The sequence below is a fragment of the Candidatus Neomarinimicrobiota bacterium genome (assembly GCA_021157965.1).
Lineage (GTDB): Bacteria > Fidelibacterota > Fidelibacteria > Fidelibacterales > Fidelibacteraceae > Fidelibacter.
Window position 1 is genome coordinate 57,672 of record JAGGVO010000042.1, and the last position, 57,671, is coordinate 115,342.

Below are 57,671 nucleotides of genomic sequence, written 5' to 3' on the forward strand. Positions count from 1 at the left end.
CCCTGAATGGAATGCTTGGCATCCCCAAAAAGCATGCGAGTGTTTTCCTTATAGAAAAGGGGATTTTCAATGCCGGCAAACCCCGGACGCATGGAGCGTTTCAGCACAAAGACTGTCCGGGCATAATCGGCATTGATAATCGGCATTCCGTATATAGGACTGTTTTTATCCTCCCGGGCAGCAGGATTCACAACGTCATTGGCACCAATCACGATTGCAACATCCACGGTAGGCATGGTAGGATTGATATCATCCATTTCCCGCAATTTATCGTAATCCACATTGGCTTCAGCCAGCAGGACATTCATGTGTCCGGGCATCCGGCCGGCGACAGGATGAATGGCAAAATTCACCTCTGTCCCGTTTTTCTCCATCAGTTCAGCCAGCTCACGCACTACATGTTGAGCCTGTGCAACTGCCATCCCGTAACCGGGAATTATAACAACAGAACGTGCCGCCTCCAGAATCAAATAAGCATCTTCGACGGTGATAGGTTTCACTTCGCCCTGTTCGGCTGATCCTGCACCTGATACAACTGACCCGAATCCACTGAAAAGGATATTTCCAAGGCTACGGTTCATGGCTTTAGACATAATCTGAGTGAGAATAATTCCGCTGGCCCCCACCAGAGCACCCGATACAATCAGGACATTATTGCTGATAACAAATCCTGCAGCTGCAGCTGCAAGGCCAGAAAAGGAATTCAAGAGAGAAATTACAACCGGCATATCTGCACCACCGATTGGAATGACCATGAGTATGCCCAGAATACCCGACACAAGAACCAAGAGGATAAATATCCAGTACATGGATAAATCTGTATTCCAGAACATTCCTACCGGCTTAATCACCAGAAAAACACTTGCAGCCAGCAATATCAGAAGAATAATGACATTGAGAATATGCTGACCCTTGAAAATATGAGGCTTCCCGTCAATTACTTCAGATAATTTTGCCCAGGCAATAATACTTCCGGTAAAGGTAACTCCGCCAATGAGTACAGATAGAATGATTGGAATGGTCGTCGAGGGTGTCAGAGCACTTCCCACATGGTATACACTCCATCCCACCAGCAAACTGGCAATACCGCCGGATCCGTTAAAAAGGGCCACCATTTCCGGCATGGCCGTCATTTTGACTATCCGCGCACTGACAGCACCAATCATGGCACCGGCCAGGAGTCCCACAATAATCCATTCATAACCAATAATATCCTGATGCCACAATGTTGCGACAACTGCCAACAACATACCCAACGATGAGAGTCCGTTTCCCTGCCGGGCAGTTTTAGGGGAACTGAGTTTCTTAACACCTATAATAAAAAGAAGGGCTGCCAGGATATAAACCAGATTAATCAACTGATTAACATTCATGATTTATCCTCCCCCTCTTTTTTCTTCTTGAACATAGCCAGCATGCGATCCGTCACAAGGTAGCCCCCTACTACATTTATAGTGGCAAAAGTAACAGCCAGTGTTCCCAAAACAATGGTTACTGTTTCATTTGCCGAGCCTGCAGCAATCAGCGCACCTACCAATGTAATCCCTGAGATGGCATTACTACCGGACATCAAAGGGGTATGCAGTGTTGCAGGTACCTTGGAAATCAGCTCAAATCCGGCAACAATCGCCAGCATCAAAATGAATATGAGATAAATGAATTCCATTATTTACTCCACATTTTTTTCAGCGTTTCATGGATTACATCACCATTCCGGGCCAGGCAAATTGATTGGAAAATTTCATCACCCGACAGGGACTTCATTTCACCTGTTTCAGAATCCATAAGATGAATCAGAAGTGCCGTCAGATTTCCGCTCAGCATCCGGCTGGCATCGACCGCCACACGCCCGGGGATATTCTTCATACCAACTATACAGACATCATTAATGATGACATCCTCACCGGCTTTTGCACCTTCCACATTCCCTCCGGACTCTACAGCCAAATCCACAATGACACTCCCCTTTTTCATCTTCTCAATGATTTCCCGGGTGACAATCAGGGGGGCTTTTCGGCCAAACACCTGAGCTGTCGTGATAACAACATCCGATAAAGTACAATGTTTGGCCATCAACTGTCGTTGCTTTTCCAATTGCTCTTCAGTGAGCTCCTTTGCGTATCCATCTTTGGTTTGACCGGTTTTTCCCAGATCAATTTTAATAAATTTTGCTCCAAGAGAGCGGACTTCATCTTCCACAACCGGACGCGTATCAAAGGCTTCAACCCGGGCTCCCAGCCGTTTGGCTGTTGCTATGGCCTGCAAACCGGCAACCCCGGCCCCTATCACAAAAACCCGGGCCGGCTGAATGGTCCCTGCCGGTGTCATCATCATGGGAAAGATCTTATTCAGCCGCTCAGCCGCAAGGATTACCGCTTCGTATCCGGCAAGACTCGCCTGAGAACTCAGAGCATCCATTTTCTGAGCATAGGTGCTTCGGGGAATAAACTCCAGACTCAGGACTGTAACACCCTGCCTGGCCAATGCTTCAACAGTTTTTTTTCGATTCACCGGATCAAGGTAACTGATCCATGTACTCCCATTGGAAAGTTTTTGAATCAATTCATTTTCAGGAGGATTGATCCGAACATAAACAAAGGCCTTTTTTAAAAGCGTACCCCGGTCCGTGACCATCGCTCCGGCCTTTTCATATTCTCCATCCGAAATGAAAAGAGATTCTCCAATTCCCCTTTCAACAAACACTTGGTGCTTCCCTGAATCAAGCAGCTTTTGTACATGTTCAGGCAGAAGAGCAATTCGTGTCTCTTCAGTCGGTTCTTTCAATACTCCAATTACCATCATGCGCTCCACTCTGTTTTATCTGTTTGTACGTGCTCTTTTTTCTGTTTCGTTACATCTTTCCTGTCGCACACATAAGATATACATTGAATCAGGCACATAATTATAGTAAAAGAAAGTGAGAGAAGCTAATGAGTAAATTCATTGTTATAGACCCCGAAAATAATTATCAATATGCCGCTGTGACCAACAATTCAAAATAACACCTTTGGATATTGAGCCGGTTAAAAACTATGGATGAAAAATATTATCAACACCTGACGGATAAACTCGAAAGACACCGATTTAACACCGAAAATCTCATTCGAGTGACTCAAATTTAAGTATTGCTTTTTATTTAAGGTTTTATATCTGTTTCATCAATATCCGGAGAAAACCGAATCCCATGGTGTGTAAACGGGGTTCCGAGTGTCATAATACCGATTTTTTCCGCACCGGCTTCATGCAGGGTTCGACCCAATTCACAGGTTGTAGCACCGGTTGTCAGAATGTCATCCACTATGACACAACGGGCAGGAACCGACCGCCCTTGTTTTATACCAAATACACCTGCTATATTTTGCCGCCGCTCCTCCCTGTTCAATCGTGTTTGTGTTGACGTGTTGACTTTTCTGTAAGTCAGTTCTGGCATGACCGGGATATTCCAGATATGGGATATCCCAAGGGCAATCTGTTCACTCTGATTATATCCCCGCTTCCGTTTTCGCCGGGGATGCAGGGGAACAGGAATCAGGGCGTTGTAATGGTTTATTGAAAGATGCCGGGTAAGTAAGCCAGCCTTTGCACCCAACCAACGGCCAATGTAATCAGCCTGCTTATATTTTAAGTGATGCACCAATATCTGGAGTCCAGGTGTAAACCAATAAACACAAACGACATCCCCCAGCCAAGGCATATCACTCCTTTGAAAATCTACCGGCATATCCAAAAAAAGCTCCAGTTCCATAAAACAATCCCTGCAGATAAAGGTGGAAAAAACTGAAACCCGGCGGCATATAAGGCATCGGGACGGGAAAAGTGCATTTAAAAGATATTTCATCCTTGGAAATATTTTTGTTGCCCGTTTATTCATGAGTAGATACTGCCGTATTCGTTGATAATATTTCCAATGTTTCTTTCCGGCCGGTACAATGAATTGAAATATATGGAAGCCGATTAATGAAATCAAATTAATATTATTAATAATATATTATTCCTCCTTGATAATGTATTGGGCTGAAAATTATATCATTCCTATATACAGAATCTGCAAGATATCTCCCCCCATCCCGGGGGTAAGATACGGCCATGACGGCATCTTGTCAAGATTATATTATTATTAATATATTGATACGTTATAAATCCTTGTCCCGGTTGAGCATCATTTCAAAATGATAATGACAGGCAGGACATATCCAATCCAAATACATTTGTTAAGTACGTAAAACGAAAAGCACGATTTTTCAAAAAAATCCATTTATATTAAATAATCCATATCCAAAAGACCGGCGGCGCCAATCACGGCAGCAATTTCGCCCAGTTCGGATTTCTCAATTTTCAAATGTTCCTGCTGGTGAGAAAATATATGTTGACGGATTGTCTCTTTAAGGCTGGCCTGAAAAAAGGGCCAATTTATGGATACTGATCCTCCCAAAACCACAATATCCGGATCCACCAGGGCAATAAAAGGTAAAATTGTATACGCGACAGTCCGCCCATATTCCTCAAAGGTTTTCAGGCAGTTTTTATCTCCTTTGAAAGCCCGGTCTGAAATTTCCTTCGGATCAAGGTCTTCACTGCTCAACCGGGCATGCATGGCCCGGAGTCCCCGCCCTGTCACAAAATCCTCGTAGATCCCCCCCTGATAAGGGAGCATCCCGATTTCAGTTGCCGTGCCTGTGGAACCGTGTAGAACATTCCCATTCAGGATACATGCAAAACCAAAGCCTGTCCCCAGGGTGCCTACTAAAACATGATGCATCCCTTTGGCTTTTCCCGCACGCTGTTCTCCCAATCCAAAGCAATTGGCATCATTATCCACGCAGACACGCATGCCCGTCGCTTCCGCCAAAGATTTTCCCAAAGGGTAATTGCATACAGCTTTTAAATTCAAGGTTTCTTTAATGTATCCGGTGTAGGGATCCAAAGGTCCCGGAGATCCCACGCCAATGCCCTTGATATGGTCTGCGCTCAGATTATTCTTCTCCATCAAAAGTCGGACTCCCTGATGAATTCGGGCTACAACCTCATCTCCGCTGCTGCAATCGTAAGTGTTTAATCTGGGCGTCTCTCCAATAACTTCATACGCTTCATTAACCAGACCAAGACGAACTTTAGTTCCTCCCAAATCAACCCCAATAGCAAATTGTCTCGACTCGCTCATCGGTAATTATACCTTTCATACCAATCCGGATCGTAACGTTCTCCTCTTTTGGTACTATGGACTAATTCGTAGAGCCCGGTTCCCATTTCATCCACAAAAACGAATTCCACGCCACCTTCAATATGGTTGTAACTCCATATTTCATAGGGATTTCTCTCCATACGGCTGGGAAAAACCTCCCGGTCACTGGGAAAACCGTATTTCAATAAAACCATGCCCCGGTCAGTTTGAGCCCCCCGGCGTATCTGAGTCGAAAACTGGTCATTGGCATATTGAATGCGTTTTTCCAGTTCAATCCGAAACTCGTTCACCGGCGTGGTAGGATCAGGATCCCGGGCTTCCCAAAACCGGATCAGCACATTTTTCTTCCCCTCAAGATTGCTGCTTTTGTACATGCGAATTTCTTCTTTCGCCATTACCGGTTGTAAAATACTGAAGATGGAATCCACATCCTCCGCTGTCAAATTCCGGACGGTATCTTCCAGGGGACTGATTTCCGGCATAGCACCGCGGGAACTCATGACATAAAACTTCTTTGTAGAGATGTCTGTCTGGCCTGTATTCAAATCTTCCACTTTAAGTTCATAGGTATAAATACCCGGTTCCAGCGCCCCGACATTCAATTTATCCATAACCACACTGAAAGAGCCGGGCGTGTCAATTTCCAGTTTCTTATTCTTCATCACTTCCCGACCGTTCATATCCAACACACGGCTGATCTGTGTATATCGGTTTTTATCCCGCCGTTTGTCCGTTTTCGTCAGATTGTAAATTTCAGCATAGACGATCATGGATGGGTTTTCAGGATTATACATTCTTTGGGCGTGGGGTATAACATCATAACGTCCAAGTTTTGTAAAATGACTTACTTCTTCTGCATTTAAAATATAGGATGCAATTTCAATATCACTCAGCACAAGGGAATCTTTTGGAAACTCAGGCACCGTCACGGCTATTTTCTGTTCCCCCGTATGTCCTGAATGAATATCTTTTATCTCTACTTTAATTTCATAATTTCCCGGCCGGATCTGAAGCGGCAGGATATTTGGGATTTTTTGTTTGGGTGTAACAAGGGAAGGATCCTTTACTTCATCATTTTGAATGTCTTTCTTTTGATAGACCGGCTCCCCCCGGCTGTATAATGTGGTTACAATTTCATATCCTCCCTTGTAGAGAGAGTCCTGGATTTCATCACTTTGATAGGTAATCAGTGATCTGTGGGTCATATAATAAATTTCAAGTGTCGGTGTCCCGTCGTCCCCGAGAAAAACAGCATAATCAATGTCAAAAGGCATCTGGGTCTGTCCCAGAGCCACACTGCTTATAACCAACAAAATTAATGTTGTTTGTTTTAATATAGTTTTAAACATAAGACCTCCCAATCAGGCTGAAGCCCCGTTTGCTTCACCGGTAAAATTAACCGATACGATTTTTGAAACCCCTTCTTCCTGCATGGTTATACCATACATATAATCGGCAGCTTCCATGGTCAGTTTATTATGAGTAACAATAATAAACTGGGTCCGTTCCGTAAAATGTTTTAAAGCCTTTGTGAACCGTGCAACATTCTGATCATCCAGCGGGGCGTCCACCTCATCCAGAATACAATAGGGGGATGGCTTGACCAAATAAATTGCAAAAAGTAGCGCAATAGCCGTCAGTGCCTTTTCCCCGGCTGAAAGGGAACGAAGGCTTTTCATGTCCCGCCCCTTGGGCCTGGACAGAATTTCCACTTCGGCTTCAAGAGGATCTGAATTCCCGACAAGCCGGATGTCACCGGATCCGTTAGGAAAAAAGAGTCCATACGTCTTGCCAAAATTTTGCCGGATCTGATCAAAAACTTCCCTGAACTGTTTCCGTGCCGTCGTATCCAGTTTCTGAATGGTTTCAAGAATGCTTTTCTCTGATTCCAGCAAATCTTCTTTTTGCTCAGTTAAAAATTTTAAACGTGCGGATTCTTCCTCATATTCCGTTTTAACGGCCATATTCACAGGACCAATCATTTCTATCCTGTGCCTGAGACGTTCAATTTTTTCTTCTATTTCGAAATCATCTTCCGGTCTGTGCTGATATTCCTGCTTAAGAATATCTATCCTGTATCGTTCAAGAATCCGATCCCGAATCCGGTTTTGTTCGCTTTGTAATTCAGATAATTTGATCTCAATATCCCGAAGAGTTTGAAATGTGTCTTCGCGATTTTTATGTTGTTCAGCAATGGATTGTTCAATTTTAAAAATTGCTTCTCGTTTAGACTTCAACTGATCTGCAATTTTTAATCTTTTTTCCTCTTCGGAATGAAAAATATCTTGCTGCTTTTCCGAGTCCATCCGGGTAATCTGCAGCTCTTTCTCACTTTGGACAAGGGTTTCTTCTGCTGTTTGCAGATTTCCTTCAATCTCTTCAATCCGCTGTTCCATCTCACGGATGATGTCCAGGGCATTGTTATACCGAAGCCGTGTATTGTCTTTTTCACGCTCTTCGGAAATCAGGCGGACCCGAAGATCCTGGACTTTCTTAAAAAGATCGTCTTTTTCCTTCAAAGCACCCTGATTCTGATTCTGTACTTCTTCCAGCATTCGCCGGGCTTTTTCCAGTGCTTCAGCGGCTTTTTCCTTATCAATTTCCAGTTTCTTCAGTGTAACGTCAGAATCTTCAATCTGGTAGCTATATCTGGAAATTGTTTCGTTCAGTTCCCGTATCCGTTGCTGATTGTGATCCGATGCGTACCGGATCCTGCTCAGTTCTTTTTCCGCTTCAAGCCGTTCCCGCTCCCATTTTTTTAAAGTCTCTGTCAGAGCAGCCCGCTGCGATTTTAAATTCTGTTCTTTTACTTCTGAATTCCGGTGGGATTCTTCCAGGGACCGAATCTGACCTGATAATTCTTTTTCTTCTTTTTCGAGGATGTGGATTTTTTCCCGGCGGCCAATGATATTCTGATATCCCGATTCGCTTCTTCCTCCCTTGATCAGTCCCCGGTGTTCCAGATAATCCCCATCAGGGGTGACAAAACGAAAGCGGGGCTCTTGCAACGTTTTCCTGGGAATCTTCCGTAAAGAGTGGACCAGGATGACATCGCTGAGAAAATAGTCTATCAACAATTCTGCTCCGGGCTCAGCCGTAATATACTCCCTGGCCGGACCGATGACATTATCATCCCAATGGGTAAATTCTCTGGGTTTCCGGAGTCTTTCCCGTACCAGATCCATGGGTATGACTGTCACACGCCCTTTTTTGTTTTTCTTTAAATCATCAATTACATCCAGTGCCGAATTTTTCGTATCAGCAACCAGGTATTTGACTATATTTCCCAGGGCTATTTCTATAGCCGTGGCGTAATCCGGTTTCACATGCAGCAAATCAGCAACGGTCCCTTTTATACCCGGATGATTCAATTCCTTTAAAACATAACGGACGCCCGGATTAAAACCTGTCATGGATTCTACCAGTTCCCGATAGAATACCAGTTCTTTCCGTACTTGCTCATGCTTGGATTTTGCTTCCATAATCTCTTCACGGAGCAAACGGGTCGATTCGGCATGTGCAGAAATATCTTTTTCCAAATCAATCAGTGACTTGCCAACAGAATCAACAGAGGTTTCGGCTTTTTGATATCTTTTTCCCAGATCATTCAGAGTTTGAATCCGGCCCTGATTTTCTTCCTCGAGTTCAATCCGCCTTTTTTCATCCCTTTCCAAGAGTTCCCGGAACTGCGCCAGTTGATCCAGCAGACGGGTGCGTTGATGTTCAATGTGATTCAAAGCGGCCTGTTTTTCCCGCACCTGATCAGCCATATCATCGACCCGGCTTGTAATTTCCCGGGTTATCTCTTCCATCTTTTCATAAGCTTCACGGGCTTTTTCATAATCTGCCCTGAGGGATTCCATCCGGGGATCATTTTTATCAAGCTCAACCTTCAAATCATCCCGAATCTTTTCATTGGCTGCCTTTCGTTGCAATGCCAGTTCGCGTTCTTCCTTCAGGCGGCCTATAGAAATTGTGGCATTGTGGATTTTTTCTTCCAGAACCATCGCACGGGTTTTCAAATCCGCCAGAACCCGGTTCAGTTCATTAAGATGCTGATTATGGATTTCCAGACTCTTTGAAAGGCCTTCCTCCTCTTTCCGGTAGGTGCTGAGCATGGATTCTTCAATACCCAGTTGCCGGCTGGTTTCATTCTGACGGACCTGATTTCGTTCCAGCTGATTTTGAAGCGGTGTGATCTGATCTTGCAAGGTAAACCAGTTCTTCTGACCGAGCCGGATTTCAAGATCCCTTAATTCATCTGCATATTCCTGATATTTCTGATACCGGTTTAACTGACGTTTGAGTCCGCTGACATTCTTTTTAATTTCGTACAGAACATCATCCAGACGTTCCAAATCTTCCCGGGTGGCATCCAGTTTGCGATAGGCACTCTTCCGCTGACTCTTGTACTTGTTAATTCCCGCCGCTTCTTCAAACAAATGTTTCCGGCTATCCTTATTCTCACTGAGAATTTCTTCCACCATTTTCAATTCAATGACGGAATAAGCATCAAAACCCATACCCGTATCGACAAAAAGGTCGTGAATATCTTTCAAACGAACAGGTGTGTTGTTCAGCAGATATTCACTGGTACCGTCCCGGTAAAGGCGACGGGTAATAATCACCTCATTATAGGCAACACCCAGCACACCCCGATTGTTATGTATAGTCAGGGAGACTTCACTGTAATTCAGGGGTTTACGGTGTTTTGAACCATTAAAGATGACATCCGTCATCACATCTGAGCGCAGCAGACTTGATTTTTGTTCCCCCAAAACCCAGCGAATCGCATCAACAACATTGGTTTTTCCGCATCCATTTGGACCGACTATTGATGTAACGCCTTCACCAAAATTCAATTGCGTTTTATGAGCAAAGGATTTGAAGCCAAAAATTTCGAGTTTCGATATATACATACGTTTCAAAAGTTATTTCATCTGAATTTCCAAACCAAATGAATTTTGGACATAAAGGACCTAAACACAAGTGATATTCAGGGTTTTGTTAAGCCGGGATTGAAGAAAAGAGTTAATATATTGTTATCCCTATGTCTGGAATCCCCCGGGGACAAGATAATCCTCCGGCTCTGAAAAGTCAAGTTAATATTATTTTTTATATATTATTTGTATGCCATTCCTGCAGGTGCCTACCCTGGAGGCCAGGAAAATTTCCGGCCTGCCAGCAGATGCAAATGAATGTGTTCCACTTCCTGACCGGCCAGGGGACCGTTATTGAAAACAAGCCTGTAACCGTTTGATATCCCCAGTTGTCGGGCAATTTTTTTAGCGGCAATCACGAGTTTTCCCGCCACGTCGCCCTGATCGTCACTCAGGTTTTCCACCCGGTCGATATGCACTTTGGGGATGATGAGAATATGTTCGGGTGCCTGGGGATTGATATCCCTGAAGGCTAACACGTCCTCATCTTCATACACCTTTGTAGAGGGAATGTCTCCCTTGATAATTTTACAAAACAGACAATCTGCCATTGAAAAACCTCCTAATTCCAATATGCAAAATAGGCAATTGCGTTAATTGCTGCCGTTTCAGACCGAAGCCGGACAGGCCCCATGTGTGCTTTATAAAGACCCTTTTGTTCGGCATAGGTGATTTCTTCATCGGAGAATCCTCCTTCAGGACCGACAAACAGAGTTATTTCATCTTTTACAACGGCGACATCACGTAAGTAGGGGATGCCTTCTTCCTGATGAAGAATAATACCTTCTCCCCGTTTTTGCTTTATTGCCTCGGCAAAATCCATCTCATTTTCCAAATCAGGCAAGGTATACCGGCCACATTGCTTTAAAGCTGCTATCATAATTTTTTTATCCCGCTTCGGCCGATATGTCTCCCGGATTGTATATCGGCTTTTCAGGGGAATGATTCGCCGGACCCCCAGTTCAACGGCTTTTTCCAATAACCATTCCCACCGGGATCGCCGGATAATACCTACAGCCAAATGAACCCTGATACCGGGTGAGCCTGAAGAATCCAGCTGTTGAATGATCTGACAGCGGGTTCTGATCTTGGAAATATCTGTGATATGTGCCTTCGCCCCGAAGCCCTTACCATTAAGTATGTAGATTTGTTTGCCTGGCATTAAGCGCAGAACCCGGGACAGATGGTGATGTTCTTCATTCTGAATATCCACAGTGCTCATCTCAGGGGACCAATCCGGTACATATACATAGTGCTCATTGGCCATGAGGTTGCCCCCGGTATTCTGCCATGGCATTCTCTAAGGCTGGCAGAAACTTTTCAGGATTTTTGGGAGACAAGAGATATCTTTCCCCCCGTCGGCATACAACCATAACAAGTCCATGGTAGCGGTTCAGAGCATTCCGGCTGGCCCATCCAATAAGCACTTTAAAAGAAAATCCCCGTATCAGGTGAACTTCCTGAATCTCATCCAGCAGCAACCGTTTTTTATACCAGGGTGCCCTGATATCAAGCATAGCCGGTGTTATGATATATTTCACCCGGAAGGAATCCACCAGATGCCAGATAAGGGCAAGATAAACCACACCAAACAGAAAAATCCGCCAGGGTGTCCAGACAAAACATCCGGTTCGGCACTGAAGTTGAGGAACCAGGATAAAAACCGCCAAAAAGAGCAATTCTGTTATTAAATAGCCAATTCCGAGGCGGGGTTTGCTGATATAATTCACGTTATCAGGGGATGATTTTTCCATACTGAATCACTATCGTTGTACCATTCCAATATTTATGTCCGTCTACAGATTTTTCAAAAACATTCCACTGGGTACCAATAGCAACGGAAAAACCATATTTCCGGTCAACGGCAAAATCCACACCTCCAAAAAAACCGGTATTGAAACCGTGTACCCTGTCGATATGCTTGATTTTTTCCATAAATCTTTCGCCTTCCGGTGTATCCAATGCCAGGGCATATCCCATTTTGGCACTCAAAAAGGGAGAAAAACTGTTGGCGATTTTCCCTTTGAAAATGTGATATTTCCCGTTTAAGCCCACATTGACAATATTCAGGCTAACTTCATTTTCCACATGAGCATAGCCGTAAATATCATACCACGTATACTCCTCGCCCCCGGACACCATGGTACATAGAGCATTAATTCCAAGATGAAACCGTCCGATGGGTGAAAACTGCCGATAAGCTCCAATACCCGTTCCAAAATCTGTCACATGCACATCCAATGCCGTAAAACGATGAATATCCGCCATGGATTTTGGCTGTCCGGCCGAAAGGACGGCGGCTGACAACATCAATAACAATATAATCTTTTTCATGGTATTCTCAGGGGTTTAACAGTTTTCATGCCTGAAGCAGGAGATCACATGATCGTTAATCAGACCGGCAGCCTGCATAAAGGCATAGCATGTCGTGAATCCCACAAAACTGAAACCGTGATGTTTCAAATCTTTGCTCATGGCATCTGATTCCCGTGATGTCACAGGTATATGGGATTCCTCCAGTCAATGATTGTGGATGATTTTTCCTTCTGTAAACATCCATATATAACCGCAGAAAGATCCCTTTTGTTCCCGGATATCCAGGAGTCAACGGGCAATCTTTTCAGGATCCAATCCGTTAAAAACAAGAGGGAAAGCTTCCTTTTTCTGAATTCGGTGGACCAGCTGAGGTCGGCCTGAAAATCATCCGGTACCAAAAATTCAAACAATCTCTGATCTTCATGGAGAGATACCCCCCACTCCCTATCATGATAAGTAATCATCTGGGAATACTTCCGGGGTCGGGGACATCTTGTTACATTATTCATTGACACCAATTTGTTTAGGTTCTTCCGGAATATCCGGTTCCGGAAGCGATTCGCCACTGCTCAGGATGCTGTCGAGTGTGATGGCGGCAAAGCCTGATGTCATGGCGCCATAAGCACGGACAAAAACATCTTTCAGCTTCAACATCACAGGATCTTTTTCAGGCGATCTCCGCAATCCGCTTCCGGGGAATATCCGGGCTTCGGCAGGATATTCGTGGACATGGACACACCGGACCACATCTGACAGGTAGATATGCCGGGGATCCTTACCCAGAAAGTAAGATCCGTTTTGGGATGTATCAGGAAAAATGAAATTCTTTTGAACCAGAATCCGGGCCACTTCATCCAGGGCTTCAATCCGGATACCCGTCTTCTGTCCGATGTCTTCCAGGGTTGGAACCGGATTACCCTGGCGAAAGGCTTTTCCGATAAAAACAAGAAGCATGGCTGCCAGATAATGCTTGGAATAAAAACGTTCCCTGCCCTGATTCTCATAGATCCGTCGTAAGATTTGTATGTTTTGAAAGGTATGGGATAGTTCAGCTCCCCACAAAACCAACACCCATGTTAGATACACCCACATAAGAAAAAGGGGAATTGTCGCCAGGGATTTATAAAAATTGGTGACATGGCCAACCTGGGCAACATACAGATAAAAGGTCTTTTTGGACAGTTCCCAAAGCATTGCGGTAATCAATCCGCCCCAGGCTGCATATTTGAATTTTACAGCGGTGGAAGGGACAATGATATACGCCAGGGTAAAAGCTGTAAAACTAATCCCCAGAGGAACCAAATTGTTATACATCAACCTGAAAAACCAGGAGGATTGGATCAGCTGATCAATCATACCTCCGGGAGGATTGATATAATTCATGAGCCAGATGGACATCAGGATTAAAAAGGGACTGGTCGTCAGAACAACCCAGAAAGCCACAATTTTCTGAATATAACTTCGCTTTTCCTGGACCTTCCATATATGGTTGAAAACCCGTTCTGCCATGACAAACACAGCCATTGCAGCCAGCAATAAACTGAAAATGGCAATCAGATTGACAATTCCGCTTTTAATACCCCGGAATGCCGTAGGAGAAATATAAGTATTCAGCCAGCTACTCAATTCCTGCTGAAATTCCGGCGCCACAAAGGGGAAAACCCGATCCTGAACATAATTGATAATTTCCTGTCCCACACCTAAAGCACCGGCAATACTGAAAAACAGAACCGACAAGGGAATCAGTGAGATCACCGTGATGAAAGCAAGACTGGCAGCCTGTTCAAAACAGAGATCATTTGTAAATTTTTTAAAAGTGATCGTGGATACCCAATCCACCTTGTAGATAATATTTCTCAAAGTTTCGGATTCATTTTCCTTGGACCGGATAAAGGTATAGATTCTCTCTTTTATCCGTTGAAAAAAGTCCGAATTTTTTTTGTTGTCTGATATCATAATTTTTCCCCGGTCACGGTAATCTTATCGAATTCAAAAGTGGATGTCCAGATTTAGATTAAAAAGGTGATTATCCTCATACGCAAGGGTTGTATACAGTCTTTCCGGAATAACCATAAACTGAACACCGGGCTGAAGTTGCCATTTATCCCCATAGGGATTTCTGAAGAAGGGTTGGGGAAAATAGTCAACCTGTACAAAGACACCCAGATGTTCTTCCAGATGCACATAGAGGGGGTGAATAATCCACCCAAGGGATACCCGGCGTTTATCTGCCTGAAGACAAGCTGTGGAATAGAGGTTGGGTATAGATACATTTACCATCCCGCCGAAAGTAAATTCATGGTGAAAAGAGTTATCTTTCAACCCGTTAAAGTCCTGAATCCGGGGCAAAGTGGACAAATACTGGGAAAAAGAAATTGCTGCTGACATGCGATAAATCTTCCCAATCCCATCCAGTATTTTAAACTTTACGGTGGCATCCTGGCGATCCAGACGGTTCCTGTGCATCCCCATGGTCAGGGAAACATTGAGGAACCTGAACATACTGACGCTGTAGGATGCGCTGACAAAACCCGGCCGGTTTAAAGCCCCCTTCACAGACAGGCTATGACGTCCCGGATCGATTTCTGCATTTTTCATGTCAGCCAGACTGGAGTGTGGCTGAAAAGTGTTATACTTCCCATACACCCGGGCAATATGTTCCATGTGCTCTTTTTGTCTTTTCTTCCGTGCTTCCCTTTTTTCATCCTTGTGTTTCTTTTCTGTCAACTTGACAGCCGTCTGGGCTGAATCCAGCTTTACCATGGACTCCTGATGACGGATAGTTTCTTCCCGCTTTTTCTCTTCATACCGGTTCAAAGCAATCTGACGTGCCGCTTCCAGAGCAACCTCTTCCTCTATCAGTTTATTATAATCACCCTTGTTTACCCGGATCAGACTGTAATATTTCCCCGTTTCCGGATCAGTCCACCGTTCAGATACATAAATGCCCCGGAGAATCATTTTGGACATGACGGTATTTTTCATCTGAAAGGCTTCGGATACCTTTCGCCCTTTTTCGCTGATTTGATGCTGTACCTGGGCATCCACCTGGACTTCCAGCATTTTTGCAAATTCAATCCGCGCTTTATCGTCTGCATCCTCCCGGGATTTCTCACTCATGCCGATTCCGAAATAACACTGTTCCGGATCCTCAATTTTCATTTCACGAACCCAATAGGGTTTCTGATCTTCGGTTGATTCCCCGATTGGTTTCCCAAGCATCGGCGAATCTAAGGTAAAGTCCGTGGAATCAATGGCCTGAGCCGGAAGATATCCAGGGTGAATACACAGAAAAAACAATACACAAAACCACAATAAAGACTGTTTCATGGTGAATTCCCTCAAGTCTTGATTCGTCTTATTTTAATTCATCCACGACCGATGCCCCGCCAAACATAACGAAATAACGGATTTCTAAAACCGGCGCATCTGTTTCAGGCGTAATTTCTTTTCGTTCGTCATCAAATCCCCCGAACAAAGGTGTCCCCCGGGTGATAACCTTCCATCCCTTGGGAACGGCGATATCTATCCCCCCGAAAAGGGCCGTGATATTGATGACAATCTCTTTTTGCTCCGTTTTCACCTCTTTCAGATCCACCGCCATCCCACCGAAAAGGACCATGCAGTTACCCCCTTTGAAATGGGTGGATACAAAACTGTGTTTTGATCCGCTGAATATGGCAAAAAGATCCAGAACATCTGTTTCCTGTTTTGAACCCTTGACAGTCACTTCTTTTCCGGCAGGATTTTTCTTCAGCAGACTCACTCCAATAACCAGCAATATGGCGGGCCAGAAAAGATCAAAAAAATTGAAATGCAAACGGTCTATGGCATTTAATTGAAATACCACTCCCAAAATTAAGATAACGGTCCCCATGGATTTATTACCATGGGTGGAAACCAGATGGGACAGCCCAAAGAGAATAAGTAACAAAGGCCACCATTGGCTCAGGGATGAAAAAAGATGCCAGTCCAGAATGTTATTGAAAAAAATCATTCCGGCTAATACTATTAAAACCACGGCAATGACGGTTCGTTGAGAAAAAACAGATCTACTCATCGCTTAATCCTCCTTACGGCGTTTCAAAATTCCATGCCTATTCTGGCCCATGAATTTAAACCAAAATTATCCTCTTTATGAAAAACAAATCCATACGTGACAGGTCCAAGAATTGTGTTATATATCAGAGATATCTCCACACCGTAATCCAGGGTTCTGTCGAAAGTTTCCACATCAGTCCACAAACGGTATTTACTGTAACGGACAAAAAGCTGCGGCTCAAACCACAAATTATCAACCCAGGTATGGTAAACAGTCCCCAGCGAACCCCCGATATAATCCGTAGTCAGCAAATCCTCACCAATAAAATACCTAAGATGTTCCGCATGTTCCGGCCGGATATTTTCCAGAATGGGCGGATACCCGAAAATATGGCCATATCGCGCATGTGTCAATAAACCCATTCGGCGGTTCAGGGGGATTCCGATTCGAATCTCCGATTCCCCTTTTAAAAAATAGGCGGCATATTCATGCAATTGCAGCACCGGATGGAATTCTTCCACAAATGATCTTCCTCCCGTAAAGGTTATATCAACGGAGTATCCCGTTTCCATAGGCATAAGCCGCGTACGCATGTCTTCAATATATCGGAACATGGCATAAATATACGGCTTATCTGTATTCAATCGCCGTATATAATCCTGAATGGATGCCTGGGAGGGTAAATATTCTCCATAAATACCGCCGAATTCAAGTTGAATCAGCCTGTCCCACCCCAGGGACGCAGACGCCGTCATGCTCGCGGTGACCACATTTTTGCGGATAAAACGGGAGTCAAAAAGGTTGGTATCATACTGATAGCGATGGGCGGAAATTTGAAAAGCACGGGTAAACCGCAGGTTGATGAAAGGGAATTTGAGGGATTGGATGCCTGTGAGCCTGGAGCGTCCTCCTATATGATAATTCCCTGCAAAGAGGTAATTCTTCAGAAAAAGTGATGTATTAAAAAGCTGTCTGTTCAACTCGGCCATATACACATTCATGCCGGCATTGCTGTCAAAATAGAACCCGCCCTGAACGCTGTGGCACATATTTTCATTCACCGAAAGAACAAACAGAAGGGAATCCGATCCGGCAATTTCACTTGCTTCAACATCGACAGAATTAAAATATCCACTGCCATAAAGCCGGTCCATATCATTTTTCAGCACATCTACTGAATATGGAATTCCCGGTTGATAAGCCATCAGATTCTGAATCTGTTTACAGGTAAACCGTTCATTCCCCCGAATATCTACCCGGTATCCGGTTCTGTTGTCCAACCAGGTCCGGATAGTTTCCTGCTTTTGGTGAAAGGCAGCCGTATCCCACTGATTATCAAGAATTCCTCGGATTTTTCGGGCGGCCTTAAGTCCGACCTCATATCCCCTTTGGAAGATTTCCTCACCTTTCAGGAAATCAAAGAGCATTACGTCCGGATTGTTGATTTGAATAAAATAATCGTAGCCGCTTACGGCACCGGAATCACTGCGGGCAGCAAAGACATTGTTCAGATACGTAAAAACATCGCCCACATCCACAATTTCATTTTTCTTTGGCGGGATATCGCTGGTGTTCACGGCGATAATGAAATCGGCACCCATATCCCGGGCTTCCTGAATAGGTAAATTATTATAAAAGCCGCCATCCATGTAAAAAGTGGAATCAAGAAATACCGGTTCAAACACAATAGGATAAGCCATGGATGCACGGATAATTTCCGCCAGGTTTCCATGTGAAAAGGATGTGGCTTTCTGATAGACCATATCGGAAGCCACCACTCTGAGGGGAATAGCCAGGGAATCAAAATTGCCGCCGGAATAAACCTGTCCCGGAAGCAACTGAATCTGAAGATACTGTTTGATCGCCCTGTTGGAAAGAAGTCCCATGGGCAGAAGGCTGCTTCCTGATTCATCAAGAAAAATATTCACTTGTTCAGGCAGGGCATCAATCCTGTTTTCGATGGGGATATCCCGGCGGTCCTGAATCCCGGCCAAAAGGTCCCAACCAATGCCGGAACAGGCAAAGTCATAGAGTTGATCAATCTGCCATCCCGAGGCATAGAGTCCGCCTATCAGCGCCCCGGCGCTGACACCACTGATACAATGAATAGGAATTTGGTACTCTTCCAGCGCCTTAATCACTCCGGCATGTGCAATGCCTTTTGCACCGCCACCACTTAAAACCAGGCCGATACGGGGGAAATCATTTTCTGCTTGTCCGGAAAGAACTCCTGCAAAAAACAGAATCCCCAGAAAACCGGGTATAATCCGTTTCAATGAATGCTTTTTAGATGAGTAAGGCATGTATTTAAATATGTTACGGCATTTGCATAACAGAAACAACAGGCGTTGGCGTACTATTGTTCGATTACAAGACGGACCGGTCCCTTATGAATTCCACCGCCGTTTCCATAATCCGTCACTTTCACCAGAAGGGTATTATTCATATTCCACAATATGCGGGATTTGCCGGGCGATATCTGATACCGACGCGGCAGGTTCCAACCGGCGGTAGACCCAACTACATCACAATTGATATATGTTTCATCCTCGTCATCCACAGCACCCATATCGAGCCAGATGCGCTTATTATGGAGGCTGTCCGGTAATGAGAAGGTCCGCCGGTACCAACATGTGCCATCTAAATCGGGATATCCCGCATCTTCCCAATTCGCCGGCACCTGAATCGGGAACCATAAGGAATCATCAGCACGGAGTTTAAAACACTGATTCACCTGTTGGGCCGGACTGAATTCCCAGTTTCCACTCAGGTCCATTTCACGGCCGGGGATCCAGTTGAAATGTTCAATATGTTCATCATTCCCAAAGAGAATGATCAAATCCAGACTATCCTGAAGAGCACCTGAATCCGAAAGAGAAATAACAAATTCATCATGATAATCCGGGGGAAAAATCCGGGTTTGCGTCAGGGTGTCTTTCATCCAAAGTATTTCCACCGGGGCTTTAGACCGGTTGAAAAGCTGAAAGACAGGATTATCCACAACCAGCGTATCTTTCAGAGTTATTTTGTACGGGGCAAGGATTTGATAGTGAACCGGAAAAAAGAGGGGGACCGTCATATCCTCAAAAGAGAAAAGCCATTCCAAAAGGAAATACCCATAATGATCCGTAACGGGCATGGGAATAAAAGGGATTACCCGGACGGTATGGATTCCACCTTCTTTCACGCGGGGGGTCTTGATACGCCAATTCCGCGTGGTATAGCGGTTCCGGACACGGACGCGCGGTGCAGGTTCTTTCATGACCAACCGAAAAGGGATATCAAAAGCATTGGGGCTGATCAATTCCAGGGGATAAGGATCCATTGCCAGAGTAATTCCGTATCTTTTCAGGGATGCGGCCCCGAAAAGAGCAGTTACCTTTTCTTTTTCCCTGATGAAATTTTCCCGCCAGAAGGATGCATCTTTCAGGTAGTCCATACACTCCTGCCGGGGCAGGGTATCCTGAAAGGGGATCTGGGCAGAAATCGCATCTTGACAAAGATTAGCAGCCCGTGCTTCCGTAGCCCGGATATCATCACTGATCATCAGATGCCGTGCCCCTTCCAATAGAACCATGACATATTCTGCAGAGCACCAGGTCAGGGGTGAGGCTTCACTGATTTTATCATCATCCGCAGGATAGTGAATCCGTTCCGGTATGAGTCCGTACACATTGCTGTTCCGATCAAGCCAGTTCTTAAGCAACAGATATCGTTCTTTGCGATGTTGGGCAGCATAATATTGAGCGAGGGCGCCGGTAGTAAAGCCGAACAGGTCGTCTCCGTATCCCTCCCCGTCGAAATACTGAATCCCGTTACCGTTCTTCCGGCATTGGTGCCACCAATATTCCGAGCTAAGCTGGAGCCGCAGGTGATCTTCATAACCCCAAATCCAGCCAAACAGAGCGGATGTATTCCAGGAAAAAGTATGATCCCTTATATCTTTGTAAGTTTTATCTGTGGGGTCAAAAAGTGAAGCAAGTCCTTCATCCATTCGTTCTGCCACGGCTGACCACCGGCGTGCCAGTTGTTTCCGGTTCCGCCATTTTGCCATGAAAGCAGCCTGTTTAAATGCAGCCGCCAGGGACATATTGGTGGAGGGGAGTTTTCCCGGCCATTCCACAATTCCCCCCTCATGAACCAGGTTATCAGCACCCAATCGAAGTTCGATAAAAGTCAGAAGGTTTTGTATCAGTTTAAAATCCCCGATCCAGGTCCGATATCGCAAAAAGGCTTCATAGACGAGGGATGTATAGTATCCGTTGCTATCCCACTCCGGCACATCATAACGTGCGCCGCTTCCTCCTTCCGCGGCACGTCCGAAGGCATCATAGCGGGCATACCATTCACCTGTCGATTTAAATGGGACATTGGCCCAAAAATCCAGAATTTGTTTCACTTCATGCAGATGTTCCGTTTCCAGAAACATGCGGGCCGTCATAAAAGCATCCCGCGGGTAAAGCTGGGGCAGGCCGTTTGTCACAAACTGGCCGGTAATATCAGCCGGTACTGCCCCATTGAGATTCAGGGCTTTTACAGAAATCAGATTCGTCCGGAAACGAAGAGAATCCTCCCGGGACAGGAAAGAGGGTTCATATCCTTCCGCAAGCCAGGCATCCCACCCTGTCCGGGCAAAACGACGTAAATCTTTCACAGCCAGGGTATTCCAGATCTGTTGCCCTTGGAGCTGGTTTTCGGATATCACAATCAGGAGGGTAAACTGATAATCTTCCGAAGCGGCTAAGGTCACGGACCGACTGAGCCGGCCGTCAGCCACATCTGTCTTCCGGGCATCGGTAAATCCCACTGTCAGAATCAGTTCATCCACCAGATACTGGACCTGTTTTTCACCGTAATCAGCGGCACTGGGACGGGCAAATTCAAAGACCGGTTCGATCTGAAATGAGATTTTCCGCCGATCAGTATTGACAACACACCCTTCCCAGACAATCACTTTCATGGCCGGATCCGGCAGGGCATACAGGCGGGTTACGGCATTCAGCGGACCGGCTTCCCATTGGGTTGCTTCGGCAAAATAGGGGTCACTGGTGGAGGCAATCCATTCCGGCTCACGGATCCCTTTCAATTCCAAACGAATCGATTTCACAAAATTCCGGGTATAATCATTTACATAAAGGGTTTGAATGCCCGGCGATTCTTCACTGTTTCGCGGGAATCCCGAAGCGGAAAAACAGAAAGTCCCGTTCCCAAGAATCCGGGAACCGGGATGAGGTCCCAGCGATGAGATGGTTTCAAGATCCGGAGCCTCATACTCACAGGCCGTAAAAACCAAAACGGTCAGGACAAGTCCAAGCCGGAATATGAAGTTTTTTATAATACATTTCATCTCGTGAATATACATGTCTTCCATGTAAAAGAGCAGCAGAAACCCTCTCCGGACAGAAGGTTTCGACATGTTACATATTTACATCTTTTTTCGTGATTTATTTCTCAGCATTTTTTTCAGAGTATCAATTTCCCGGAATTCGTAAAAACGGAAGAGATAAAGAAGCAGCGGAAAGAGGGAAAGAAGGATCAGTTTTGCCAGGATAGCCGATAAAAGAGAGAGGGCGGGTAAACATTGTATGGAAATATAAATCAGGGCTGCAGACAGAAACAATTTCCCCATATTCAGCCATTCGTAATGGGTTTCAAAATATTTTTCACTGAGCCAGGCACTGATACCTGAAGAAAAGAGAAACGAGAGAAGCGTGGCCAGGGCGGCTCCCTGCATTCCCCACCGGGGAATCATCAGAAAATTCAGACCGATATTCAGTACAGCCGAGCCGAGAGTAATGTAGGCAATCATGGCTGTTTTAGATGCCATTTGAAGGGTCTGTTTAAAAATAAACCCCATTCCCCGGATAACCAGAGCCAGCAGAATGGTAGGAATAATGATAGAAGCGGCCAGATATTCATCATAAGTGACTGTCATCAAATTGACAAGATCATAGGAAAAAACCGAGACCGCCAGGATAATCCAGAGGAAGACAAAAAGAAAATAATTCAGAAATTTCCTTATAATTCTTCGGATATTGGCAGCTCTGACATGTTTCCATATCATTTGCTGATAGGCATTATTGAACGAACGGATTAAAATAATATCCACAGCATTGGCAATCCGGTAACCGATATCATAAGCACCCACCATTTCGAGTGTTGTGAGAAAACCAAGAATATACCGGTCGCCGATATTTAATACCCGGCTTGCTAAGCCCGAAAAAGAAAGAGGAAAGCCAAAACGGATCATTTCTTTGAGTGTCACGGGCAAAAAACGGAAAGACATTTGTGACCATACAAAGGGGAGCATAAGAAAAAAAGTAAGCGCCTCCCCCATCAATTGTCCCCAAAATATGCCTAAGATTCCTTTTTCATATCGTACAATCATCAGGACCGTCACAAGAAGCTGAACTGCAAATTTCAGCACTGCCACAATAACATAGTAGACAGACTTCTCCCGAATCCGCAGGGTAAAAAGTGGAATCATATTCAGCACGGAAAGGGTAATGATGGCGGCGCTGAATTTAAAATAGATGCCCATAGCCGGGTTACTGAAAATCCCCCGGGCAAGATATCCGGAAAAAAAATAAAGCGGTAACGTAACCAGAATAACAATCAAAGCAGTAAACGTATATGCCGTAAAAAAAACAGCTTTTTTATCCTGTTCACCCTCTTCCAGGTTCATCCACCTGAAAAGAGCATTGGGGAGCCCCAGATGTAAAAACCCCTGGCAAAACTGAATGGAGACATCAAAAAGAGAATAAAACCCATAATCGGATATTCTGATCATGGATGTATACAGGGGGAGTAAAATGAGTCCAATCAATTTGGATGAAACATTTCCGATCATATAAATGCCGGAATGTTTTGCCATGTATTTCAGGTGGTTTAACATTTCACATCATCATTTACAAAATGAAAAATACAATTTTTTTCCAGAGGTTAACAGTTTTAAGGTTTATGAACAATTGTTACTTACACATATAATGGATAAATTTGCTTGTCATGAACATGCTAAACCGCGACAGCCAGGCCGACAGGACACATGTCTTAATTCTCGGGGCGCCCCGTTCGGGGACATCCATTCTTGCCAGTCTGATCGGAGCACATCCCGATATTGCCCTATGCAGTGAGGATTTCAGCAATACCTGGACAACTGCAATCGGTAAACCTGTTGTCGGGAACAAACTCTGTGTACCCAATCAAATTCAGCTTACTGCAAAAAAAAATCTGATAACAGAACTCTTGAAACGCCTGGGAGTTTGGAAACGCTTTCCTTTGTCGTATTATTCTGTCAAAGATTATCTGAAAATCCCGAACCTGAAAATTATATTTATCATCCGTGACCGGAAGAAAAACGCGGAAAGTATGGCCCGCCGGGGTTCCATTAAACGGTATTTTCTGCTATTCAAGTGGAAACGAAAGCTGAAAGAAAACGAAATCAAGAAAATCCTGGATCAGACATACATAACCAAAGAAATTCTGGAAAACCGCGAAAATGTCATGACTATCCGTTATAAAGATTTGATTCGGGAACCGGAAAAAACATTGACATCTATTTTCAATTTTCTAAATGTTCCTGTAAAAGATTTACAATCAATCATTAAACAGGGCACCCGTTGGAACTGGATGTATTCAGACAGTTCAAAAAGTTTAGATACTTCGAAGATTTAAAACCAGCCGGTTATATACATACCGTACCAGATTTTCTCCCTTTACAGGCCTGTACAAACTCCCTTTCACCGAAAAAGGCTCATAGTCAAACATTTCAAGTAAAGCCCCATATCGTGTATTGATAATTGATGCTTCCACAGGTGAAATCAATTTTTTCCATTCCGACAGACGGCTGGAAGAAATACCTGTGAATTTTTCACCAGACGTACTGTTTCCATCCCATAACTTTCCATGAGACGTGGGGTATAAAAGATTCTCCTTAAAAGGTATTTTCAGCTTTTTACACAACCCTGTAAGTGTTTCCCGGGGAGAAGAAACAAGATCACAGTACCGGATCACGTGATAATCCGGAAGCATTCTTATATTTTTAAGAAGATAATAATAGCTGTTGTCCATAGTCTGAATAACCCGGTCAATCTTTGGGAAACGGGTAGTTATATCCTTAAACCGGCGAAGACTCACAATATTGGCATAGGGATTCCGTACGATATGAATGAAAACAGCTTCGGGAAAAAGATATTTCAATTCCGCGGCAAATTCGGCATGTTCCACAGATTTTTCACAGAGCCATGTATCTTCCGGAATATTTTTCCCGTTGTTATACGAGGCATACATTGCATTCCAATAAAGGGTAAAATCCCGTGCTCTGTGTGACACTTCACCGGAAATGTCTGCCATTTTTTCAACAAAACATGATTCATCAAACAGATCCGGTGTTACTGAATCCGTGAGAGGGTCATCGGCTGTATTGCACCGGAGGATCCATTCCCTGCACCGCCGGATAATTTCTTCACGGCTCAGGTTTTGAGCAAACTGCCGTCGGTAATTATAGTGAATTTCATAACCAAAATGCTGAAAGGGGTGGGTTTCCACAGGCAACACTGTCAAACCGGGATGGCCGTCCAGCAGGCTGCGGACCAGACTCGTCCCGGATTTATGCAAACCAAGAATGAACAGGGGACCTTTCATTTTTCCTCCGACAGAAGACCATATTTAATAAACACATCTTTTAAGGCTTTTTCACGGACTTCGAGACTATATTTTTCCTTGAGTTGCCGGAAAAATTGTTTCCGCATTGCATCATTTCCGGTATAAAGAGCCTGAATTTTTCGTCTGCCCTCTTCCGGATTATCAAAATCCTCGATTATATAATCCGGAAAACCGTTCACCATTTCAGGAAGGGCTCCTGCAGAAGATACCAGAGGCAGGGCTCCGTAGGCACAAGCCTCCGCCACGCCCATACCAAAAGATTCAAAACGGGAAAACTGACAGTAAACCGACGTCTTTTCATAGTATTCTGAAAGGGTGTCATGTGACTGGGGTGCCAGGACGGTCAGGTTTTCCGGTAAATTTGGTAGACCATCCTTAAAGGTCTGCTCCATGCCGATAATCATGAAAGGATAGTCCGGATTCATCCGGGCCATCCGGATAAAACGGTCAAACCCTTTAATAAGATAGCGCCGCCGGGTATTGCAATATCCCACCGTCAATATCAGTGATTTCTTCGGTGTCCGTTCTTTCAGGCGAACTTCCGGAAATGCAATGGCATTATATATGACACGTCCGGAGTAAGGACCCCTTTTTTTTGATTCAGCGGCCGCATAGTCCGAAACCGGTAAAACACAGGCAGCCTTTTTATACAAAAAACACACAATGCGGGAACGAAGGGGGTTCGTAAACACACCATAATGGTATTCGGGCAGCCAAGTGGTATCATATCCGCCCAGAACCAGAAACACCGGTTTTCGGAAAATAAGTCCCAAAAGCATGGGAATCAAAGCATGATAATCGGCAAACCATATAAACAGGGCCCGGCTTCGAAGAATGGGAAGGGGTAACTGAAAAAGTTGTTTCAGCATACTTGCAGCTGTCCGGAAGCCGGCTGCCGATTTAAATCGACAGACACGAACTTTAAAAAAACGTTGTAAAATATCCACATCCTGAATGATAAAAAAACTCTCGTATTCATAACGGGGAGCGATAAAACAAAGAGACGGTATCTTTTTGTGGTTTTTCACCTGATTCAGCGGTTTTCTGATATCCATAAGGAGAATTTACATTTCAGGAAAGAAAATGTGCAGTATTATTATATTGTTTAAAACAGGATGTTATCTGTTACCCTTTCAATACCTGCGGGTATCCAGCTGATCGTAGAGAGTATGCCACAAATCCATAAATTCCGGTGTTTCAGGCATACGGGGCTCCGGAAGGGGATTTTCCTCATAATATTTTATCCGTGCCGGGCTTAACGAGAGGACCATCACTTTTGATCCCAAAAGGATTGCTTCCTGCACATTATGAGTGATAAAAATGATTGTCGTTTTAAATTTCCGCCACAAGGTTTTCAATTCTTTTTGGAGGATGGATCGTGTCTGGGCATCCAGGGCACCGAAGGGCTCATCCATCACCAGAACCTTGGGGTTCAGGGCCAATGAGCGGGCAATGGCCACCCGTTGCCTCATGCCGCCGGAAAGCTGGTTGGGATAGGCATGTTTAAATTCAGAAAGATGAACCAGCTCAAGAAATTCTTCTGCCCGCCGTGTCAGTACTTTCATATCCCCTGAAACTTTATTCAGTTTCAAAGGATAGATGACATTTTCGATGACGGTTTTCCAGGGAAACAGTTGATTGAAATCCTGAAAAACCATGAGACGGTCCGGACCGATTCCGCTGATGGGCTCTCCGTCCAGGAGGATTTTCCCCGAAGTCGGTTCTTCAATACTGCAGATACAGCGAATGAGGGTGGTTTTGCCGCACCCAGAGGGACCCAGAATGGTGAGAAAATCGCCGGAATCCACGGAAAAGGAGAGTTTATCCAGAACAGTAAAGGATTTACCTTCAAGAGAATACTGTTTTACAAGATCCTGAACCGTCAGATTACTCATCAAACACTCATCCCCCATTTCTTTACGGTTTTATTCTCCAGCGTTTTCAACAGAAATTCATCAACAAGCATACCGATAATAATCACAGATATCAGTCCGGCAAAAACCGATTCAATATCCATAAAATAGCGGGTTTTGTAAATAAACCAACCGAGTCCGCCCACTACACCGGAAGCGCCGAAAACCATTTCGGCAGATACCAGGGCCCGCCAGCTCCGGGCCCAGGCGATTTTGAGTCCGGACAGGATATACGGAAAAGCATTGGGGATCATCACAGCCCATATCAGGTGAAATTCACTCATACCGATGTTCCGTCCCAGTTCCAGCTGGATTTTCGGTATCGAGCGGAATCCTGCGAGGGAATTCACAATCAGGGGCCACAAAATAGAATGAATGATGATGATGATAATGGCTTTGGCTCCCAGCCCCACCAGTAACATCACCACCGGCAGCAGAGCGATGCCCGGCAACGGATGCATGATAGACACAATCACATCCATAATCCGGGCAAAAGTTTTGCTGATCATACAGAAGGCCGTCAGAAAAAAAGCCAGAACAATTCCAAGACCGATACCGCTGAAAATCAGATAAAGGGAAAATTTTATGTGCTGCAGTAACTCACCGGTTGTCAGGTTTTGCCACAGGGATTCCAGAACCCGTGAGAAGGGCGGAAAAAGTTTATCCCGGCCCGTCCACACCGGAATGTATTCCCAGAGAAAAAACAAAATCAAAATAAACAGGACTTTCGTGATTACGGTAACGCGCCGTTCCCGTATTTCTGATTTCAGCATGCGTTCAGATCCCGTTGTTAATCTGCCCCGGCCGGATTCACCGTTTCCCAAAGCAGGTCTTTTACATTCTCCGTATTGCGGTCTACATATCCGGCTTCATTCATAAAATCCAGAAATTTCAGCAAACCATGGGGGGTTTTACTGAAACGAACCCCTTCCCAGGTGGTGTATTTCATATACGTATCCCGATCCAAATTTAATACCGGCGCCACATATTCTGCAGTTTTTTCAGGATTTTCATTCAACATGTCAATGGCTTCTTCCAGTGCTTTATATACTGCGTTGAATAACTCAGGATTACGTTTTTTCAGCTGGCCGGTGGCAGCCGTTACCAAAAAGGTGAAATCACCACCGAAAGCATCCCGCGCATCAACCACCTGATGGATATCTTCCTGTTCCAACTCTTTAAAAATATAGGGAGGTGACGTAAAATGGCCGTCAATTTCCACCCGGTTGATCAGGGCATTGACCCCGTCGGGATGTGCCATGGCAATGATATTATGATCCAGGGCTTTTGGATTTCCCAGTTCCTTTGATGCAGCCATGGAAAGGAGAATATGCTGAATGGAACCGGGCGACGGCAGCGCAATTTTCATACCGGGTTTGATATCTTGTAAGGTTTTGATGTTTTCATGATATGTCTGAAGTCCTAAAGGCATCTCACACAAAGCCGAAATAATTTTATAATCATAACCCTTTGCCCAGGCAATCAGATACGGAGGAACTCCCATACTTCCCACATCAATGTTGCCTCCGGCCATCCCTTCCCGGATTGCCCCTCCGGAACCCAGGCGTACCCATTCAACCTGTGCATCGGGATAATATTTTTCAATCAGATTCAGTTCCTGCATTAAAATGACCGGGGCATACCCCAATCCAAACTGCTGGGCAACCACTACCCGGTTCTTATCCATACTCTTACCGCATGAAAACAGAGATAAACTCAGGATAACCATAAACAAAAAAATGGCTGTTTTTTTCATGTTACCACCCCCTTATTTAAAAGCATATTCAATGAAACATTCAATTTTGTTCCGGGTATATTTCGTATCATCCGGACTGCCTTTCCACTGCCGGCGCCACGTGGGGCGAATCTTAACCGATCCGGCATCTGAATTGTGTACCGTGATTTTATATTCCAGCCAACTGTAGAGATGATCTGTCGTGTTATCCCCGCTGTCCGTTACCTGGCCGTAATCGAAAAATCCCCGAAAGACACCGGGGCCTGTTTTACCGCGCACACCTATGCGACCGATCCATCCGTCATAAAACTCCTCAATGGTCACAGCAGCTTCACCCCAAACGGAATATCCGGAGACTTTACCCGACACAACCGCTCCGGCAGTCAAAGGATTGTAATTGGATTTCTTTGTACTCCACAAGACTTGAGGAACAATTTCCAGAGCCCCCAAATTCAGGGCATAATCTGCTCCAATGGTTATGCCATCGCGGTTTGTAATGGTTGAGTCACCGTCCAGATATACTTCCAGATTTGTGCGGTTTTCATCCACGGAAAAATAGGCTCTGGCCAGTCCGTCTCCCAACGTTTTATGTACCCTGAAACCGGTGTAGGCATTATTGTTGAAAATCAGGAATGGAATATCCACCACTCGTGTGGGATAATAATGAATATCCCAGATTGTGTTTCCACCTTGCGGAATCCGCCCCAGATCAAATCCAAAATCCCCTTTTTTACCGACATAAAGCCGGGTAAAATCCACGGAAGGCGATTGGGCTGATCCGTCAGACGAAGCAGAGGGAAGCCCTGAACCACTTCCCATTTTAGACCAGAAAGCCAGGGAATTATGGGAAAGTTGAATTTTGGCAAAATACCCGTTATTGATGTCCGCATTCAGATTAAGCCGGGCCCTGAACTGCAGATAGGCGTCACCTGTCCGGCTGTTTATTTTTCCATCACCGTCTTTATTAGTAATCAGATCAAAACGTGGCCGTATCCAGGTGTCTCCACTCAGACTGATTTCAGACCGGGCATTCCCTGCCAGCATGAGCCCTGCAAGAAATAACAACAACATTCTTATCATGAGAAATCTCCTCTTTTTTTTCAATTTGAAAGAGTATAGAGAGAAATGAAAGGGGATAAAAATCTAAATATTTAATGAGAGGGGGACAGATTATTTAATTTTTCGATAAGTGCCCGGATTATATCCCCGTACCGGGAGGATTCACCGGCTAAAAGCAAAATATTCCGATGGATCTGATAGGTATCTGAAACAACAATATGAGGATATTGCTCCTGAATGTTTTTCAGATAGGTTTCGTTGATAAAGAGTCCAAGCGGTTTCTGATTTATCAGGGTAAGCCGGTCTGCGGTTGTACCCATTTCGGCCACAATGTTTACATCTCCGAACTGTTCCAGATAATTCAGAACCACGGTATGAATTCCTGAATCCTTCTGATCAATCACCAGGGGGATTTTCCTGATATCATGGCTTAGGGATTGATGGTAGACCAAAACGATGCGTTCATCTTTCAGGGGGATTGCATCAATGTGCCGGGGAAGTTCCATATTTACACCGCCAACAATGGCCACATCCGCCTGATGGTCGATGATATTCCGGATGGCTTCATCAGACCGGCATGTATACACACGGGGAAAAAGTCTTTTTTCCCGGAGCAGTTCATAAATGGGTTCAAGATAGAGATGGGTGGCCACCGTACTCAGATTTACGGTGAAATCATTCATTCCTTCCAATCGGGCCATCAGTTCGTCATGATCCCGGAGTATCCGTTCACAATATTTATAAAAAACCTTGCCCTGGGGTGTAAAATGGTATTCGCCGTCGTAAGAATACAGGGTTATGTTCAACTCCTGCTGGAGTTTGTTCAAACGATAGCTGATTGTTGGCTGTGATAAATATAAATACCGGGAAACTGCAGATGTATTACGTTGTATATAGAGCTGTTTATAAATTTTAAGGTCCAGCAGATCCATCAATCCCTCCCGGGTTTGAAAGGCTTATTTTACTTCGTCAGAATCATAAAACACCTGATCATAATAACGGACACTTTGCCGGGTAGTCCGGAGATTTTTTTGAATCTCCGTAAGTTCTTCAAGAGAAATAAGTCCAAGCTCATGTTTAACACCAGCCCAGGGAATGTTAAAATTTTCCTGATGGACAAAGGTAGAGACCCGTGGATTGATTTCCATGAGTTTGCCTCCCTTGAACTGAATATTAATAAAATAGTCATACTCCAGGCGGTGAACAATATCCCGTGCATATTCCATATATTCCGGTGCATCCTGGTTTCTGAAAAACATGGCCAGACCTGCTTTCATGGCTTCCCGGGTTTTTGTAAAGCCCAACAAAACCTTCCCGTTCCGGCAATAACAATCCACGGTAATTTCTGTCCCCTCAAGAAATTCAGATACAATCAAATCAGGAAAACGTGCTGCTTGTCTCAGAATCTCTTCACATTCCTCAAGAGTAAAAGTGGTATCTTCAATCCGCTTCTTCAACAGCATATTCAGCCGGTCGGTTCCGGCTTCGAGGATTCGGAATCCCCGGGATCCCTTACTTACAGCCGGTTTGAAGCAGACTCTTTTATCAGGATAGCCCAAACCTAAAACGGCTTTTCTGAAGTCATTCACGGTGTTCACGGTCCGTGTTTCGGGCAGGGGGACCGAGCTCTCTTTAAAAAAGTCATTCATGGCAGATTTGCTGTCACAGGGAATGGCCGATTCGGTTTTGGGGATCATGATGGGAAAACCTGCCTTGCGAAAATCATCCCGGAGGGGACTCAAAGGCATCACATCCGAGGAGCTTTGGGGCAGAATCAGATCCACTTTCTCTTTTCGTGCAATATGGAGGATTGTTTCAGGATAGGCAGGATCCGTCCCGGCGGGGACAGGATAAAACACATCACTGAAAAAGCGTCCTGACGCCAGGGGATTCATATCCGTCCCGATGATTTCAACCGGTCTTTCCCCATGTTCTTTCAGTGCCCGGATCATGGTAACACCTCCGGGACAACCGACTGTCGTTAACAAAATACGGATAAGTTTCATTGATTTCCTGCTATATTATGTATCGTATCACTTCAAAACATTCGGCATAATCACAACCGATCTGCACACCCCGTGTGGTGGCAAGACTCATAATAAATTCTTTTGAAGCATACTTTCGCATCTTCTGGGAATTGTATGCATCCAAAGCATAAATTTTCTTTTCAATGTGGCGCTTTTCCAGCCGGATAAAGGAGCGGGTTTCAAAATTGATATGATTCCATGGAATTTCATACGCCAAAATAGTGGTCTGCTTGAAAGCCCGTTGCCCTTCCATGGCGACTGTATTGTGATCCTGGTGCAAATCGTGAGGGGAAGGCATAAATACAAGATCGGGGTTCAGTTCCCGCTTTAAGCGTACCATTTCTTCCAGCAAATCCTGGCGGACATAGTTAAGTTTCCGAACGGTAAACCCGTAAATCAGAAGATTTTCCGCTTTGATACCGAGGCGTTTTGTGGCTTCTTTGACTTCAATTTCGAGAATGTTTTCCGGCATGCCCGGAGGGACTGATTCCTTGGCGGTTGAAAAAGCGGCATAATATATATCCGCATCGTCTTCCAGAAATTTGGCAATACTCCCCCCACATCCAAATTCTCCGTCATCGGTATGGGGTGCCAGAATCAGTATACGTTTTGCTGTCTTCATGGTTTTCCTCAATTCATGTAGGATTCCAAATCAAAGTGACGCTCTGCAAAAGCATCACTGTCAATAAACATCTTTTGCCACACCGCCAGTCCCATAACCACCCACAGAAAATTGTAATGCCAGCGGAGACGGGGATGGGGCGGCGTGTCCAGTATTTTGCGAATGTATTCGTAATTAAACAAGCCCTGCTTTTCTACAAAGTCCCGGGTTAATACCCTTTCGCATACATTCTTCAGGTCTTTTTTGTACTGCAGGTAGGGGTTGACTGTAAACCCCCATTTCTTTTTCCGGGTAATTTTTTCCGGTAAATAAGGTTTCATGGCTTCACGGAACAGGTCTTTGGCCCGGTTCCCCTTCATTTTCAATCCGGCAGGAATAGAAAATCCAAACTTCACTAAATCGAGATCCAGAAAGGGCACCCTCTCCTCAACAGAATGGCTCATACTCATGCGGTCTTCCACCAAAAGGTAGTCGTTAACCATCTTCGTATGAAATTCAGTAAAGAGCACCTGATCCAGTGCAGACATGTGATTCACCTTTTGAAAAAAGGGGTCAAAAGCTTTCCGGACTCCTAATGAGTCCTCTTTCATTTTTTGAGCCATGTCCCGGTGATAGATCCGGTCATACATGGCGTTGTCAAAGTCCCAAACATTTCTCAGGATCAGATAATATTTTTCTATTTGTCCCAGGGCCAGAAGCATCTGAATGCCACGTCGGTATTCATCCAGCCGCAAGACCCCTGTTTTCTGTTCCATTCTGAAGAGAATCCGGGATTTGAAATCCCAAAATTTTTTCATCCATCCGGGGATTCGGTCATGAAGATGGTTCATTGGATAGATAAACCGGTGAATATCATAGCCTGCCAGCAGTTCATCCCCGCCGAGTCCGCCAAGGACCACTGATACATGGGGTTTGACAAAAGCGGACATGTTGAAACCCTGAAGGAGGTTGATTTTCGGTTCCTCGGCATGCCACAGGACTTCCGGGAACATTTTCAGGGGTTCCATACTCAGGCTCAGGGTATGATGATCGGTCTTGAAGTGACGGGCCACCCGCTCAGCATCGGGAAATTCATCGGTGGGTTCATTGAAACCGAGTGTAAATGTTTTAATATCCGGGACCCCCAGTTCTGACATCTTCTGGACAATCACGGATGAGTCCATGCCGCCGCTCAGGTAAACCCCTATGGGGACGTCGGAAATCAGTTGGCGTTTGACAGCCTGCCGCAGGAGTTCATGTAACTGGTCTGCAGCCTCTTTTTCGTTCATACCGTCCCGGATTTCAGGTGTCAGTTCCCAATACCGGTGTATATTGATTTGTTTATTTCGATACACAAGATAGTGTGCCGGGGGAAGACGATAAATACCTTTAAAAAGGGTCTGGTCATTTTGAGTATAGCGCAAATTCAGATGTGTATGAAGGGACTTAAGATTTAATTCCCGGGGAACGGAGGGATGCAGGAGCAGGGGTTTCTGCTCTGAGGCAAAGGCAAAAAGACCGTTCTGATGAATATAGTGAAGGGGTTTGATCCCAAAATGATCCCGTACCAGAATGAGGGAATCCTGTCTCTGATCCAGGATAACAAAGGCAAAAATGCCGTTCAGGCGGTGAAAAAAGTCTGTCCCCCAACTTTCATAACCATGGACAAGTATTTCCGTATCCGATTCCGTGTAAAAATGGTGCCCAAGGTTTTTCAGTTCTTCGCGGATTTCCTTGTAGTTGTAGATTTCGCCGTTATAAATAACGGCAATGGAGCGATCCTCGTTAAAAATAGGCTGGTTCCCGGTTTTCAGATCAATAATGGCCAGACGCCGGTGTCCCAGGGTGACATCACCGTGCCTGTATATTGATTCGGCATCCGGTCCCCGGTGACGGATAAGGTCCAGCATCTGCTTAAAACGATTTGGGGGAGTTCCTCCCGCTTCAACTGTCCCTAAAATACCACACATCAGATCCGGCCCAGTTTTTTTAATGCTTTCACTTTATCTCCATACATCCGGATAATATGATCCATACGGTCATACTGTGAGAACTGTTCCCTGAAGCTTTTTAATTCCTGTCGGCCGGAGAGGTTTTCAAGGAGCAAGAGCTGGCTCATAATCAGCCGGTAATATCCCACCGAACAGGGGTCGGTTTTAGGATAATGGTCCAGATCGCACAGGTTAAAACGAACCCAATAACCCATATCATAGTCAGGCAGTCGGGTGATCAGGGTTTGAATTCCTGCATCAAAAGCATTTTTCGCCCTGATTTTATCAGCCGGATAGAGATCTTCCGGCAGAGCCCGGTATGCATCAAAAAGGCCTAAAAGGGAAAAATTATGCCCATCCAGGACCCGTGTTGGTTTTGCCGCCACATACTCTTCGTAAAAAGGAAGTCCTTCATGTAAATCTGCCACAACCCCGCCATCCCGGATATCCACAAAGAAAAGATCAAGGATTCCGGGGATCAACTCCAGATATTTTGCATTGTTTGTGAGTTGCCAGGCCCGTAAAAGTACAGAGAGAGCCCGGCTTTGTGTAAAAGCGGATTTCCAGGGCTTTGTAACCCGGTATTCCGGTTTTGGGATATCTGTGAGCCAGTAAACACCGGTATCATCCCGTTGAGCCTTTTCAAGAAACCAATCGGCAATACGGAGAAAATGCCCGGAAACGGCAGGGTCCCCGCTTTGAACAAAACGGTTAAAACGGGCCAGTGCATACTGCCCTATGGAGATGGGATAATAGTGTGTGCGCGGGGATTCCACATCGATATAAGCACTGTTTATGGGGATTCCATTTTCATCGAACCCGCTAATTAGCCTGTTTAATAATTTGGGGTCATCCTCAAAAAGAAAATAAAATTCCCCCAGTTTTTCTGAAAAAAGGTCCGTTGATATCGCAAAAGGCGGGGATTTTTTCACAATATCCCGCCGGAATTTATTCAGCATGAATGCCATTTTTTTCAGACGCTTAGCCATGGCGAATCACCTCATGCATAATATCAGACAATCTGCGGACATTTTCCGATGTTTCGTACTGTTTCAGGGCTTCGCCGGAAGGAAGTGACAGGACGGGATTTTTTTCGAACGCATTAAAGCACCGGGTTAAAAAGTGTGCAATGCCCTGAATATCCTTTTCCGGGAAAACACTGCCGCTATCCGTTCCGGCCACCATGGATTCAATCACACCGCCCTTGCCTCCGATGACGAGAATCGGTTTTCTCATGGCAAGATAATCATACATTTTTGCCCCGATACTCTTGTCGGAATAGCCGCTTTGTGCCTGAATTTTCAGGAGGAGGGATGCCGATCGGGCTTCTTCCATCATCCTGTCATGGGGCAAATACGGTTCAAAAGCTGCAGGGACCGGCGAAGTATGTTCAATGTGTGTCTTGTGGGCATCATAAACCTTTCCGATAAACCGGAGGCGCATGATATCCAGCATTTTATCAGGCAAAAGCTGAAGTGCCTTCAGCAGGGGCTCGGGATCCTGAAATTTACTCAGCGTGCCTGTATACATGATGGTAAAGACTGACGAGGCTTTTGCCGACGCATTCAACCGTGTAAAGCCATTGTGGATAACATAATAACAATTTTCTGCTTTCTGTTTAAACATATCCACCAGACCGGGGCTCACGGTTATCACGGCAGAGGCTTTTCTCAGAACCTTCATTTCATAACGGTGATTTAAGCGTCCGGCAAGGAGCGTGCGATTCAGATCCTTTTCCCAGAAAGCTTCTGTCCAGGGATCCCGTAAATCGGCAATCCAGGGGAGTCTGAAGAGTCGTGCCAGTTTGCCTGCACCGATTTGCAGGCTGTGAGGCGGTGATGAACTTAAAATCAAATCCGGTTTTTCCCGGAGGATAATCCGGCGGCCTGATTGTTTCAAAAACGGATTCCACCCGACCCTGGCATCGGGAATAAAAAAATTGGCCCGGATCCATCGGGAGAGTTTTTGACTCAGTGATTCATCTTCATCCCGGCTAAGTACGTAAGTGGGAATTTTATCCTCTTTTTCTTTTCCCGTAATCCGCTTGTACACTCCAAAAGGCTCCACTGTTTTTGTGCGGAAAACCTTTAAGTCCCGGGGAATTCCCCGCCCCAGTCCCGGATCCAGGGCGGGATAATCGCCGTGCTTAACGGTAAGCACTAAAGGTTCCCATCCATATTCAGGTAAAAGCTGCACCCATTTAACCAGGCGTTGTACACCGGGCCCGCCGGCCGGGGGCCAGTAATATGTGATGATCAAAACCTTAGGCATGGGAATCCGGTTCAAATCGTGGTTTCCGCTCAAGCCACCATCCTCCGCCGATCAAAATCCACACGATGATGACACCTATCCAGCTCACGGCAAGTCCTCGACGGTACGCCGGCGGATCAAAGTACAAATGGAGGGACCCCTTTCCGGCAGGGAGTTCAATACCACGTAGCATATAGTTGACCCGGTATATCGGCAACTTTTTTCCCTGAAATTCAGCAATCCATCCCTCATCGTAATACATTTCGGAAATAACCACGAACTGTTTTTCTGAAAGATTGACGGAAAAGGTAAGGGAATTGGGTGTTTGTGATTCCAGGCTGACCGATCCATTACCACTGTACTCCCCACCGGCATCCAGAGCATAGGCAAGGATGGCAGGATTAAAATCTTCACGATTCATGCGCATGACGGCATCTTCCCAGGAATCCGTCTTTTCCAGCCTTTTAATCAGCCAGGCTTTCGGTAAAGCCCGGGTATTTTCATAAAGGATTTCCTTCCGGTTCTGATCTACAGCAAGGGGCCTGAGAAAGAGGTGTTCCAGCTGACCGGATGCGATGATATACCGGCCGTTTAACATGTTGACCACATTCCAGTTCAGACGGGCCGGGCCGGACCCCTCAAAGAGAAGATGATCCATTGCATCCTGAATCGTCTGAAGTTTGATGGCACTATACCCGTTAATAATGGGATACCAATAGGCATAATGATTATCCTGAAATCCCTGCCCCACAACCAGAGCCCGGTACCCTTCAGGGGCTTTTTCCAGAACCCGGGTGATGTCTGTATCCGAAAACTGACGCCGCTCCATGACCTTTTTATTTCCCAGAGTAATTTGATTATAGGCTTTTCCGGTAATAATGCCCAGTTCCACCGAAACAAGTCCCAGCAGAATCAGGACAAGGGAAAATTTTGCCAACTTTTTAAAGCGGTACGCGGTAATGGCCGATCCGGCAAGCACGGTAATCCATAAGGCCCGGATCAATTCACCGGTAAGCACCTCTTTGCGAACGGTTTTGAGGATCCCCAGGGTTTCACCGGGATACCGGGAGACTTCACCCGGAGCCAGGTACGATAACTGTCCCCGGATCAAAAGCAGAATGAGTATAAAAGCCACACCGCCACCGAAGACAACAGGCTCAAGATAATCTTTTCCCTGATCCCGCGGAGAGAAAAGGGCTTTTAATCCATAACCCGCCAGAATCAGCAGCGTTATGAAAGTCATATTAACAATCATGACCGGAACCCGGAATTTGGAAAAGTAAGGGAAGTAATAGAAAAAGAGTTTGTAAAGAGGCATAAAGTGGTGGCCGAATCCCAGAAGAACTGTAAAAACGGCAAAAATCGTCAGGGATTTCACCTGACCAAGTTTATAATACCGGATGATACCGATCAGTGCCAGTAAAAAGAGAAGAAAACCCATGGAGTCATAACTTTGGGTAAAGGGCATATCGCCCCAATAGCCGGGGAGTCTTTGTCCTTTCAGACGGGGATAGGCATTACCGTCATATTTTTCCGAAGACATGCCACCGAAAAAGCGGGGAAAGAAGAAATTCAGGATTTCTTTCGGTGCAAGAGACCAGCGTGTGGCATAATCCAGGCTGACTCCTTTGGAACGGGTTGCCGAGGTCTGCTCCTGTCCGATTTGAAGGGGATTGCCGCCACGGGTGGAATGGGGAGTGTATTCATGCAGACTGATAAATGGCTGGGCAGAGACTAAGACCGTTAAAATAACAGCCACAACGATTTTCAGAGCCAGGTCTCCGAAGAGCCGGTACTCCTTGCGAAAGAGAAGCCGCAAAACAGGTATCAGGTAGAGAAACAGAAGGATCAGGATTCCGTAAAAAACAACCTGTATATGCTGGGTTCGCACCATCCAGGAAAACATGAGTGCAAAAAAACCGACGGTATACCATTTCCGTTTATCCATCAAGAGCTGAAAACTCAGAATCAGCCAGGGCATCAACATAAAAGCCCGGAGTTTGCTATAGTGACCCACATGAATCAGGGACTGCCAGTGAGGCAGCAGAATGAAACCAAGGGCCACAATCACGGCGGCATACCAGGGGATTTTCCGGGATCTCAGCAGGGCAAACATTCCCAGGCCTCCCAGAAGAAAATACCAGAAATAAAGGTATGTAAACCGCCCCAGAAATTTGACAAGTGTATCGGGATGGAGCAGGGGCGGTGTAATGCGGTGATAGGTGGGCATGCCACAGAAAAAGCCGGGATTCCACAAGGCTTTATCTCCGCTTTCCTTTTCCCATTCCAGATAATTACGGGTACTGGCAACAGATGCCACTGAATCCACACCCAGGGGACGGACATTTTCAAAAATGAATTTTGCATACATGATAATCAGGGGAATCAGCAAAACAATCACTGCCGCCAGAAGAGTTTTTCTCCCGTTCAACATTTCCCATGCTGCCGGTTGCACTTTTTTATCAGACATGGTACCCCCGATTGTTAATTATTTATAGTAATTCCGGACAAATCCTGTAAATGCATCCTGTTTTAAAATGACCCGTTTATAATAAGCCTGCATAAAACCCATTCCGTAGGCAAAAATCTGAGTCGGCACAATCACAGGGATGTAGAGGAACACCCGGACATCCTTATATTTAATAATCCCGTGAAGGCCCATGGTAAAAAGAGCAAGAATACCCAGAGCCGGAAGGGGCCAGAAAAAGCCGGGTGCCAGCAAAAACAGTAAAAGAGCCAACGCCGTAAACAGGGTTCCTGCCGCCGGCAGAAAATGGACCGGTTCAAGCATCTTGTTATCGATTTTATACAGATTGATCCGGGCTACACCCCAGTTAAAAACCTGTTTGAAAAATTTTTTCACGGAAGTGCGCCGTTTATGATAGACGATGGCCTCATCCACTTTAATCACCGGTTCGCCTGTTGCCAGGATACGGTTGCTGAACTCGATATCCTGGCCATGCCGGAGGTCATTCATCCCGCCGATTTTATCCACGATATCGGCCCGGACACCCATATTGAAGCTTCGGGGATAGTATCTGGACAATTTTTTTTTTGAATGTCCCCGGATTCCTCCCGTTGTGAGAAAAGACGTCATACTGTAATCAATGGCTTTCTGCAGGGGAGAAAAATCGGCCCGTACCCTGTCCGGACCGCCAAAACCGGCCACATCCTGTTTGGACACGGCATCGGCATAAGCCTGAAGCCAGCGGGGATGGGCAATGCAATCACTATCCACAAAAACAAAATATTTCCCTTTTGCGTGTTTCATGCCCAGATTTCGCGCTGCGCCGGGACCCTGGTGATCCTGTCGGATAAAGCGAAGGTTCAGGGATGTTTCTTTACTGAAAGTTTCAACAAATTCCTGTGTTTTATCTGTTGACCCATCATCCACAACAAGGACTTCAAAATCCCGGACGGGAAACACCTGGTCACGAAGGGATAAAAGCAGTTCCCGGATTTCAGACAGGCGGTTATATGTAGGGATAATGACCGTAAAAAGATAGAGATAATCATTCGTCATCATCACCTCCTGCTTTCCCTTTATTTTTCCTGAACTGGTACACCAGCATTTCGCCGATCAGTCCCATGGAGACAAGCTGAATTCCCAGAATCAGGAGTAAAATTCCCAAAAGCAGCATAGCCACATGGGTTTGAAAGGGTTCATGATAGGCATATTTCAAAACAAGGACCCACACCTCAACCCCAACACCCACAATTACGGACAGGAGTCCCAACATCCCGAAAAAGTGCATAGGCCTCAGGGTGAAACGGGCCAGAAAAAGGACAGTAATCAAATCAAAAAAACCTTTAAATATGCGGCCGACACCATATTTACTTTTTCCTGATGTCCGGGGGTGGTGGGTTACGGGAATTTCTGTCACACGGAATCCTTCCATTTTGGCCAGGACGGGAATGTAACGGTGAAGTTCTCCATAGAGGCTGATGGATTGTACCACTTCTTTTCGGTATGCCTTCAGACCGCAGTTGAAATCATGGATATGGATACCGGTCAAGAGGCTGGTGGTTTTATTAAAGAGTTTACTGGGCAGGGTTTTATTCAGGGGGTCATGGCGGACTTTTTTCCAACCGGATACCATATCCCAGCCTTCTTTCAGTTTGACAAGAAGTCTGGGAATCTCTTCGGGATCATCCTGCAGATCCCCGTCCATGGTGATTACATACCGACCTTTCACCTGACGAAAACCGGCCTGTAATGCTGCTGCCTTCCCCTTATTCCTCCTGAAATGGATGACTGACACATTTTCAAAATCTTTTGTCAGAGTGTCCAGTATCTCAGGAGTATTATCCGTTGATCCGTCGTTCACAAAAAGAATTTCACCCTGAAGGTTTTTCGATTTCAGCACAGTGAAAATTTTTTCAGTCAGGGTTTTGACGGTCCCCTCTTCATTCAGGACCGGTATGACAAGGGAAACATCAATCATGATTCATTGCCTCCAATTGATCACGGGCCGGTTTATAATCGGGATTTTTTTTCAGGGATTTTTGCAGAAGCTCACTCGCCGCATCCCCCTGATTCATGGAGAGTAAAATCATAGCTTTATGGTAAAGCATCTCGTGATCGTCAGGAAGGACGGACAGGGCACGATTTATATAGTTCAGAGCTTCCGGATAGCGTCCGAGACGGTATAAAATCCAGGCTGCCGTATCCAGATAAGCGCTGTTTTCCGGTTCAAGGGATAGCGCCTTTTGTATCATGGTCCAGGCTTTTAACAGATCCTTATTGTGTTCTGCAAGGAGAAAGCTGTAGTTGTTAAGAATGAGGGGGGTTTCTCCGTTTTTGGCTAAAAGTTCTTCGTACAGTTTTTCAGCCCGCACACTTTGTCCCGTCCTGTCATAGAGAGCGGCAAGCATCTGAAGAACGCTTTCGTTGTCGGGCTGGAGTGTCCTGAGATTTTCCAGGATCTGTATAGCCCTAACCGATTCGCCCGATTCATCCAGAAGGAGGGCTTCCAGGTACATAAGATCCTGATCATCCGGAGACATATCACGACCTTCCAGGATCACATCCAATGCCGTTCGGATATCATCCTGGTCAGCAAGCCAGAGGGCATAATTCCGATAGGCAATCGGGAGGGCTGTCCCTTCATTCAGTGCCATATTGTAATATTTTCTCACGCTGTCCGGCTCTGCCTTTTCGATATAAACAATCGCCATAAGATGAGGGAATGCCCAGTGCCGGGGCCATACGGCATGTCCATGATAGAGGACATCCAGCGCTTTTTCCCATTCCCCGCTTCGGATCATTTGATCGGCATATAAAAGTTCAACCTGAGGAGTGGGATTCACCTGGTTCCGCCATAGGAGAAGAGTTTCCCGGGCATCTTCCGTCCGGCCCAACTCCATATATGTTTTGTAAAGCCCCTGATAAAAGCGGTTGTTATCTGGAACCAGTGAAATGAGTTTTTCCAGATAAGGGATGGATGCTTCATACCGACCCAGTTTGTGCAAAATATCTACCATTCGACCCAGCACATTCGTATTATCCGGATCTTTCTTAAGCAGTTTCCGCAGTATTTCAAGTCCCTTTTCTGTGTCTTTCTGTTCAAAATAGTAATCAGAGAGATTATACCAGGCATCTTCATATTCGGGATAATTTTCTATCAGGTTGAGCCAGATTTTTTCAGCTTCGGCCGCCTTACCATCCATAACAAGGGTGAGGGCAATCATATCATAGAGTCCGGGTTGATCCGGGTTTAACTCAACGGATTCCAAAAAGGCGTTCCTTGCCTTTGTCATCCTGTTCAGTGCCATATAGGTTTCCCCGATGCGGGCATAGATTACGGGACTCAACGAATCGATGGATGCCGCCTCTTCATATTCTATGAGGGCCCGGGCGAAATCTCCCGCCTGCCTGTATAACTCTCCGTATGCAAATTTCTGAACAGCCGTGGTGGGATAGGTGTGTTGCTTTTCTTCACCGGTAGACACCAGGGCTTTCCGGCCGGAACAAGCGGAAAAAAACAAGAAAACGGAAAGCAGAAATGTGTATGAAATAAACTTTTTCATGAGATAGCAATTTACCAAGGCGGGGGTGTTTATGCAAAATGTTTACACATATAAAAAACCCCTGATAACAGGGGTTTCCTTACATTTTTTTTCATCAATCAGTTGAAGATTTCGTTTTTATTGCAAGCACACACTGAAACCATTTTCTGGTTGAACTTGACACCTTCTTTACCACTGTTGACAGATTTGAACACTTTCAGGTGGGAGATCGCTTCACCGCAGACAGGACATTTTTTCCCTTCTTTTTGCCGGTTGGCAATTTTAGCACCGAATCCACTGGGACGAGCCATTAAGAGCCTCCATTTGGTTTTTTATAGATTTCCACACGGTTTTTCCCGGTCCGTTTTGCTTTATACATGGCATCATCTGCCGCCTGAATCAGTGAAATTCCGTCATGGCTGTCCTCGGGAAAGGACGCCATACCGATACTCGCAGTGACAGATGCCCGGATGCCACCCTGCTCAAAAGGATATTCGGCAATTTTCTGCCGAATCCGTTGAGCTGTCCCCATGACAGCCTCTTTTTCAGCGTTGGCCAGGATAACCGTAAATTCTTCACCTCCGTACCGGGCAACAATATCCACCATACGGATATTGTTCTTAATAATATCGGCCACAATTCTCAGCATGTAATCCCCGTACAAATGCCCGTGGGTATCGTTGACTTTTTTAAAATCATCCAGATCCAACATCATCAGCGTGAGGGAATGATCATAACGCCGGGCCCGGTATACTTCTTCAAAGAGCTTTTCTTTAAATGCCCGGTGGTTCAGGACCCCGGTCAGGCCGTCCACCGTGGCAAACCGTTTCAGCGCATCCAGGGTTGTCAACCTGTGATACGCAGACGCAAAATTTAAACTGATCAGGTTAAATGTATCAAGGTCTTTTTCAGAATATTCATCCGGATTATAACTTTCCAGGGTAATAATGCCTGATTTATAACGATCCAGGTGAACCGACCATCCCAAAAGGCTGTGATAGGGTGTATGGCGCAAATCACCGGCTGAAAGCCTGAAGGCAAAAGGAGCACTATCCCGATATTGATTCAACACAACGGGGTTTTTACGTTTTAACACATACGCCCATAGCCCTTCTTTAACAGACAGGGCGTCCCCGCTTCCGGGCGTATCCCCCGGACCGTCTGTATAAATGACCGTTAAAACATTGGGTTCATGAGGAATTCTTCGGCAAACCGTCAGCTTGTCATACTGAAATTCTGAAAATAAAACATCCCGGAGGGCTTGAAAAAGCTCTTCTTCCGTCGTAACAGTGTTCAAGCGGGTGAGATAACGGGTAATGGTATCGGATTCTTCTCCCGATTCGGGCTGCTTTTCCGTTATAGAGTATAATAAATATAAACTGAGTCCTAATAATATCCAGAGAAACACCCGGACAAAATCCATCCACCGGGAGGTGCCGGGTAATGGTAAAACCCATACAAAGAGTCCAAAGACCCATATAGCCGTTGAAACGCCAAATCCGGCTTTTTTCATAACCCTCTCAAATCCTCATGAAATATAAGAAATTAAGCAAAAAAAACCGTGTTTCAACGTCGATCATTGACCAGCTGGATCCGGTTTCTGAAATCTTCAGGATCCAAGCCGTCGTTATTTTCCGGGTGCTTTTTGTCACTGCTGTCTTTCAGGGTCACGGAAGATGCAACATCTCCTTTTAAGGGCGTGGCGGCCTGTTGAGAGAGTGGTGGAGTACCGGAAGATCCCATAGATGAAAGAACAGGAGAAGATTTCATTAGGGGGGGGAGACTTTCCAGGCGCGGGTTATATCCCCGCCAGATGACAAGCGTTCCTGCCATCACCAAAATCAAGGCAGCCGCGGCGGAAAAGGTCCGGCTGTGATTTGAAAAGAGAGTCCAGAGATTCCGGGGATGCTGAAGACTATCCTTGTGATGGCGAATTTTCTCCATGAGCACGGCTTCGAAAGAATCAGAAGCCGATACTTCAGGTAGAGCGTGCAGGGCATCTACAAGTCCGGACATCTCTTCCACTTTCTGACGACATGCAGGACACTCCCGAAGATGAGCTTCGGCCTCACGGCGCAAAGGAAGTTTCAGCTGATTGTCCAGATAATCTGTTAAAAGGTTAGTAAAACTGTAGCAATCCATTCTATAAGCGTACCCTCCTTACTTACTTTTCAATTCTTTCAATATTTCCTGCAATTTCTGCCTGCCTCTGTTAATCCGGCTTTTGACCGTTCCTGCAGGAACACCAACTATCTTACTGATTTCTTCGTAAGATAGTTCCTGGATATCTCTTAAAATGATAGCCGTTTTAAATTGTTCCGGTAAACGTGAAATTGCAATCTGGATTTCTTTTTCCTGATACGCCGAACGGGACTCCCGCTCCGGGTTATAGGTGTCCGAAGGGATTTCAAATTCCTTATCATCGATGCCCATATCATGAATGGAATAAATCTTTCGCCTTTTCCGTTTCCTCAGCTCTGTTTTTGCCAGATTTCCTGCAATGGTGTAAATCCAGGTACTGAAACGGGCGATTTCTTTATACATGTGACTGCTGGTATAAAGTTTTAAAAAAGTATCCTGGACAATATCTTCAGCCATTTCCCGGGACGCCACAAAACGAAAAACAAAATTGACAAGCCTGTCTTTATAGCGGCGAACCAGTTCAAGATAAGCCCGTTCATCCCCTTTCTGAAAAAGGGCAATCAGTTCTTCGTCTGTGTATTTTACCGTATCCCGCATTTTATTCAAGTATTTTGTCCAGTGTTAAAATTAACCGTGTTAAAGGATCTCCACCACTAATAGTTTTTAATTCCGTATCAGCCTGAAGGACTGCCTGAATGCCTTCGGCCAGATCAGCATTGGAAAAACGTTTTGAAGCACTCAGCATTTTTGCATATTTATCCCGTCGCCATGTCCGGGTAATCTTTTCACCATGTTCCACCCGGGGATCCCGCAGGACGCTGAGGTTCCACAAATAATGGAACAGCGTGGTATAGATAAAGGCTTCGCTCATACCGTGATTAATCAGATTTTCAGCAATGACAATGGCTTTTTTCCTGTTTTTTTCTCCGATACTTTCAGTGAGATCCTCCGGAGTCCAGGTCCGCTGGTAGCCGGCCGATTTCATGACAGCCTGCGTAGTGATCCGTTCTCCCGGTGTAAGCATCAGATCCAGTTTATCCAGTTCATTTGCCAGATCATTTAAATCATTTCCCGTCATACGGATCAGTGTCTTGACCGCCTCACGATCCGCCGAACGATTCTTTTCTTTCAAATATTCCACAGCCCACTGGGGGATTTCACTATCGAAGGGCGGATTCACATAAACCGTAGCAGACATTTTTGATACTTTGGATAAAAAATCATGACGCCGTTCAATGACGGGAGCCGTCAGAATGACAGTATTAGTTTCTGCCGGGTTTTCGAGGTATTTCAGAAACATTTTTCGCACTGTGGGTATCATCTGTTTTATTTCCTCGATGAGGATAAAATTTTCGGACTGGAAGAGGGATGTGCCATAGAGCAACTGTTGAAGATCATTAACCCGAAGTTCTTTTGCTGTTACATGTTGCCGTTCAATGCCCCGGCCGGCCAGGGCTTTCCGCACCTCCTGAATGAAGGTGGATGCCAGATAAAAATCACTGCCAAAGAGGAGATAAACGGGCCGGATTTTCCCGTTTCGAACCTTTTCCAACTCTTTGAAATAATCCTGCAGCCAGGTCATCAGCTCAGTGCCACTGTAATAAAACCTAAAAGAACACAATAATATGAAAAGGAGGACAGGCGCCCCCGCATCAAAACTCTAATCAGCCATTTCAGGGCCACAATTCCGGTTAAAAAGGCTACAACCATCCCGAATGAAATATTCAACAGACTAACCTGGGCATCTCCCTTCATTTCGGGGATTTCCAGGATGGTGGCTCCCGCAATCAGGGGCAGGGCCATAATAAAGGAGAATTTTGCAATCTTTTCCCGGTCCACACCGGCCAGGAGACCGGCTGAAATGGTACTGCCGCTCCGGGATATACCCGGGACCATGGCCAAAGCCTGAAAAATACCCATAAAAAGAACATTCCATCCTTTCAGTGGCCGCCGGGCCCGGGGTGCCCACTGAGTAATAAAAAGAAGAGAGCCTGTAAAAATCAGGGCAATGCCCACACTTCGCGTACTTTCAAACAAACCCTCAATAAAATCCCGGAGAAAAAGTCCCACCAGCATCGCTGGAATCATGGAAAGCAAAACCAACACGGCCATCCGGAACCATTCATCCTCCCGGTAATTCCGGGGTATCTGCCGGATTTTCCATATCTTTGAAAAAAAAGAGATGAGAATGTGCGTAATCTCTTTTCGGAAAACGAGCAGTACACTCATGAAGGTTCCGAAATGAAGGGCAATTTCAAGGGTAATACCCGGGATTTTCAATCCCAAAAGGGCTTCAGTAAGAACCATGTGTCCCGAACTGCTGACAGGCAGAAATTCCGTGAGTCCCTGCACGATTGCAACGATCATTACTTCCAGTGTAGACATCTATTTCCTCAGTATTGACAAAAGTCTGTTATGCGTTTTGTTCACCCGGTAAGAAACATATCTTTCTCTATGACACACAGTGCACCGATTTGTTTGCAGAATATTCTCATCGGGGATACCGGACTGCAAAAGCTGGTCCCGCACAATGCCCTGGAGATCCAGAGTCATCCGGTTGTCAAGAGATCTTATATGATTCGGAAAATATTCCGCCACATCTTCTCCCACCGTGTAGCAGTCCCTGCAGATGGACGGACCTGTGGCAATAATCAAATCGGCTCCCCTTATTCCCATTTCTTTCATCAGTTTTGCCGACCGGATAATAATTTGCTGCCGGAGTCCGCGCCATCCGGCATGGATCAGTCCCCGGAACTGCCCCTTTTTATCAGCCATAAAAACAGGAACACAATCGGCGGTCTGCAGGAGGAGGATCAAAGAATCACAGTCGGAGATCACACCGTCACAGTCGTCAACAGGCCCCGGTTTTCGGATGAAATGTACAGTCCCCGAGTGAATTTGTACAGGCCAAACTGCATCTTCCATCTTCAGATCCAGTTTCTGAAACACCACATTCGTCAGATCCCGGACAGGGATCCCATCATCATAAAAGGCCCGGGTGCTTGTCAGGGCAGTTGTCCCCGTCAAACGTTTGAATTGCCTGTATGTATCAAAATAACGATCCCCCACTGTTACTCCTGCAGTGTATAAATGGCATTATTTCGGAATTCAAGGAGTCTTACCGCCGCATTAACGCCCGGTTTCCGTTTTGAAAACCGCACATTACGGATCACGCCCCGGAACTCTCCCATATTGTTGACTGCAAGCCGCAGTGCTTCCCGGCTGGTATTCCCGTTTTCAATGAGATTAAGTATCAGCACCATCGTCTCATATCCATACATGGTCAACCTGTCCGGCGCTTTGCCGGTCTGGCTTATATATTCCTCCCGAAAAAAACTCACCCGGGGATCCTGCTCCAGCATCAGATGGTCGGCAGAAATCACGATGCCGTTCACGTAGCGGCGATACCGGGACAAGAGGCCTTCATCCAGCCAGTTCCCATCCCCTAAAAGGCGGGTGTTAAAATTGTAATAGGCCAACTGGGGAGCCACAGACTCGATCTGATTATGATAAATCGGCAGATAGAAGGCATCGATGGCCTTCAGGGTGATTTTCAGAGAATCGCTTTGGGTTTTCAGCTCCAGTTCCGGATCCAAAAGGACATTTGTGGTATCGAGGGTATCGGCGGCCTGAAGGGAAAAAGCCGCTTTACGGATATTCATGAACTGGGATTTCAAATCGTTAGGATCGGTAAACCACTCCCTTCGGACAACCATCCCGCCGCTTCGGGCGACAGTCCTGGAAAAACTGTCCGAAATTCTCCGTCCGTAATCATCAGCCGGTGCAAGAATGGCAAAGGTTTTATATTTCAGGGAATCCACAGCATATCTGGCAAGGGCATAAGCCCGTTCATCCTGATCCGGATTCAACTGATAAACATAGGGGCTCAGGGCAGAAAGTCCGTCTCTGGTTGCCGTCGGTGTAAAGAGTGGGATTTTTTCATAATCACAGATGGGAGCCATGGCGATGGCATCCTGACTGGATAACGGGCCCAAAATAGCAATGACATGCTCCATGTCTGCCACGGAACGGGTATAGTCGATACTTTTCAGGATATCGCTTTCATTATCCAGCACCACGAGCGAGATATTGTTCGTCAGATCATGCCTGAAACGATCCAGGGCAAAGAGCATTCCGTCCAGCAAAGCCTTGCCTGTAACCCTTTCGGGACCACTGAGAGGAAGGATAACAGCCAGATCTATCCGTGGCCGTTTTTCATCTCTCATACTGTCCAAAATTTGATTATAATAATTAACTTCAAAAAGGGTCATAAGGGATGTTTTGACAGACTGAAGAATTTGCCGGGCCATAGCAACATCCCCCTCCAGCTTCATTTTCTCAGCCATAAGGAGATCAACGCCCCGCATTTCCGCCCGGCTTCCGGCCAGGGCTTTCAGCGTTTTAATTTCTTCAGGAGTCAAAAACTGCCTGGCCCCTTCCCTGGCCAGTTCAAGGGCTTTGCGCTGGAGTGATTCCCTTTCGGTTTGGTACGCCACTTTCAGAGCAAAGGAAACAGCCGGCAGGTAGCGCCCTGTTTTTATCAGAGAGGCACTTTTGGTATAAATGACATCATCCCGGTAACGGCTTTCATCAAAGGTATCAGTAAAAAGTCCTGCCTGGGCAATAACATCCTCATGACGGTCCAGAAAATAAAGGCTGCGGATAACCATAAAAAGGGATGTGGATGCATAGGGATTAACATCGACAGGTAATTGATGAAACACTTTGTGAAATATCAGATAGGAATCATAATAATTTTCCCGCTCAAATTCCTTTAATCCCTCTTCCATAAGTGATCTGGCTGAGGCCAGAATCACAACAGGCAATAAACAGGCAATCAATATGAGAGTCAGGATTTTACGAAGCCGGACTTTCACGCAGTATCCTCCCGGGGAAAGCTGAATTCAAAGGATGAAAGTTCCTGGAAATACTCTTTGGCTGTCAGATCAAACTGAAGGGGTGTTATGGAGATTTTCTGCTCAAGAATCGCCGTTTCATCGGTTTCCGCCACTTCCGTACCGGCGATTTTTTCCCCGGAGAGCCAGTAATAGGGCTCCTGTTTGGGATTAATTCTTTCAATAAATATTTCCTTCCATTGGGCCTGTCCCTGGCGAGTAATTTCAACACCCTGAATATGATCTGGTGAAGGGACATTGGGGACATTAATATTGAGGAGCATTCCTTTGGGAAGACCTTTCTCCAGGATTTTTCCCGCAACCTGACGGATAAAAAGCTGAGCCGGTTCAAAATTCGGGTCGGTATAGGTTGTCAGGCTTACAGCGACGGATGGGATACCCATGAATGTCCCTTCGGCTGCGGCTGCCACGGTACCGGAATATAAGACATTAAATCCCGTATTGCTTCCCAGGTTAATGCCGCTGACCACCAAATCCGGCAATTTTTTCATCAGTTTGTGCAGGGCCAGCTTGGAACAATCCGCCGGCATACCCGAGACGGCCATTCCAAAGAATTTACCATGTTTATAATATTTTCGTGGATAGATCACATCGTGCAGTGTGATGGCATGGCCTGTGGCACTCCGTTCTTTATCCGGCGCCACAATCGTCAGTTTTCCCAGATCCTCAAGGGCATCGGCCAGGGCTTGTAATCCCGGGGCGGCAATGCCGTCATCGTTTACTAATAAAATGGATGGTTTATCAGGCATAATAAAATTTCAAAACCTCATCAATTGATTTTTTCAGATTTCTCCGATCCACAACAGCATCCACAAAACCTTTTTTCAACAGGAATTCTGCCGTTTGGAATCCTTCAGGCAGTTCTTCACCAATGGTTTGGCGGATTACGCGGGGACCTGCAAAACCGATAAGAGCCCCGGGTTCTGCAAAAATAATATCCCCCAGCATGGCAAAACTGGCTGTTACACCGCCAGTGGTGGGATGCGTGAGAACACTGATATAAGGGATACCTTTTTCATGAATCCGGGCAAGACGGGAAACCGTTTTAGCCATCTGCATGAGCGACAGGGCCCCTTCCTGCATTCTGGCACCTCCGGAAGCACTCACAATCACCAGCGGATAACCTTTTTCCAGCGAGCGATCCACCAAACGGGCAATTTTTTCTCCCACAACCGATCCCATACTGCCACCGATGAAACGAAAATCCATAACCGCCAAATGAATGGGTACACCGTTTAAACGTGTCTCTACGGTTCTGACGGCATCATATAAACCGGTTTTCTGATGAGCCGCCACCAGTTGTTCCCTATATGGCACGGGATCAGAGAATTCCAACGGATTTTCCGAACGCATGTTCCGGTCATATTCGGTGTATTTCTCTCCGTCACACAAGATGCTCAGATACTGGCCGGAATGAATCCGGAAATGGTGATTGCATTTGAAGCATACATGCTGGTGACGGGCCAGTTCCTTATAATAAATGATTTCACTGCATCTGGGACATTTTACCCAAACACCGTCGGGGATTTCTTTCTTATCCTCGGTTAATATCGGTTTTTCTGTCCGTTCATACCATTTTCCCATATCCTCACCTCACCGTACGGCTCATAATCAATGCATGAGCTTTTTCTGACGCATAATAATTTTTACGCATTCCCCTGACTTCAAACCCGAATTTCCGGTAGAGGGCCAGGGCTGCCATATTGTTGTGGCGGACTTCCAGGGTAATTTGCTTGATCCTCAATTCATAAGCAAGATCCATCACATATTCCATCAGACGGGATCCCAGTCCCCGATACCGGTATTCCGGGTCCACCGTAATATTTGTAATGTGAATTTCCGGTGGCAAGAGCCAGATTCCCACATAAGCAACCACTTTATTTTTCATGTCAAGGACCGTCATCTTCGAAATCGAACTCACGGAGAGTTCATATTTAAAATGTTCTCTCTTCCAGGGATCGGCATAACACCGTTCCTCGATTTCCAGCACCCGGTCAAGATCCTCCGGCCTCATGGGGCGGAGAATGCAATCACGCCGGGTATTTCGGGATTCCTCAATCAGATTTCCACCGGACGGGTTCATAATGCGAACCATAATATATTCTAAGTTGATCGTATTGTGTCGTCAGGCTGACAGCGGAATTTCCAAAGACAGCAGCACCGATCCAGGCCGGCATGATGGGATATACATCCTGTGACAGTTCATCAAATATTCCCGGGGCCTGGTTGGATATAATATGCCGGCATCGGGGATAAAAGTCGGAGAATTCCCTCTTTTTCATATAGTGGATATCTTCTTCGTTATCCCCCAGGGTATAGATAAAATCCCGGTGCGAGTGGATAACCCAAACCGTTTTTTCTTCGGCTCCACCTGTTTCCCGGGTTGCATCGCGGAATGCAAAAAGAGTGTTCACGGCGGCCACGGGGATTTGGTGGGCATAAGCTAACCCTTTGACAAAACTCATCCCGATCCGGAGTCCGGTAAAGGATCCGGGGCCTGCAGAAACGGCAATTCCATCAAGCCGGGACACATTCAGGGAATTCCTGAGCAGGAGATCCTTACAGATTACCGCCAGTTTTTCCGCGTGAACCCGGGGTTGAATTAATACTTCTTTATCTTTTTCTCCCTCCGGAGTACAGAGCGAAACGCCACAAACGGGAGATGATGTTTCAACAGCCAAAATTAACATGCCGTTCCTCCGGTGATTCAATGGTGATTTCACGAACATCATCCCGGGATCCGGACTGTACCAACCGGATGCGGATGGTATCCTCCGGCAGGAATTTTTCAATCTTCTGGGGCCATTCCACAACGACGATGCCTCTCATATCCAGGTACTCTTCAAAACCCAGATAAAGGACCTCCCGGGCATCCTTAATCCGATAGCAATCAAAATGATACAGGGTGAGGGTTCCCGGGTATTCATTGATCAAGGTAAAAGTCGGACTCGTCGCTGGTTGGTTTGCCTGAAAAGCCTCTGCAAGTCCGCGTGTCAGGGTGGTTTTTCCTGCAGCCAGATCTCCGTAAAGGGCTATCACATCACCCGGTTTCAGGACCCGGGCAATTTTCCTCCCCAGGGCTTTGGTTTCGTCGGCACTGAATGTCCGGCAAGTTTTTTTATACTCCGCCATCATCATGTCCTGGGGTGTAATACTGCGACCGGTAATATCATTTCGTGCATGGAAATCCCGCCGTGTTGAAAGGTATCGGGATAAATCTTTTCAAATTTCCGCATATTGTTGGGATAAAGGAAAAAGTAGTCACTCCGGGCAAAGATGTAATTGGTAAAAACCTGGGGAGACGGTAAATGAAAGCGCTCCGGATCCCGTAAATAAAGGGCATGTTTATTCGATACTTTCAAATTCCGGCCCACCTTGTACCGCACACTGGTTGTTGTCTCTTTATCCGCCTTGACCAGACTCCCCCTGGCAACCTTCCGGCTTCCGTGATCAGAGGTGACAACAACGGTATAATCCATCTCCGCGGCCTTTTCCAGAATGGTCAAAAGGTAGGAATTTTCAAACCAGTTCCGCACAATTCGCCGGTAGCTTGTTTCATTGGGGACAATCTCCTGGAGAATGTCCGATTCCGATCGCCGATGCGCCAAAATATCCACAAAATTGACGACAAAGGCCAAAAAACGGGTCCCTGAATAATCTGAAAAACGAGCCGCAATCTGATCTCCCTGCTGGGACTGAATTATTTTTTGAAATTTATGGGAAACGCTGCCTGCAATACCCCGTCTTTCCAGGTAATCCTTCAGCAAATCATGTTCATACCGGTTCATACTTTCTTCCGATTCGGGATCGCTGTATAAATCCGGAAATTTTTTGTGGATATTTTCCGGATGGTCCCCGGCAAAAAGGGCATTTCGGCTATATGGCGTGGCAGTGGGCAAAATACTCACATGATGGTGGAGATCGGCATCAAAACGCCGGTAAACAACGGGGGATAACATAAGCCACTGGTCCAGTCGCATACAGTCTATAACCAGAAGCAAAACTTTTCGGTCCTCTTTCAGATAGGGCAGCACATAGGAATCCATCATCTGGTGGGACATGGGCAAATCGGCATCCCCGTTGACCCAGGATTCATAATTGTCAATCACCTGCTTTTCGAAGCGGTAATTTGCTTCAGTAATCTGGTCGTTTAAAATATTTTTTAAATCTTCCCGGGGGGTTTCATCGAATTCGATTTCCCACCGACACAAATCTGTGTGTATACGGGCCCAGTGACGGAGGGAACCTTTATTCTCATTGATCCGATCGTTCATCTCCGCAAAGGTGTTCATATACTGTTGAGCCTGGGTTTCCCGGGTGATATCCGGTCCGTTCAGGTTTTTTTTCAGAGCCAAAAGGATCTGAGAGGGATTGATAGGTTTGGTTAAATAATCAGAAATCTTTCTTCCAATGGCATCTTCCATGAGGGATTCTTCCTCATTCTTGGTAATCATGATCACCGGAAGGGCCGGACGAAGATTTTTGATTTTCTCCAAAACAGCCAGACCGTTCAGGCCGTCCATCATTTCATCCAGTAAAACGGCATGAAAATATTCTTTCCTGATCAGGTCCAGAGCATCCACCCCGTTCGTCGCCGTTAAAACTTCATAACCCTTGTTTTTGAGAAAAAGAACGTGCGGCTTTAAAAGATGTATCTCATCATCAACCCACAATATCTTCTGTTTTTTCAGATTCTTCATAGTTATTAATTTACTTCAACTTTTATACTGTCCCAATGACTTTAAAGACGATCCCCCCAAAGTTCCCGCCCTTGGAACAAATTTCAGAATTTTCTCATATAAGGAAAGAGAAAAAAAAGAAAGGCGGAAAATCATGAAACGGTTACAAACAGCATTACTTCTTCTCATTGTATTTGTCACCCCGATGGCAGCCTCGGTTCTCGACGATTTAAGTTCTGAATTTATCAACGTTGCCGATAAAGTCAGTCCGGCCGTCGTAACAATCCGCGCTGAAAAAGTAGTGCGGCGTCCTGATATTTTTAACGGATGGGAATATGATTTTTTCGGATTCCGATTCCCCCAGAACCGGGACATGGAATTTAAAACTGATATATTGGGTTCCGGTGTTTTAATAGAGGACGGATACATTTTAACCAACAATCATGTCGTGGAAAATGTTGATAAAATAACTGTTCATTTAGCGAATCGGCATAAATACAAGGCGGAAATCATCGGACGGGATCCCAAATCGGACATTGCCGTCCTCCAAATTGACGGGAAAAACCTTCCGGCAGCCAAACTGGGGGATTCGGATAAATTGCAGGTAGGTCAATGGGTTTTAGCTATTGGAAACCCTTTCAGCGACCAGCTTTACAGTACAGTTACCCATGGTATTATATCGGCCCTTGGGCGCTCCCGGGTGGGACTGGTAGATTATGAGGATTTCATCCAGACGGATGCAGCCATTAATCCCGGAAATTCAGGCGGTGCCCTAGTGAATCTGGACGGTGAAGTTATCGGAATTAATTCGGCCATTGCCTCCCGTTCCGGCGGATCCCAGGGAGTGGGCTTTGCCATCCCCATCAATCTGGCAAAACGGGTCATGAAGGATCTGATAGAAAACGGCCGGGTTATCAGAGGTTATCTGGGTGTGCAAATTCAGGAAGTCGATTATGAAATTGCCCGGTCTCTGGGTTTGAAAGAAGTGGCCGGTGCCCTGATTGCCGATGTGGTTGAAAACACACCTGCCGATAAAGCAGGACTAAAAACCGGGGATCTGGTTTTAAAAGTGAACGGAAAAAAGATTTATACCTCTTCAGAGCTGCGGAACACTATTTCTGCCCGCCGCCCCGGAGATAAAGTGACCCTTCGGCTTTTAAGGGATGGAAAAGAAAAGAATATTGATGTAACCCTGGAAGAACTGCCGGAAAACCTGAACCAGGCAATGGAAAGCAAGTCCTTTCAGGATGGTCCCGGTTTTTCCGTTCAGGACCTTGACAAGAACTTGGCCGCAAGATATGGCATAGAAAAAGATAAAGGAGTGATTATCACCGAAGTCCAGTCCGGGTCCGAAGCGGCAAAAAAGGGACTCCGTCCCGGCGATATCATCATCAGGGTCGGTGATGAAAAAATCTCCTCCGTTCGTGAATTCAACAAAGCCTTCGATAAATATGAAAAGGGCGATTCTGTTTTATTGCTTGTTCAGCGAAAAAATCTGAAACTTTTTATTGCCCTTACCATACAATAAGTACTTCTCAAATCCCCTCAATGTTCCTCACAAGGCCGCCCGGATCCGGGCGGCCTTCCTCTTTTTATCCCACCCGTAAACATGATAAACACTTTCATAAAAAGCGTATTTGTTATAATTTGAGTTATGAATTTCCGAACACGTGCCGCATATCCGCTTGATGCAACCATGAAAGAGGCTCTGGGCTATATTGCAGGGGGTATTCCCGCCTTAATAAAACTCCTTTTTCGTTTAGTGAAAGACAGAAGAACGCCGGTTCACATTAAGATCTGGCTTGGTGGTACGATTCTATATCTCATATCCCCCGTCAATTTTTCCTTAAAACGCTTTAAACGTTTCCCTTTGAAAATTATAAACTATCTGGATGACCTGGCCCTGTTACTTATTGTCATACAGAAAATTCTGGATACATGTCCCCATGAACTGCTGGATGCTTACTGGGATTATAAAATTCCCATCATTGAGTGGAAGGATATGATTTACAAGGTACGTGTTGATTTAAAGGATTTCAGACATTCATAACGGAGGTTTTAATTGAACAGCGTTTTTACCCGATCCAGCGGTGTTCTCATGCATATCACATCACTGCCGGGTCCATGGGATACTGGTGATTTTGGAAAAGAGGCTTTTCAATTTATAGACAAACTGCATCAGGCACGGCAAACCCTCTGGCAAATATTACCTCTCTCCATCCCTGATGCTACCGGATCTCCATACGCCAGCATTTCCGCATTTGCAGGGAACCCATTGTTCATTAATCCTGAACGTCTTTTGGAAGAGAGACTTTTACCGGAGGATCGTTATCGTGAGCTTATGTCCACAGACAAACCCCTCGTTGAAAAAAAGAAATTATTACTCCGGGAGGCCCGGCTTCATGCCCGGAGTTACGACAGCACGCTTTCTGCCTTTGCCGAGTTTATTGATAAAAATCACTACTGGCTTATCGATTATGCCCGGTTTAATGTCTTGAAGGATGTGTATCAGAGCAAAGATTGGACATCCTTTCCCGATAAATATAAATGGCGGCATGCCGAAGCCCTTGAAAATCTGGACCGGGAGCACCGGGAAGCGATTCGGCAACACATGTTTGAACAATTTCTTTTTAACCGGCAGTGGAATCAGTTAAAAGAGTATGCCCATGCCCGCCATATCCGGATTATCGGCGATATCCCCATCTTTATCTCACACAACTCGGCCGATGTGTGGAGCCATCCCGATTTGTTCAAACTGGACGACAACGGCCGGCCGTATGTGGTTGCAGGAGTTCCTCCCGACCTCTTCAGCAGTACAGGTCAGCTTTGGGGGAATCCCCATTACCGTTGGGACCGGCTGAAAGAGACGGGATATACCTGGTGGATTCACCGCCTGGAGCACTTGCTGGAGTGCGTGGATTATATCCGCCTGGATCATTTCAGGGGATTTGAAAGCGTATGGGAAATCGATGCCGGTGCAGCCACAGCCCAAAAAGGAAACTGGGTTCACAGTGCCGGCCATGAGTTTTTTCATTATCTTCGGGAACATTTGGGAACCCTGCCCATCATCGCCGAAGACCTGGGTGTAATCACCGAGGAAGTACGAAAACTCCGGGATGATTTTGAATTCCCCGGCATGAAAATCCTCCAGTTTGCTTTTGACAGTGATAATAACCCCTTTTTACCGGAAAATTTCGATACAGAT

The 57,671-nt window shown here is 45.7% G+C and carries 52 protein-coding genes and 1 pseudogene (2 of these 53 cut by a window edge); 5 read left to right on the forward strand and 48 right to left on the reverse strand.

Annotated elements, in window-relative coordinates; genetic code table 11:
* The 3 genes in view from J7K63_06875 to J7K63_06885 are tightly spaced (each overlapping or abutting the next) and all read right to left on the reverse strand, a layout consistent with a single transcriptional unit that may run on beyond the window.
* Window positions 1-1,373, reverse strand: the 5' portion of a protein-coding gene (locus J7K63_06875) for an NAD(P)(+) transhydrogenase (Re/Si-specific) subunit beta (protein MCD6234741.1). 25 nt of this gene lie to the left of the window's left edge; the window shows 1,373 of its 1,398 coding nt (coding positions 1-1,373); its start codon is at window positions 1,371-1,373; the stop codon falls past the left edge of the window.
* Complete coding sequence (locus J7K63_06880; protein MCD6234742.1) at window positions 1,370-1,666, reverse strand: NAD(P) transhydrogenase subunit alpha; 297 nt, start codon at window positions 1,664-1,666, stop codon at window positions 1,370-1,372. Before J7K63_06880 ends, J7K63_06875 begins: the two co-directional genes overlap by 4 nt.
* The gene (locus tag J7K63_06885) at window positions 1,666-2,802 is read right to left on the reverse strand and encodes an NAD(P) transhydrogenase subunit alpha (protein ID MCD6234743.1); all 1,137 of its coding nucleotides are present in this window, start codon (window positions 2,800-2,802) and stop codon (window positions 1,666-1,668) included. Before J7K63_06885 ends, J7K63_06880 begins: the two co-directional genes overlap by 1 nt.
* Before the next feature lie 230 nt (window positions 2,803-3,032).
* Between J7K63_06885 and J7K63_06890 the strand changes: the two genes are divergently transcribed.
* Window positions 3,033-3,122, forward strand: coding sequence for a hypothetical protein (locus J7K63_06890; GenBank protein ID MCD6234744.1), 90 nt, complete (start codon window positions 3,033-3,035; stop codon window positions 3,120-3,122).
* Between the two features lie 14 nt (window positions 3,123-3,136).
* Here J7K63_06890 and J7K63_06895 read toward each other — a convergent pair whose 3' ends face one another.
* The 15 genes and pseudogenes from J7K63_06895 to J7K63_06965 form a co-directional block, all read right to left on the reverse strand.
* On the reverse strand, window positions 3,137-3,745 hold the full coding sequence (locus J7K63_06895; GenBank protein MCD6234745.1) for a ComF family protein: 609 nt from the start codon (window positions 3,743-3,745) through the stop codon (window positions 3,137-3,139).
* 510 nt (window positions 3,746-4,255) lie between these two features.
* The gene (locus J7K63_06900) at window positions 4,256-5,125 is read right to left on the reverse strand and encodes an ROK family protein (GenBank protein MCD6234746.1); all 870 of its coding nucleotides are present in this window, start codon (window positions 5,123-5,125) and stop codon (window positions 4,256-4,258) included.
* A gap of 32 nt (window positions 5,126-5,157) precedes the next feature.
* Complete coding sequence (locus J7K63_06905) at window positions 5,158-6,531, reverse strand: GWxTD domain-containing protein (GenBank protein ID MCD6234747.1); 1,374 nt, start codon at window positions 6,529-6,531, stop codon at window positions 5,158-5,160.
* A gap of 12 nt (window positions 6,532-6,543) precedes the next feature.
* Window positions 6,544-10,110: a chromosome segregation protein SMC gene (gene smc / locus J7K63_06910; protein MCD6234748.1), complete on the reverse strand. Its 3,567-nt coding sequence runs from the start codon at window positions 10,108-10,110 to the stop codon at window positions 6,544-6,546.
* Between the two features lie 221 nt (window positions 10,111-10,331).
* Entirely contained in the window at window positions 10,332-10,673 is a 342-nt protein-coding gene (locus J7K63_06915) for a histidine triad nucleotide-binding protein (GenBank protein ID MCD6234749.1), read from the reverse strand.
* A gap of 11 nt (window positions 10,674-10,684) precedes the next feature.
* Complete coding sequence (locus J7K63_06920; protein ID MCD6234750.1) at window positions 10,685-11,389, reverse strand: 16S rRNA (uracil(1498)-N(3))-methyltransferase; 705 nt, start codon at window positions 11,387-11,389, stop codon at window positions 10,685-10,687.
* Window positions 11,379-11,876, reverse strand: a complete 498-nt coding sequence (locus tag J7K63_06925; GenBank protein ID MCD6234751.1) for a hypothetical protein — start codon at window positions 11,874-11,876, stop codon at window positions 11,379-11,381. Before J7K63_06925 ends, J7K63_06920 begins: the two co-directional genes overlap by 11 nt.
* The gene (locus tag J7K63_06930) at window positions 11,857-12,456 is read right to left on the reverse strand and encodes a hypothetical protein (protein ID MCD6234752.1); all 600 of its coding nucleotides are present in this window, start codon (window positions 12,454-12,456) and stop codon (window positions 11,857-11,859) included. Before J7K63_06930 ends, J7K63_06925 begins: the two co-directional genes overlap by 20 nt.
* Window positions 12,457-12,471: 15 nt before the next feature.
* Window positions 12,472-12,902: pseudogene (locus J7K63_06935) on the reverse strand (DNA-3-methyladenine glycosylase I).
* Between the two features lie 37 nt (window positions 12,903-12,939).
* Window positions 12,940-14,394, reverse strand: coding sequence for a YihY family inner membrane protein (locus J7K63_06940; GenBank protein ID MCD6234753.1), 1,455 nt, complete (start codon window positions 14,392-14,394; stop codon window positions 12,940-12,942).
* Between the two features lie 33 nt (window positions 14,395-14,427).
* Window positions 14,428-15,768 carry an LPP20 family lipoprotein gene (locus J7K63_06945; protein MCD6234754.1) on the reverse strand — a complete coding sequence of 447 codons (1,341 nt, stop codon included), beginning with the start codon at window positions 15,766-15,768 and terminating at the stop codon, window positions 14,428-14,430.
* Between the two features lie 28 nt (window positions 15,769-15,796).
* On the reverse strand, window positions 15,797-16,498 hold the full coding sequence (locus J7K63_06950) for a hypothetical protein (GenBank protein ID MCD6234755.1): 702 nt from the start codon (window positions 16,496-16,498) through the stop codon (window positions 15,797-15,799).
* Window positions 16,499-16,521: 23 nt separating this feature from the next.
* Window positions 16,522-18,756, reverse strand: coding sequence for a patatin-like phospholipase family protein (locus J7K63_06955; GenBank protein MCD6234756.1), 2,235 nt, complete (start codon window positions 18,754-18,756; stop codon window positions 16,522-16,524).
* An 80-nt stretch (window positions 18,757-18,836) separates the two neighbouring features.
* Window positions 18,837-21,896 (reverse strand): hypothetical protein, encoded by a 3,060-nt coding sequence (locus J7K63_06960; protein MCD6234757.1) that lies wholly within the window; start codon window positions 21,894-21,896, stop codon window positions 18,837-18,839.
* Between the two features lie 9 nt (window positions 21,897-21,905).
* Window positions 21,906-23,354 carry an oligosaccharide flippase family protein gene (locus tag J7K63_06965; protein ID MCD6234758.1) on the reverse strand — a complete coding sequence of 483 codons (1,449 nt, stop codon included), beginning with the start codon at window positions 23,352-23,354 and terminating at the stop codon, window positions 21,906-21,908.
* Window positions 23,355-23,485: 131 nt separating this feature from the next.
* Between J7K63_06965 and J7K63_06970 the strand changes: the two genes are divergently transcribed.
* A complete protein-coding gene (locus J7K63_06970) occupies window positions 23,486-24,154 on the forward strand; it encodes a sulfotransferase (protein ID MCD6234759.1) in 669 nt (222 codons plus the stop codon).
* Here J7K63_06970 and J7K63_06975 read toward each other — a convergent pair.
* The 30 genes from J7K63_06975 to J7K63_07120 all read right to left on the reverse strand — a co-directional run bounded on the left by J7K63_06975 (window position 24,134) and on the right by J7K63_07120 (window position 54,487).
* Window positions 24,134-25,123 carry a sulfotransferase gene (locus J7K63_06975; protein ID MCD6234760.1) on the reverse strand — a complete coding sequence of 330 codons (990 nt, stop codon included), beginning with the start codon at window positions 25,121-25,123 and terminating at the stop codon, window positions 24,134-24,136. The two genes, J7K63_06970 and J7K63_06975, sit on opposite strands and share 21 nt — an antisense overlap.
* Entirely contained in the window at window positions 25,120-26,199 is a 1,080-nt protein-coding gene (locus tag J7K63_06980) for a glycosyltransferase family 4 protein (GenBank protein ID MCD6234761.1), read from the reverse strand. The genes J7K63_06975 and J7K63_06980 overlap by 4 nt, the downstream gene beginning before the upstream one ends.
* Window positions 26,200-26,277: 78 nt before the next feature.
* On the reverse strand, window positions 26,278-27,039 hold the full coding sequence (locus J7K63_06985) for an ABC transporter ATP-binding protein (GenBank protein MCD6234762.1): 762 nt from the start codon (window positions 27,037-27,039) through the stop codon (window positions 26,278-26,280).
* Window positions 27,039-27,692, reverse strand: coding sequence for an ABC transporter permease subunit (locus J7K63_06990; GenBank protein MCD6234763.1), 654 nt, complete (start codon window positions 27,690-27,692; stop codon window positions 27,039-27,041). The genes J7K63_06985 and J7K63_06990 overlap by 1 nt, the downstream gene beginning before the upstream one ends.
* Before the next feature lie 155 nt (window positions 27,693-27,847).
* On the reverse strand, window positions 27,848-28,813 hold the full coding sequence (locus J7K63_06995) for an ABC transporter substrate-binding protein (protein ID MCD6234764.1): 966 nt from the start codon (window positions 28,811-28,813) through the stop codon (window positions 27,848-27,850).
* A 12-nt stretch (window positions 28,814-28,825) separates the two neighbouring features.
* Complete coding sequence (locus J7K63_07000) at window positions 28,826-29,872, reverse strand: hypothetical protein (GenBank protein ID MCD6234765.1); 1,047 nt, start codon at window positions 29,870-29,872, stop codon at window positions 28,826-28,828.
* Between the two features lie 71 nt (window positions 29,873-29,943).
* Window positions 29,944-30,783: a LysR family transcriptional regulator gene (locus J7K63_07005; protein MCD6234766.1), complete on the reverse strand. Its 840-nt coding sequence runs from the start codon at window positions 30,781-30,783 to the stop codon at window positions 29,944-29,946.
* Window positions 30,784-30,807: 24 nt separating this feature from the next.
* Window positions 30,808-31,857: an ATP-grasp domain-containing protein gene (locus J7K63_07010; protein ID MCD6234767.1), complete on the reverse strand. Its 1,050-nt coding sequence runs from the start codon at window positions 31,855-31,857 to the stop codon at window positions 30,808-30,810.
* Between the two features lie 10 nt (window positions 31,858-31,867).
* Entirely contained in the window at window positions 31,868-32,500 is a 633-nt protein-coding gene (locus tag J7K63_07015; GenBank protein MCD6234768.1) for a PIG-L family deacetylase, read from the reverse strand.
* Window positions 32,501-32,508: 8 nt separating this feature from the next.
* Window positions 32,509-34,449, reverse strand: a complete 1,941-nt coding sequence (gene asnB / locus J7K63_07020) for an asparagine synthase (glutamine-hydrolyzing) (GenBank protein MCD6234769.1) — start codon at window positions 34,447-34,449, stop codon at window positions 32,509-32,511.
* A complete protein-coding gene (locus tag J7K63_07025; GenBank protein MCD6234770.1) occupies window positions 34,449-35,459 on the reverse strand; it encodes a hypothetical protein in 1,011 nt (336 codons plus the stop codon). Before J7K63_07025 ends, asnB begins: the two co-directional genes overlap by 1 nt.
* Window positions 35,452-36,774, reverse strand: coding sequence for a glycosyltransferase family 4 protein (locus J7K63_07030; GenBank protein ID MCD6234771.1), 1,323 nt, complete (start codon window positions 36,772-36,774; stop codon window positions 35,452-35,454). The genes J7K63_07025 and J7K63_07030 overlap by 8 nt, the downstream gene beginning before the upstream one ends.
* Entirely contained in the window at window positions 36,734-39,190 is a 2,457-nt protein-coding gene (locus J7K63_07035) for a YfhO family protein (protein MCD6234772.1), read from the reverse strand. The genes J7K63_07030 and J7K63_07035 overlap by 41 nt, the downstream gene beginning before the upstream one ends.
* Window positions 39,191-39,208: 18 nt before the next feature.
* Window positions 39,209-40,243: a glycosyltransferase gene (locus J7K63_07040; GenBank protein ID MCD6234773.1), complete on the reverse strand. Its 1,035-nt coding sequence runs from the start codon at window positions 40,241-40,243 to the stop codon at window positions 39,209-39,211.
* Window positions 40,233-41,165: a glycosyltransferase family 2 protein gene (locus tag J7K63_07045; GenBank protein MCD6234774.1), complete on the reverse strand. Its 933-nt coding sequence runs from the start codon at window positions 41,163-41,165 to the stop codon at window positions 40,233-40,235. The genes J7K63_07040 and J7K63_07045 overlap by 11 nt, the downstream gene beginning before the upstream one ends.
* Complete coding sequence (locus J7K63_07050; protein ID MCD6234775.1) at window positions 41,158-42,750, reverse strand: tetratricopeptide repeat protein; 1,593 nt, start codon at window positions 42,748-42,750, stop codon at window positions 41,158-41,160. Before J7K63_07050 ends, J7K63_07045 begins: the two co-directional genes overlap by 8 nt.
* Window positions 42,751-42,848: 98 nt before the next feature.
* A complete protein-coding gene (locus tag J7K63_07055; protein MCD6234776.1) occupies window positions 42,849-43,040 on the reverse strand; it encodes a hypothetical protein in 192 nt (63 codons plus the stop codon).
* Window positions 43,040-44,242 (reverse strand): diguanylate cyclase, encoded by a 1,203-nt coding sequence (locus J7K63_07060; protein MCD6234777.1) that lies wholly within the window; start codon window positions 44,240-44,242, stop codon window positions 43,040-43,042. The genes J7K63_07055 and J7K63_07060 overlap by 1 nt, the downstream gene beginning before the upstream one ends.
* A 53-nt stretch (window positions 44,243-44,295) precedes the next feature.
* A complete protein-coding gene (locus J7K63_07065) occupies window positions 44,296-44,871 on the reverse strand; it encodes a zf-HC2 domain-containing protein (GenBank protein ID MCD6234778.1) in 576 nt (191 codons plus the stop codon).
* 18 nt (window positions 44,872-44,889) lie between these two features.
* Window positions 44,890-45,468: a sigma-70 family RNA polymerase sigma factor gene (locus J7K63_07070; GenBank protein MCD6234779.1), complete on the reverse strand. Its 579-nt coding sequence runs from the start codon at window positions 45,466-45,468 to the stop codon at window positions 44,890-44,892.
* Between the two features lies 1 nt (window position 45,469).
* Entirely contained in the window at window positions 45,470-46,453 is a 984-nt protein-coding gene (gene holA, locus J7K63_07075) for a DNA polymerase III subunit delta (GenBank protein MCD6234780.1), read from the reverse strand.
* Window positions 46,453-47,256, reverse strand: a complete 804-nt coding sequence (locus J7K63_07080) for an undecaprenyl-diphosphate phosphatase (GenBank protein MCD6234781.1) — start codon at window positions 47,254-47,256, stop codon at window positions 46,453-46,455. Before J7K63_07080 ends, holA begins: the two co-directional genes overlap by 1 nt.
* The gene (locus J7K63_07085; GenBank protein ID MCD6234782.1) at window positions 47,257-47,940 is read right to left on the reverse strand and encodes a polyphenol oxidase family protein; all 684 of its coding nucleotides are present in this window, start codon (window positions 47,938-47,940) and stop codon (window positions 47,257-47,259) included.
* Between the two features lie 2 nt (window positions 47,941-47,942).
* The gene (locus J7K63_07090; protein ID MCD6234783.1) at window positions 47,943-49,748 is read right to left on the reverse strand and encodes a penicillin-binding protein activator; all 1,806 of its coding nucleotides are present in this window, start codon (window positions 49,746-49,748) and stop codon (window positions 47,943-47,945) included.
* Entirely contained in the window at window positions 49,745-50,536 is a 792-nt protein-coding gene (surE, locus tag J7K63_07095) for a 5'/3'-nucleotidase SurE (protein MCD6234784.1), read from the reverse strand. Before surE ends, J7K63_07090 begins: the two co-directional genes overlap by 4 nt.
* Complete coding sequence (locus J7K63_07100; GenBank protein ID MCD6234785.1) at window positions 50,529-51,371, reverse strand: acetyl-CoA carboxylase carboxyltransferase subunit beta; 843 nt, start codon at window positions 51,369-51,371, stop codon at window positions 50,529-50,531. The genes surE and J7K63_07100 overlap by 8 nt, the downstream gene beginning before the upstream one ends.
* A gap of 4 nt (window positions 51,372-51,375) precedes the next feature.
* A complete protein-coding gene (rimI, locus tag J7K63_07105) occupies window positions 51,376-51,882 on the reverse strand; it encodes a ribosomal protein S18-alanine N-acetyltransferase (protein ID MCD6234786.1) in 507 nt (168 codons plus the stop codon).
* On the reverse strand, window positions 51,842-52,477 hold the full coding sequence (gene tsaB / locus J7K63_07110) for a tRNA (adenosine(37)-N6)-threonylcarbamoyltransferase complex dimerization subunit type 1 TsaB (GenBank protein ID MCD6234787.1): 636 nt from the start codon (window positions 52,475-52,477) through the stop codon (window positions 51,842-51,844). The genes rimI and tsaB overlap by 41 nt, the downstream gene beginning before the upstream one ends.
* Window positions 52,458-52,919, reverse strand: coding sequence for a tRNA (adenosine(37)-N6)-threonylcarbamoyltransferase complex ATPase subunit type 1 TsaE (tsaE, locus tag J7K63_07115; GenBank protein ID MCD6234788.1), 462 nt, complete (start codon window positions 52,917-52,919; stop codon window positions 52,458-52,460). Before tsaE ends, tsaB begins: the two co-directional genes overlap by 20 nt.
* A gap of 2 nt (window positions 52,920-52,921) precedes the next feature.
* Window positions 52,922-54,487, reverse strand: coding sequence for a response regulator (locus J7K63_07120; protein ID MCD6234789.1), 1,566 nt, complete (start codon window positions 54,485-54,487; stop codon window positions 52,922-52,924).
* Between the two features lie 133 nt (window positions 54,488-54,620).
* Between J7K63_07120 and J7K63_07125 the strand changes: the two genes are divergently transcribed.
* The 3 genes from J7K63_07125 to malQ form a co-directional block, all read left to right on the forward strand.
* Window positions 54,621-55,994: a DegQ family serine endoprotease gene (locus J7K63_07125; protein MCD6234790.1), complete on the forward strand. Its 1,374-nt coding sequence runs from the start codon at window positions 54,621-54,623 to the stop codon at window positions 55,992-55,994.
* A gap of 126 nt (window positions 55,995-56,120) precedes the next feature.
* Complete coding sequence (locus J7K63_07130; GenBank protein ID MCD6234791.1) at window positions 56,121-56,516, forward strand: hypothetical protein; 396 nt, start codon at window positions 56,121-56,123, stop codon at window positions 56,514-56,516.
* A 12-nt stretch (window positions 56,517-56,528) separates the two neighbouring features.
* Window positions 56,529-57,671, forward strand: the 5' portion of a protein-coding gene (malQ, locus tag J7K63_07135; GenBank protein ID MCD6234792.1) for a 4-alpha-glucanotransferase. The gene runs 333 nt beyond the window's last position; only the first 1,143 of its 1,476 coding nucleotides appear in the window; the start codon lies at window positions 56,529-56,531; its stop codon lies beyond the right edge, outside the window.

Bases quoted from the DNA above. Each gene is read 5' to 3' on its own strand.
- J7K63_06880 (MCD6234742.1), bottom strand. From the start codon at position 1,666: ATGGAATTCATTTATCTCATATTCATTTTGATGCTGGCGATTGTTGCC.
- J7K63_06885 (MCD6234743.1), bottom strand. From the start codon at position 2,802: ATGATGGTAATTGGAGTATTGAAAGAACCGACTGAAGAGACACGAATT.
- J7K63_06890 (MCD6234744.1), top strand. From the start codon at position 3,033: ATGGATGAAAAATATTATCAACACCTGACGGATAAACTCGAAAGACAC.
- J7K63_06895 (MCD6234745.1), bottom strand. From the start codon at position 3,745: ATGGAACTGGAGCTTTTTTTGGATATGCCGGTAGATTTTCAAAGGAGT.
- J7K63_06905 (MCD6234747.1), bottom strand. From the start codon at position 6,531: ATGTTTAAAACTATATTAAAACAAACAACATTAATTTTGTTGGTTATA.
- J7K63_06915 (MCD6234749.1), bottom strand. From the start codon at position 10,673: ATGGCAGATTGTCTGTTTTGTAAAATTATCAAGGGAGACATTCCCTCT.
- J7K63_06920 (MCD6234750.1), bottom strand. From the start codon at position 11,389: ATGGCCAATGAGCACTATGTATATGTACCGGATTGGTCCCCTGAGATG.
- J7K63_06925 (MCD6234751.1), bottom strand. From the start codon at position 11,876: ATGGAAAAATCATCCCCTGATAACGTGAATTATATCAGCAAACCCCGC.
- J7K63_06930 (MCD6234752.1), bottom strand. From the start codon at position 12,456: ATGAAAAAGATTATATTGTTATTGATGTTGTCAGCCGCCGTCCTTTCG.
- J7K63_06940 (MCD6234753.1), bottom strand. From the start codon at position 14,394: ATGATATCAGACAACAAAAAAAATTCGGACTTTTTTCAACGGATAAAA.
- J7K63_06945 (MCD6234754.1), bottom strand. From the start codon at position 15,768: ATGAAACAGTCTTTATTGTGGTTTTGTGTATTGTTTTTTCTGTGTATT.
- J7K63_06950 (MCD6234755.1), bottom strand. From the start codon at position 16,498: ATGAGTAGATCTGTTTTTTCTCAACGAACCGTCATTGCCGTGGTTTTA.
- J7K63_06960 (MCD6234757.1), bottom strand. From the start codon at position 21,896: ATGTCGAAACCTTCTGTCCGGAGAGGGTTTCTGCTGCTCTTTTACATG.
- J7K63_06965 (MCD6234758.1), bottom strand. From the start codon at position 23,354: ATGGCAAAACATTCCGGCATTTATATGATCGGAAATGTTTCATCCAAA.
- J7K63_06970 (MCD6234759.1), top strand. From the start codon at position 23,486: ATGAACATGCTAAACCGCGACAGCCAGGCCGACAGGACACATGTCTTA.
- J7K63_06975 (MCD6234760.1), bottom strand. From the start codon at position 25,123: ATGAAAGGTCCCCTGTTCATTCTTGGTTTGCATAAATCCGGGACGAGT.
- J7K63_06980 (MCD6234761.1), bottom strand. From the start codon at position 26,199: ATGGATATCAGAAAACCGCTGAATCAGGTGAAAAACCACAAAAAGATA.
- J7K63_06985 (MCD6234762.1), bottom strand. From the start codon at position 27,039: ATGAGTAATCTGACGGTTCAGGATCTTGTAAAACAGTATTCTCTTGAA.
- J7K63_06995 (MCD6234764.1), bottom strand. From the start codon at position 28,813: ATGAAAAAAACAGCCATTTTTTTGTTTATGGTTATCCTGAGTTTATCT.
- J7K63_07000 (MCD6234765.1), bottom strand. From the start codon at position 29,872: ATGATAAGAATGTTGTTGTTATTTCTTGCAGGGCTCATGCTGGCAGGG.
- J7K63_07005 (MCD6234766.1), bottom strand. From the start codon at position 30,783: ATGGATCTGCTGGACCTTAAAATTTATAAACAGCTCTATATACAACGT.
- J7K63_07010 (MCD6234767.1), bottom strand. From the start codon at position 31,857: ATGAAACTTATCCGTATTTTGTTAACGACAGTCGGTTGTCCCGGAGGT.
- J7K63_07015 (MCD6234768.1), bottom strand. From the start codon at position 32,500: ATGAAGACAGCAAAACGTATACTGATTCTGGCACCCCATACCGATGAC.
- asnB (MCD6234769.1), bottom strand. From the start codon at position 34,449: ATGTGTGGTATTTTAGGGACAGTTGAAGCGGGAGGAACTCCCCCAAAT.
- J7K63_07025 (MCD6234770.1), bottom strand. From the start codon at position 35,459: ATGGCTAAGCGTCTGAAAAAAATGGCATTCATGCTGAATAAATTCCGG.
- J7K63_07035 (MCD6234772.1), bottom strand. From the start codon at position 39,190: ATGTCTGATAAAAAAGTGCAACCGGCAGCATGGGAAATGTTGAACGGG.
- J7K63_07040 (MCD6234773.1), bottom strand. From the start codon at position 40,243: ATGACGAATGATTATCTCTATCTTTTTACGGTCATTATCCCTACATAT.
- J7K63_07045 (MCD6234774.1), bottom strand. From the start codon at position 41,165: ATGATTGATGTTTCCCTTGTCATACCGGTCCTGAATGAAGAGGGGACC.
- J7K63_07050 (MCD6234775.1), bottom strand. From the start codon at position 42,750: ATGAAAAAGTTTATTTCATACACATTTCTGCTTTCCGTTTTCTTGTTT.
- J7K63_07055 (MCD6234776.1), bottom strand. From the start codon at position 43,040: ATGGCTCGTCCCAGTGGATTCGGTGCTAAAATTGCCAACCGGCAAAAA.
- J7K63_07060 (MCD6234777.1), bottom strand. From the start codon at position 44,242: ATGAAAAAAGCCGGATTTGGCGTTTCAACGGCTATATGGGTCTTTGGA.
- J7K63_07065 (MCD6234778.1), bottom strand. From the start codon at position 44,871: ATGGATTGCTACAGTTTTACTAACCTTTTAACAGATTATCTGGACAAT.
- J7K63_07070 (MCD6234779.1), bottom strand. From the start codon at position 45,468: ATGCGGGATACGGTAAAATACACAGACGAAGAACTGATTGCCCTTTTT.
- holA (MCD6234780.1), bottom strand. From the start codon at position 46,453: ATGACCTGGCTGCAGGATTATTTCAAAGAGTTGGAAAAGGTTCGAAAC.
- J7K63_07080 (MCD6234781.1), bottom strand. From the start codon at position 47,256: ATGTCTACACTGGAAGTAATGATCGTTGCAATCGTGCAGGGACTCACG.
- surE (MCD6234784.1), bottom strand. From the start codon at position 50,536: ATGCCTGATAAACCATCCATTTTATTAGTAAACGATGACGGCATTGCC.
- J7K63_07100 (MCD6234785.1), bottom strand. From the start codon at position 51,371: ATGGGAAAATGGTATGAACGGACAGAAAAACCGATATTAACCGAGGAT.
- rimI (MCD6234786.1), bottom strand. From the start codon at position 51,882: ATGGTTCGCATTATGAACCCGTCCGGTGGAAATCTGATTGAGGAATCC.
- tsaB (MCD6234787.1), bottom strand. From the start codon at position 52,477: ATGTTAATTTTGGCTGTTGAAACATCATCTCCCGTTTGTGGCGTTTCG.
- tsaE (MCD6234788.1), bottom strand. From the start codon at position 52,919: ATGGCGGAGTATAAAAAAACTTGCCGGACATTCAGTGCCGACGAAACC.
- J7K63_07120 (MCD6234789.1), bottom strand. From the start codon at position 54,487: ATGAAGAATCTGAAAAAACAGAAGATATTGTGGGTTGATGATGAGATA.
- J7K63_07125 (MCD6234790.1), top strand. From the start codon at position 54,621: ATGAAACGGTTACAAACAGCATTACTTCTTCTCATTGTATTTGTCACC.
- J7K63_07130 (MCD6234791.1), top strand. From the start codon at position 56,121: ATGAATTTCCGAACACGTGCCGCATATCCGCTTGATGCAACCATGAAA.